Annotated in this window: 48 protein-coding genes and 1 pseudogene (1 of these 49 running past the window's edge); 39 read left to right on the top strand and 10 right to left on the bottom strand. The window is 66.0% G+C overall.

The window, feature by feature from the left end:
- Both LOC60_RS15550 and LOC60_RS15545 read left to right on the top strand, forming a co-directional pair.
- Window positions 1-1,291, top strand: the end of a protein-coding gene (locus LOC60_RS15550; protein WP_230026576.1) for a pyruvate carboxylase. It extends 2,108 nt beyond the left edge of the window; 1,291 of the gene's 3,399 nt are visible here — the last part of the coding sequence; the start codon falls outside the window, past its left edge; its stop codon occupies window positions 1,289-1,291.
- Window positions 1,292-1,335: 44 nt separating this feature from the next.
- Window positions 1,336-2,763 (top strand): mycothione reductase, encoded by a 1,428-nt coding sequence (locus LOC60_RS15545; protein ID WP_230026574.1) that lies wholly within the window; start codon window positions 1,336-1,338, stop codon window positions 2,761-2,763.
- A gap of 33 nt (window positions 2,764-2,796) precedes the next feature.
- Here the strand turns inward: LOC60_RS15545 and LOC60_RS15540 are convergent, their stop codons facing one another.
- Entirely contained in the window at window positions 2,797-4,605 is a 1,809-nt protein-coding gene (locus tag LOC60_RS15540; protein WP_230026572.1) for an AMP-dependent synthetase/ligase, read from the bottom strand.
- Window positions 4,606-4,841: 236 nt separating this feature from the next.
- On the opposite strand from LOC60_RS15540, the gene LOC60_RS15535 reads away from it, so the two are divergent.
- On the top strand, window positions 4,842-5,822 hold the full coding sequence (locus LOC60_RS15535; protein WP_230026645.1) for an ROK family glucokinase: 981 nt from the start codon (window positions 4,842-4,844) through the stop codon (window positions 5,820-5,822).
- A 31-nt stretch (window positions 5,823-5,853) separates the two neighbouring features.
- On the opposite strand, the gene LOC60_RS15530 is transcribed toward LOC60_RS15535, so the two are convergent.
- Window positions 5,854-6,399 carry a hypothetical protein gene (locus tag LOC60_RS15530; RefSeq protein WP_230026570.1) on the bottom strand — a complete coding sequence of 182 codons (546 nt, stop codon included), beginning with the start codon at window positions 6,397-6,399 and terminating at the stop codon, window positions 5,854-5,856.
- The gene (locus LOC60_RS15525) at window positions 6,396-7,160 is read right to left on the bottom strand and encodes an alpha/beta hydrolase (RefSeq protein WP_230026568.1); all 765 of its coding nucleotides are present in this window, start codon (window positions 7,158-7,160) and stop codon (window positions 6,396-6,398) included. Before LOC60_RS15525 ends, LOC60_RS15530 begins: the two co-directional genes overlap by 4 nt.
- Window positions 7,161-7,329: 169 nt before the next feature.
- Here LOC60_RS15525 and LOC60_RS15520 point away from each other — a divergent pair.
- Window positions 7,330-8,061 (top strand): annotated as a pseudogene (locus LOC60_RS15520) (lysophospholipid acyltransferase family protein); the annotation flags it as partial.
- Between the two features lie 419 nt (window positions 8,062-8,480).
- Window positions 8,481-9,851 carry a class II 3-deoxy-7-phosphoheptulonate synthase gene (locus LOC60_RS15515; protein WP_230026644.1) on the top strand — a complete coding sequence of 457 codons (1,371 nt, stop codon included), beginning with the start codon at window positions 8,481-8,483 and terminating at the stop codon, window positions 9,849-9,851.
- 21 nt (window positions 9,852-9,872) lie between these two features.
- Here the strand turns inward: LOC60_RS15515 and LOC60_RS15510 are convergent, their stop codons facing one another.
- Together LOC60_RS15510 and LOC60_RS15505 are read right to left on the bottom strand one after the other, a co-directional pair.
- Complete coding sequence (locus tag LOC60_RS15510) at window positions 9,873-12,029, bottom strand: Stk1 family PASTA domain-containing Ser/Thr kinase (RefSeq protein ID WP_230026566.1); 2,157 nt, start codon at window positions 12,027-12,029, stop codon at window positions 9,873-9,875.
- 92 nt (window positions 12,030-12,121) lie between these two features.
- Window positions 12,122-13,477, bottom strand: coding sequence for a lytic transglycosylase domain-containing protein (locus LOC60_RS15505; RefSeq protein ID WP_230026564.1), 1,356 nt, complete (start codon window positions 13,475-13,477; stop codon window positions 12,122-12,124).
- A 258-nt stretch (window positions 13,478-13,735) separates the two neighbouring features.
- On the opposite strand from LOC60_RS15505, the gene LOC60_RS15500 reads away from it, so the two are divergent.
- Window positions 13,736-14,089, top strand: a complete 354-nt coding sequence (locus tag LOC60_RS15500) for an Rv2175c family DNA-binding protein (protein WP_230026562.1) — start codon at window positions 13,736-13,738, stop codon at window positions 14,087-14,089.
- Window positions 14,090-14,187: 98 nt separating this feature from the next.
- Here the strand turns inward: LOC60_RS15500 and LOC60_RS15495 are convergent, their stop codons facing one another.
- On the bottom strand, window positions 14,188-15,288 hold the full coding sequence (locus tag LOC60_RS15495) for a polyprenyl synthetase family protein (protein ID WP_230026560.1): 1,101 nt from the start codon (window positions 15,286-15,288) through the stop codon (window positions 14,188-14,190).
- A gap of 2 nt (window positions 15,289-15,290) precedes the next feature.
- Entirely contained in the window at window positions 15,291-15,791 is a 501-nt protein-coding gene (locus LOC60_RS15490) for a hypothetical protein (protein ID WP_230026558.1), read from the bottom strand.
- Window positions 15,792-15,983: 192 nt separating this feature from the next.
- Here LOC60_RS15490 and dinB point away from each other — a divergent pair, with 192 nt between their 5' ends.
- The 25 genes from dinB to nrdR all read left to right on the top strand — a co-directional run bounded on the left by dinB (window position 15,984) and on the right by nrdR (window position 45,789).
- Entirely contained in the window at window positions 15,984-17,204 is a 1,221-nt protein-coding gene (gene dinB, locus LOC60_RS15485) for a DNA polymerase IV (RefSeq protein WP_230026643.1), read from the top strand.
- Between the two features lie 182 nt (window positions 17,205-17,386).
- On the top strand, window positions 17,387-17,761 hold the full coding sequence (locus tag LOC60_RS15480; RefSeq protein ID WP_230026557.1) for a DUF3040 domain-containing protein: 375 nt from the start codon (window positions 17,387-17,389) through the stop codon (window positions 17,759-17,761).
- Between the two features lie 339 nt (window positions 17,762-18,100).
- Window positions 18,101-18,532 (top strand): division/cell wall cluster transcriptional repressor MraZ, encoded by a 432-nt coding sequence (gene mraZ, locus LOC60_RS15475; protein WP_230026555.1) that lies wholly within the window; start codon window positions 18,101-18,103, stop codon window positions 18,530-18,532.
- 196 nt (window positions 18,533-18,728) lie between these two features.
- Window positions 18,729-19,727 carry a 16S rRNA (cytosine(1402)-N(4))-methyltransferase RsmH gene (gene rsmH / locus LOC60_RS15470; RefSeq protein WP_230026553.1) on the top strand — a complete coding sequence of 333 codons (999 nt, stop codon included), beginning with the start codon at window positions 18,729-18,731 and terminating at the stop codon, window positions 19,725-19,727.
- On the top strand, window positions 19,727-20,476 hold the full coding sequence (locus tag LOC60_RS15465) for a hypothetical protein (protein ID WP_230026551.1): 750 nt from the start codon (window positions 19,727-19,729) through the stop codon (window positions 20,474-20,476). The genes rsmH and LOC60_RS15465 overlap by 1 nt, the downstream gene beginning before the upstream one ends.
- A 48-nt stretch (window positions 20,477-20,524) precedes the next feature.
- Window positions 20,525-22,306: a peptidoglycan D,D-transpeptidase FtsI family protein gene (locus tag LOC60_RS15460; RefSeq protein WP_230026550.1), complete on the top strand. Its 1,782-nt coding sequence runs from the start codon at window positions 20,525-20,527 to the stop codon at window positions 22,304-22,306.
- Between the two features lie 16 nt (window positions 22,307-22,322).
- Complete coding sequence (locus tag LOC60_RS15455) at window positions 22,323-23,954, top strand: UDP-N-acetylmuramoyl-L-alanyl-D-glutamate--2,6-diaminopimelate ligase (RefSeq protein ID WP_230026549.1); 1,632 nt, start codon at window positions 22,323-22,325, stop codon at window positions 23,952-23,954.
- Between the two features lie 6 nt (window positions 23,955-23,960).
- Complete coding sequence (locus LOC60_RS15450; RefSeq protein ID WP_230026547.1) at window positions 23,961-25,466, top strand: UDP-N-acetylmuramoyl-tripeptide--D-alanyl-D-alanine ligase; 1,506 nt, start codon at window positions 23,961-23,963, stop codon at window positions 25,464-25,466.
- Window positions 25,463-26,566, top strand: coding sequence for a phospho-N-acetylmuramoyl-pentapeptide-transferase (mraY, locus tag LOC60_RS15445; RefSeq protein ID WP_230026546.1), 1,104 nt, complete (start codon window positions 25,463-25,465; stop codon window positions 26,564-26,566). Before LOC60_RS15450 ends, mraY begins: the two co-directional genes overlap by 4 nt.
- Complete coding sequence (murD, locus tag LOC60_RS15440; protein WP_230026545.1) at window positions 26,548-28,113, top strand: UDP-N-acetylmuramoyl-L-alanine--D-glutamate ligase; 1,566 nt, start codon at window positions 26,548-26,550, stop codon at window positions 28,111-28,113. The genes mraY and murD overlap by 19 nt, the downstream gene beginning before the upstream one ends.
- A gap of 1 nt (window position 28,114) precedes the next feature.
- On the top strand, window positions 28,115-29,449 hold the full coding sequence (gene ftsW / locus LOC60_RS15435; protein ID WP_230026544.1) for a putative lipid II flippase FtsW: 1,335 nt from the start codon (window positions 28,115-28,117) through the stop codon (window positions 29,447-29,449).
- On the top strand, window positions 29,446-30,555 hold the full coding sequence (gene murG / locus LOC60_RS15430) for an undecaprenyldiphospho-muramoylpentapeptide beta-N-acetylglucosaminyltransferase (protein ID WP_230026543.1): 1,110 nt from the start codon (window positions 29,446-29,448) through the stop codon (window positions 30,553-30,555). The genes ftsW and murG overlap by 4 nt, the downstream gene beginning before the upstream one ends.
- Complete coding sequence (gene murC, locus LOC60_RS15425) at window positions 30,552-31,985, top strand: UDP-N-acetylmuramate--L-alanine ligase (protein ID WP_230026542.1); 1,434 nt, start codon at window positions 30,552-30,554, stop codon at window positions 31,983-31,985. Before murG ends, murC begins: the two co-directional genes overlap by 4 nt.
- A complete protein-coding gene (locus LOC60_RS15420; protein WP_230026540.1) occupies window positions 31,975-32,988 on the top strand; it encodes a cell division protein FtsQ/DivIB in 1,014 nt (337 codons plus the stop codon). The genes murC and LOC60_RS15420 overlap by 11 nt, the downstream gene beginning before the upstream one ends.
- 387 nt (window positions 32,989-33,375) lie before the next feature.
- The gene (gene ftsZ, locus LOC60_RS15415) at window positions 33,376-34,572 is read left to right on the top strand and encodes a cell division protein FtsZ (RefSeq protein ID WP_230026539.1); all 1,197 of its coding nucleotides are present in this window, start codon (window positions 33,376-33,378) and stop codon (window positions 34,570-34,572) included.
- Window positions 34,573-34,621: 49 nt separating this feature from the next.
- Window positions 34,622-35,344 (top strand): polyphenol oxidase family protein, encoded by a 723-nt coding sequence (locus LOC60_RS15410; protein ID WP_331460842.1) that lies wholly within the window; start codon window positions 34,622-34,624, stop codon window positions 35,342-35,344.
- A gap of 70 nt (window positions 35,345-35,414) precedes the next feature.
- Window positions 35,415-36,173, top strand: a complete 759-nt coding sequence (locus LOC60_RS15405; RefSeq protein WP_230026538.1) for a YggS family pyridoxal phosphate-dependent enzyme — start codon at window positions 35,415-35,417, stop codon at window positions 36,171-36,173.
- A gap of 106 nt (window positions 36,174-36,279) precedes the next feature.
- Window positions 36,280-36,810 (top strand): cell division protein SepF, encoded by a 531-nt coding sequence (locus LOC60_RS15400; RefSeq protein WP_227922587.1) that lies wholly within the window; start codon window positions 36,280-36,282, stop codon window positions 36,808-36,810.
- Between the two features lie 63 nt (window positions 36,811-36,873).
- Window positions 36,874-37,164, top strand: coding sequence for a YggT family protein (locus LOC60_RS15395; RefSeq protein WP_230026537.1), 291 nt, complete (start codon window positions 36,874-36,876; stop codon window positions 37,162-37,164).
- Between the two features lie 156 nt (window positions 37,165-37,320).
- Complete coding sequence (locus tag LOC60_RS15390; protein ID WP_230026536.1) at window positions 37,321-37,986, top strand: DivIVA domain-containing protein; 666 nt, start codon at window positions 37,321-37,323, stop codon at window positions 37,984-37,986.
- Window positions 37,987-38,238: 252 nt separating this feature from the next.
- The gene (gene lspA / locus LOC60_RS15385) at window positions 38,239-38,832 is read left to right on the top strand and encodes a signal peptidase II (protein ID WP_230026534.1); all 594 of its coding nucleotides are present in this window, start codon (window positions 38,239-38,241) and stop codon (window positions 38,830-38,832) included.
- Window positions 38,829-39,764 carry an RluA family pseudouridine synthase gene (locus tag LOC60_RS15380; RefSeq protein ID WP_230026533.1) on the top strand — a complete coding sequence of 312 codons (936 nt, stop codon included), beginning with the start codon at window positions 38,829-38,831 and terminating at the stop codon, window positions 39,762-39,764. The genes lspA and LOC60_RS15380 overlap by 4 nt, the downstream gene beginning before the upstream one ends.
- An 85-nt stretch (window positions 39,765-39,849) precedes the next feature.
- Window positions 39,850-43,389, top strand: coding sequence for a DNA polymerase III subunit alpha (gene dnaE / locus LOC60_RS15375; protein ID WP_331460841.1), 3,540 nt, complete (start codon window positions 39,850-39,852; stop codon window positions 43,387-43,389).
- Window positions 43,390-43,481: 92 nt separating this feature from the next.
- Window positions 43,482-44,831 carry a histidinol dehydrogenase gene (gene hisD, locus LOC60_RS15370; RefSeq protein ID WP_230026532.1) on the top strand — a complete coding sequence of 450 codons (1,350 nt, stop codon included), beginning with the start codon at window positions 43,482-43,484 and terminating at the stop codon, window positions 44,829-44,831.
- A gap of 457 nt (window positions 44,832-45,288) precedes the next feature.
- Window positions 45,289-45,789, top strand: a complete 501-nt coding sequence (gene nrdR, locus LOC60_RS15365) for a transcriptional regulator NrdR (RefSeq protein WP_230026531.1) — start codon at window positions 45,289-45,291, stop codon at window positions 45,787-45,789.
- 84 nt (window positions 45,790-45,873) lie between these two features.
- Here the strand turns inward: nrdR and ppgK are convergent, their stop codons facing one another.
- Both ppgK and map read right to left on the bottom strand, forming a co-directional pair.
- Window positions 45,874-46,677 carry a polyphosphate--glucose phosphotransferase gene (ppgK, locus tag LOC60_RS15360; protein WP_230026530.1) on the bottom strand — a complete coding sequence of 268 codons (804 nt, stop codon included), beginning with the start codon at window positions 46,675-46,677 and terminating at the stop codon, window positions 45,874-45,876.
- A gap of 37 nt (window positions 46,678-46,714) precedes the next feature.
- On the bottom strand, window positions 46,715-47,593 hold the full coding sequence (map, locus tag LOC60_RS15355) for a type I methionyl aminopeptidase (RefSeq protein WP_230026529.1): 879 nt from the start codon (window positions 47,591-47,593) through the stop codon (window positions 46,715-46,717).
- Window positions 47,594-47,678: 85 nt separating this feature from the next.
- Here map and LOC60_RS15350 point away from each other — a divergent pair, with 85 nt between their 5' ends.
- On the top strand, window positions 47,679-47,843 hold the full coding sequence (locus LOC60_RS15350; protein WP_229947589.1) for an SPOR domain-containing protein: 165 nt from the start codon (window positions 47,679-47,681) through the stop codon (window positions 47,841-47,843).
- Between the two features lie 24 nt (window positions 47,844-47,867).
- Here LOC60_RS15350 and panB read toward each other — a convergent pair whose 3' ends face one another.
- Window positions 47,868-48,728 (bottom strand): 3-methyl-2-oxobutanoate hydroxymethyltransferase, encoded by an 861-nt coding sequence (gene panB / locus LOC60_RS15345; RefSeq protein WP_230026527.1) that lies wholly within the window; start codon window positions 48,726-48,728, stop codon window positions 47,868-47,870.
- Between the two features lie 156 nt (window positions 48,729-48,884).
- On the opposite strand from panB, the gene LOC60_RS15340 reads away from it, so the two are divergent.
- The 7 genes from LOC60_RS15340 to LOC60_RS15310 all read left to right on the top strand — a co-directional run.
- Window positions 48,885-50,225: a glutamine synthetase family protein gene (locus LOC60_RS15340; protein WP_230026526.1), complete on the top strand. Its 1,341-nt coding sequence runs from the start codon at window positions 48,885-48,887 to the stop codon at window positions 50,223-50,225.
- A 16-nt stretch (window positions 50,226-50,241) separates the two neighbouring features.
- Complete coding sequence (locus LOC60_RS15335; protein WP_230026525.1) at window positions 50,242-53,256, top strand: bifunctional [glutamine synthetase] adenylyltransferase/[glutamine synthetase]-adenylyl-L-tyrosine phosphorylase; 3,015 nt, start codon at window positions 50,242-50,244, stop codon at window positions 53,254-53,256.
- A 110-nt stretch (window positions 53,257-53,366) separates the two neighbouring features.
- On the top strand, window positions 53,367-54,827 hold the full coding sequence (locus LOC60_RS15330) for an amino acid ABC transporter substrate-binding protein/permease (RefSeq protein WP_230026524.1): 1,461 nt from the start codon (window positions 53,367-53,369) through the stop codon (window positions 54,825-54,827).
- On the top strand, window positions 54,824-55,552 hold the full coding sequence (locus LOC60_RS15325) for an amino acid ABC transporter ATP-binding protein (RefSeq protein WP_230026523.1): 729 nt from the start codon (window positions 54,824-54,826) through the stop codon (window positions 55,550-55,552). The genes LOC60_RS15330 and LOC60_RS15325 overlap by 4 nt, the downstream gene beginning before the upstream one ends.
- A gap of 52 nt (window positions 55,553-55,604) precedes the next feature.
- Window positions 55,605-56,315 (top strand): NUDIX hydrolase, encoded by a 711-nt coding sequence (locus tag LOC60_RS15320; protein ID WP_230026522.1) that lies wholly within the window; start codon window positions 55,605-55,607, stop codon window positions 56,313-56,315.
- Window positions 56,316-56,324: 9 nt separating this feature from the next.
- A complete protein-coding gene (locus LOC60_RS15315) occupies window positions 56,325-56,699 on the top strand; it encodes an SdpI family protein (RefSeq protein WP_230026520.1) in 375 nt (124 codons plus the stop codon).
- Window positions 56,700-57,136: 437 nt separating this feature from the next.
- Window positions 57,137-57,671, top strand: a 535-nt coding sequence (locus tag LOC60_RS15310) for a hypothetical protein (protein ID WP_230026519.1), incomplete at its 3' end; no start/stop codon positions are given.

The raw sequence follows: 57,671 nt of genomic DNA, 5'->3' as shown, positions 1-57,671 counted from the left end.
GGCCATCAAGGACATGGCCGGCCTGCTGAGGCCCACGGCGGCTGCCAAGCTGGTTGCCGCGCTGCGGGAGCGCTTCGACCTGCCCGTCCACCTGCACACGCATGACACCGCGGGCGGTCAGCTGGCGACCCTGCTGGCCGCTGCCGAGGCGGGAGTGGACGCAGTGGACGTAGCCAGTGCACCGTTGGCCGGTACCACCAGCCAGCCGTCTATGTCCTCGCTGGTCGCTGCGCTGACCAACACCGAACGGGATACCGGGATCAGCCTGGACGCCGTGGGGGCGTTGGAGCCCTACTGGGAGGCTGTGCGGCGTGTGTACGCACCGTTCGAATCAGGGCTGGCCGGTCCCACCGGCCGTGTCTACCGGCACGAAATCCCCGGCGGCCAGCTTTCCAATCTGCGCCAGCAGGCCATCGCACTGGGCCTGGGGGAGCGTTTCGAAGCCATCGAGGACATGTACACCGCCGCGGACCGGATCCTGGGCCGCCTGGTGAAGGTCACGCCGTCGTCGAAGGTCGTAGGCGACCTCGCCCTCCAGCTCGTCGGCTCCAATGTCTCCCCGGAGGACTTCGAAGAAAACCCGCAGGACTACGACATCCCGGATTCGGTGATCGGCTTCCTCAGCGGTGAACTCGGCGACCCGCCCGGAGGCTGGCCGGAGCCCTTCCGGACCAAGGCGCTGCAGGGCCGCAAGATCAAAGCCCGCGACGTCGAACTGTCCGAAGTGGACAAGGCCGGCCTGCATGCGGATTCCGCCACCCGGCAGGAAACCCTGAACCGGCTGCTCTTCGCCGGCCCCGCCAAGGAATTCGCGACCGTCCGGGAAACCTACGGTGACGTCTCGGTACTCGAAACCCGTGACTACTTGTACGGACTGCGCCGCGGGGAAGAACACGTCATTGAACTCGAAAAGGGCGTGAAGCTGATCGCTGCCCTGGATGCGGTGTCCGAGCCGGATGAAAAGGGCATGCGGACGGTAATGACCACCCTGAACGGGCAGATGCGGCCGGTCTCGGTCCGGGACCGCAGCATCGAAAGCACCACCAAGTCGGCGGAAAGGGCGGATCCGACCGAACCCGGGCACGTTGCGGCTCCGTTTGCCGGTGCCGTCACCGTCACCGCCAAGGAGGGGGCAGAGGTTGCCGCCGGAGAGACCGTCGCCACGATCGAAGCGATGAAGATGGAGGCCTCCATCACCGCACCGATCGCCGGAACCGTGGAACGGGTCGCCATCTCCCGGGTGGAACAGGTCCAGGGCGGAGACCTGCTGCTGGTTATTGCCCCGAAATGAGACCCGGAAGATGGGTGCGGAAGATGACTGCATAGACTGAAGAGGTGACTCACTTCGATCTGGCCATCATTGGTTCCGGCTCCGGCAACTCGCTCATCACCCCGGACTGGGACGGCAAAAAGGTAGCGATCATCGACGGCGGCACGTTCGGGGGAACGTGCCTGAACGTCGGGTGCATCCCTACCAAGATGTTCGTCTACCCCGCCCAGCTCGCTGCCGCCGCGGTGGACGGCGTACGGCTGGGTGTGGACACGGTGTCCGCGGGGGTCCGGTGGCGCGATATCCGGGACCGGATCTTCACGCGCATCGACGCCATTTCCGAAGGCGGGCGCCGCTACCGGGACGAGGAACTGGAGAACGTCACGCTGTTCAGCGAATACGCGCGCTTCGACTCGCCGCATTCGCTGGTGACGGCGTTGGGTAAGAAGATCACGGCCGACGAGATCGTCGTCGCCGCCGGATCCCGTCCGGTCCTGCCGGATATTCCGGGAATCGACCTTCCCCAGGTCCACACCTCCGACACGGTGATGCGCATCGATGAGCTGCCGGCAAGGGTGCTGATCATCGGGGGCGGGTACATTGCTGCGGAGTTCGGGTTTGTCTTCTCCGCTTTCGGTTCCGATGTCACCCTGGCCGTGCGCTCGGGAGCGTTGCTTCGGTCCCTGGACGAAACCCTGTCCGAGCGCTTTACCGCCGAAGCCTCCAAGCAGTGGAACCTGCAGCTGGACACCACCGTGGATTCACTGATGGAAAACGCCGACGGCTCGGTCCATGCCGTGCTCTCCGGACCGGCAGGAGAGTCGGCGCTGGACGTGGACCTCGTGCTCGTCGCAACCGGCCGAACGCCCAACACCGACCGTCTGGACGTCGCAGCGGCAGGCCTGGACCTGACCCCGGACGGACGCCTGGCCGTAGACGCTTTCGGCAGGGTCCTTGCCTCCGGCGTGCCGGCACAGGGAATCTGGGCGCTGGGCGACATCAGCAGCCCCTACCAGCTCAAGCATGTGGCCAATCACGAGGCCCGGGTCGTGGCGCATAACCTGGTGCATCCCGGGGACCTTCGCGCCATGGACCACCGCTTCGTGCCCGCAGCCGTCTTCAGCAGCCCGCAGATTGCCAGCGTCGGGATGACCGAGGACGAGGCGGTCGCGGATACGGAAGCCCGCGGCGTCGAACTCGCCCTGGCAGTGCAGGAGTACGGTTCGACGGCCTACGGCTGGGCAATGGAGGATTCCACCGGGTTCGTAAAACTGCTGGCGGAGAAGGAAAGCGGCCGGCTGCTCGGCGCCCACATCATGGGCCATGAGGCGTCCATGCTGATCCAGCCCCTGGTACAGGCGATGGAATTCGGGTTGGACGCCGCCACCATGGCCCGGGGCCAGTACTGGATCCACCCGGCACTGACAGAGGTGGTTGAAAACGCGCTGCTCTCACTGAAGACAAAGGAAAAGCCGGGCCGGAACCGCCTCTAGGCGAGGCAGCTCCGACCCGGCAGGTGCGGGGAATCAGACGTGCTGCCCGCTGTAGATGTCGTCAATGACGTCCGAGAAGTCCCGCAGCACCTGGGCGCGCTTGATTTTCATGGAGGGTGTCAGGTGTCCGCTGGTCTCGGTGAAGTCGGTCGGGACTACGCGGAACTTCTTGATCGCCTCTGCGGAGGAAACCTTTTTGTTGGCGCGGTCCACCAGGGCCTGAAGCTCCTGCTGCAGCTCGTCGGTCTTGGCAACTTCGGTTACCGTCATGGTGGCAGGCAGCTTGTGCCGGCCCAGCCAACCCGGCAGTGCTTCTTCATCCAGGGTGATCAGTGCCGAGATGAACGGCTTGGCATCTCCGACCACCACGCACTGGGAAACGATGGAATCGGCACGGATGGAGTCCTCCAGCTGCGAGGGAACAACGTTCTTTCCGCCGGCCGTGATGATGATTTCCTTCTTGCGGCCGGTGATCTTCAGGAAACCGTCGGCGTCCAGTTCACCGATGTCGCCGGTATGGAACCAGCCGTCGGTGAACGTTTCGTCCTTGAGATCGGGGCGGTTGTAGTAGCCCTTCATCACGCTGATGCCCTTGGCCAGGATCTCGCCGTCGTCGGCGATCTTCACGCTGTTCCCCGGCAGGGGCGCTCCCACAGTGCCGAGCTTGACCAGCTGCGGAGTGTTGGTGGTCAGCGGGGCGGTGGTCTCAGTCAGGCCGTAGCCTTCGAGCACCAGCAGCCCGATGCCGTGGAAGAAATGTCCCAGCCGCTCCCCGAGGGGAGCGCCGCCGGAGACGGCGTAGTCCACGTTGCCGCCCATGGCTTCACGGATCTTTCCGTACAGCAGGCGGTCGAAGAGGGCATGCTTCAGGGTCAGGGACAGCGGTACCTTGCCCTCCTGCTTGGCCTTCGACCAGGCAACTGCCGTAGCGACGCCGGCGGAGAAGATCTTGCCCTTGCCGCCGTCTTCGGCTTTCAGCATGGAAGCATTGAAGACCTTCTCCAACACACGCGGAACCACCAGGATGAAGGTGGGCTTGAAGCTCTGCAGGTCCGGGAGGAGGTTCTTGACATCGGGGGTGTGCGCCACCGTGGCACCGGTCGCCACGCACAGCACGGAGATGAAGCGGGCCAGGACATGGGCCAGGGGCAGGAACATGATCGTCTGCGAGCCTTCGCGGGCCACCTCGGGCTCGGCCAGTTCGGAGTTGCGGGACACATCGACGAAGTTGGCGTGCGTCAGTTCGCAGCCCTTGGGCTTGCCGGTGGTTCCGGAGGTGTAAATGATGGTCGCCAGGTCCGCCATCACGGCTGAAGTGCGGCGTTTCTCGAGATCTTCATCACTGACCGGGGCGCCCGCGGTGCGTAGTTGGTCCAGGCCTCCGCCTTCGATCTGCCAGACATTGGCGACCATGGAGAGGTCTTCATCTGCTGCGGCGGTGCGGACAATGTTTTCATGCCGGGCTGCCTCCACCACAATGCCGACAGCACCGGAATCGCTGAGGATCCAGGCGACCTGGGAAGGGGAGGAAGTCTCATAGACGGGGACGGGTACGGCGCCGGCGAACCAGAGTGCAAAGTCCACGAGCGTCCATTCGTACCGGGTCCGGGACATGATGGCTACGCGGTCGCCTGCCTTGACACCGCTGGCCATGAAGCCCTTCGCCAGTGCGCGGACGTCCTTGGTGAACTCCGTGGCTTTGATCCGTTCCCATTCACCCTGGCCGTTCCGGATGGCAAAGAGAGCAGGGTTGCTGGGCTTGGCTGCCTGGTCGAGCAGCATATTGGTGATGTTCGTCTGCGGCGGGGACTCCGCTAGGACGGGAACGCTGAATTCTCGCACGATAGCTCCTTTGATATCCGGTAGGCCCGTAGGCACTGTTCAGCCTATAACGTAGATCACATTTCTGTACCCGCGGGTAACCTTGCGGATAGATAACGAACGCGTCGCTGCTCTTGCCGTTTCCCTAGAATAGGTTTCTGATGCGTCCAGTAACCCCAGCACCCGTTCCCCGCCCCCTTTCCACCCCGGTCCAGCGCCGGCTTGCCGCCACCGAGCCGTTCCGGACCCGCAGGCCCATGAGGCTGCCGAACCGGATGCGTCGCCGCGGCCTGGCCATCGGTATCGATATCGGCGGGACAAAAGTGGCGGCGGGACTGGTGGACGGCGACGGACGCGTGCTGAAGCAGGCACGCCGTTCGACGCCGGGGCAGGATCCGCGGGAGGTCGAAGCCGTCATTGTGGACCTGGTGCGGGAACTTTCGGAGGAACACCATGTCTGGTCCGTCGGAATCGGGGCGGCAGGATGGATGGACCTCGCCGGCAGCACCGTGCTGTTCAGCCCGCATCTGGCCTGGCGCAACGAACCCCTCCGCGAAAACCTGGAGCGGCTGCTGCGCCGGCGTGTCTTCCTGGTCAACGACGCCGACGGCGCGGCCTGGGCCGAATACCGGTTTGGAGCCGGCGCGGGGGAGAGCAGGATGGTCTGCGTAACCCTCGGAACCGGAATCGGCGGAGCGATGGTGCTCGACGGCCGCCTTGAGCGCGGCCGGTACGGCGTGGCGGGGGAGTTCGGGCACCAGATCATCATGCCCGGCGGGCACCGCTGCGAATGCGGCAACCGCGGCTGCTGGGAACAGTACGCCTCGGGGAACGCCCTGGGCCGGGAGGCACGGGAGCTGGCCGCAGCCAATTCGCCGGTGGCCCAGGAACTGCTCCGGGCAGCGAACGGCAATGCGGATCAGGTGACCGGCGCCGTGGTTACCCGTCTGGCCCTCGACGGCGATCCGGCCTCCATCGAACTGCTTGACGAAGTCGGGCAGTGGCTGGGGCTTGGGCTGGCGAACCTGGCCGCCGCCCTGGACCCGGGAATGTTCGTTATCGGCGGCGGACTGAGCGATGCCGGTGACCTGCTGCTCTTACCGGCGCGGCGGTCCTTTGCCCGTAACCTCACCGGACGGGGCTTCCGCCCCGCGGCCGGAATGGAGCGCGCGGCACTGGGTCCGGCGGCTGGAATGATCGGGGCCGCGGACTTGTCGAGGATCGCGGCACGCCGCTGAGCCCCGGCGCCCGCGGGGAAGGGAACGGAACCTAGACGGCCGCGCCGTCGTCGCCCTCATCGCGGTGCTGCGGTAGCCGGAAAAGCAGATAGGCAGCGGAGGCGGCAAAGACGGTGATGGTTCCCAAAACGACGGCCAGCGGAGCGCTGCGCCAGAACATGGCGAACACCAGGAGCAGCAGCGGTCCGGCAAGCGTACCCAGCCAACTGAGCACCACCAACGGTTCCCCCGTGCCGAGCGGCGGCGGTTCGGGCGGCACGAACCCGCCGTCGTCCTCTTCCCCGGTGGCATAGTCCCGGGGCCCTGCTCCCGCCAGCGGCTGGTTTTCGAAGATCGCCCGGGTCCGTTCGGCCGGCGTCGGTGCCGCCCGATCGGAGGACGGTCCTGCTTCTCCTGCTTCCCCGGTTCCGGGTGCATCTCCTGATGCATCCGGCGCTGAGCTGTCCGGGACGCCGCCGGGAGGGTCCGCCTCCGGACGAACCGGTTCGCTGGCATCCATGTGCTCCAGCCGGGCAACCAGGTCAAGCCAGACTTCCTCGTCGGTGGACTCGTTATGTTCCGGCTCGCGTTCGCTCATGCCCGCACCTCGGCGCTCACGCGCTGGATGAACTCATGTGAGCGGTCAAAGATCAGCGGTGCATCGTGGTCCATGGTGGCCACGTGGTAGCTGTTTTCGAGCGCTACCACCTCAAGGTCTGCGTTGACGAGCCGGCGGCGGAGTACTTCCATGCTTGATTCCGGCACCACTGCGTCCACCTGGGAACGGAACGCCAGCACGGGGGCGGTAACAGCGGGCAGGGAAGCGGCAGTATCCCGGAAGAGCCTGCCGAGCTGCTGCACGGCGCCCACCGGGGTCCGGGGGTAGGCGCCCTCGTCCTGGCCTTCGAGCCGGATGTCATTGCCGATGGCGGGAACCGATTTCAGGAAGTACTTCAGCACAACGGAATAGCGGGCACGGGGGTCGGCGAACGTCAGGCCGGGATTAACGACGGCGACGCCGGCCACCGGCTGTCTCGCCGCGAGGCGCAGCGCCAACGCCCCGCCCATGGACAGACCCCCTGCAACAACGCATTCCGTCCGTTCCCTCAGGCCTAAGTAGGCGCCCTCATATTCCTCGTACCAGCGCTGCCACGGCGTCCGTGCCAATTCCTGCCAGCTCGTCCCGTGGCCCGGCAGCAGCGGCAGGCTCACGGCGTAACCACGGTCGGCAAGATGGCGGGCCCAGGCCGCAAGGCTCACAGGAGATCCGGTGAAGCCGTGGCTGAGAAGCACGCCTACGCCCGCGTTGGGACCGTGCCCCTCTGAGAAGAAGGCATCGGCGCCGGGAAGGGAAGTCATATGTCTATGGTTGCATTAGAGGCCGCTTTTTGGACCCCGCACGGAGGAAACTATCGGCAGGCACAGTACGCGCCAAATTCACCAGCGGGGAAAAGCGCGCATACAGTAGAGTCTGGGGAACCAAACGGGTCCCTAGTTATTGTCTTGTCCGAACAGGAGATCAAGCCGCGTGTTCTATTGGGTGATGAAGACGATATTCATCGGGCCGGTGGTAAATCTTCTCTTCAGGCCTTGGGTCAAGGGAATGGACAACATCCCCGACTCCGGACCTGCCGTCCTGGTGAGCAATCACCTGTCGTTCTCCGATTCGATCTTCCTTCCGCTGGCCGTGCCCCGGCCGGTGAGCTTCCTCGCGAAGAGTGATTACTTCAACGGCAAAGGCATCAAAGGCAAGCTAACGGCGACCTTCTTCCGCCTCGCCAACCAGCTGCCCATGGACCGTTCCGGCGGGGCAGCGTCCGCCAGCTCGCTCAAGGCCGGCGTTGACGTCCTGGAGAACGGCGGGCTGCTGGGCATTTACCCCGAAGGCACGCGCAGCCCGGACGGCCGCCTGTACCGCGGCAAGACCGGCGTGGCCAAGCTGGTGCTTTCGACCGGTGTTCCGGTCATTCCCGTGGCGATGATCGGAACAGACAAAGTCCAGCCGATCGGCCGGCGGATCCCCAATATCCGCCGGATCGGCATCATCGTAGGTGAACCGCTGGATTTCTCGCGGTACGCCGGGCTGGAAAATGACCGGTTCATCCAGCGGTCCGTCACCGACGAGATCATGTATGAACTCATGCGGCTTTCCGGCCAGGAATATGTGGACGTGTACGCCAGCACAGTCAAGGAGAAGCTGGCAGCAGGCAAAGGCGTAAAGGCAGCACAGGCCCGCGGCGCGGCCGTGCGGCTTTCCGCCGACTCAGGAGCGGTGCCGCGGGAGGGCGCGGCACCGCCCTCCGAAGCAGGCGGCAAGCTGCCCGGCACCGTTACCGTCATCGGTTCGGCGGCGGCAAAGGGCGCGGGAACAGCACCGAAACCGGCAGCGGCTGACGCTCCCGGCGCGGAGCCCGACGCCGGAACCAGGCGCCGTCGGAAGTTCCGGATGCCCGGGACCAACGGAGCACGCGCGGCCGGCAACGCCAAGGACAACGGCAGCCGTCCGGCAGCCTCCAATGACCGCGACGAAGACCCGCGTTCCCACACGGCCTAGGTCCCAGGGCCGCGCAGCCGGGCCAGTGTTGGGTGCCCGGGACCCGATTATGACGGCATTGCCTGCTCCCCGAGGGCACCAAGTACGCTTAAACCGTGACTGACACTCCCGTACACCGCGAGTCCATTCCCACCACCCTCTCCGGAGCGGCGGCGACTTCCGCGAGCCACCCCGAGCTGGACAACTGGCGTTCCCTGCCGATCTCCCAGCAGCCGTCCTGGCGGGACGATCCCGGATACGACGCGGCCATTGCCGAACTCTCGATGGTGCCGCCGCTGGTTTTCGCGGGTGAAGTGGATGTGCTCCGGACCCGCTTGGCCGAGGCCGCGCAGGGCCGTGCCGTCCTCCTGCAGGGCGGCGACTGCGCCGAGACCTTCGAAGCGGCCTCCGCGGACAAGATCAGTGCCCGGGTCCGGACGCTGCTGCAGATGGCAGTGGTCCTGACGTACGGTGCGTCTGTCCCGGTGATCAAAATGGGCCGGATGGCCGGCCAGTTTGCCAAGCCGCGCTCGTCCAACGATGAAACCCGGAACGGTGTGACTCTGCCTGCCTACCGCGGCGACATGGTCAACGGCTATGACTTCACGCCCGAGTCCCGCCGTCACGACCCGGCACGGATGGTCCGCGCCTACCATACGTCGGCGTCCACGCTCAACCTGATCCGCGCCTTCACCCAGGGCGGCTTCGCCGACCTTCGGCTGGTGCACCACTGGAACAAGGGATTCACCTCCAATCCCGCGCACTCCCGCTATGAATCCCTGGCCCGCGAAATTGACCGCGCCGTACGCTTCATGGACGCCTGCGGTGCTGATTTCGAAGCCTTGAAGCGGGTTGAGTTTTTCGCCAGCCACGAGGCATTGCTCCTGGACTACGAACGTGCCCTGACCCGGGTGGATTCCCGGACCGGGCTGCCGTACGACACCTCGGGGCACTTCCTGTGGATCGGGGAACGTACCCGGGACCTCGATTCCGCACACGTGGACTTCCTGTCCCGGGTGCGCAACCCCATCGGCGTGAAACTGGGACCGAAAACCAGCGCGGAAGACGCCCTTGCCCTGATTGACAAGCTGGACCCGAACCGGGAACCCGGGCGCCTGACCTTCATTACCCGGATGGGTGCCCGCAACATCCGCGAGGTGCTTCCCTCCCTGGTGGAGAAGGTAACCGCCTCGGGCGCCCAGGTGCTCTGGGTTACGGACCCCATGCACGGGAATACCGTCACGTCCCCCAACGGCTACAAGACCCGCAACTTCGACGACGTGATGGACGAAGTGCGGGGCTTCTTCGAAGTACACGATTCGCTGGGCACCTTCCCCGGGGGACTGCACGTGGAGATGACGGGCGACGACGTCGCGGAGTGCCTGGGCGGCGCGGATCCGGTTGACCAGGAGGCCTTCGTGGAAGGCTACGAATCCGTCTGCGACCCGCGGTTGAACCATATGCAGTCCCTGGAGATGGCGTTCCTGGTAGCAGGAGCCCTGTCCCGCCGGAGCTGACCAGGCGGGCAGCCCCGGCGGCTACACCACCTTCAGGATGACGGTGGAGCCCTCCGGGGCCGTTCCGGCGCCCGGCTCCTGATCCCGGACCAAACCCAGCAGTCCGCCCAGCAGGTTCTCCACCTCCACGGTGAACCCCCGGCTTTCCAGGTCCGCCCGAGCCGTATCGGCACGCTGGCCCACGTAGTTCGGGACCTCTTCCATCCGCGGACCGAGGGAGATGGTCAGCGTGACCGTCTGTCCCCGCTCCAGCAGGCCGGAGGCCGGCGTCTGGGCGACAACCGAGCCGGCGGGAACGGAAGCGCTGTGCACCTTTTCCCCGGCGACGGCAGGCGTCAGTCCGGCGGCCTCAACGGCCTTCACGGCGGCGTCCTCGCCGAGCCCGGTGACCGCGGGGACCTCAACCGGCGCGGGACCCCTGGAAACCGTGACATCCACCGGGGCGCCCAGCCGCAGAAGCGTATCGGGCAGCGGCTGCTGGCTGATGATGGTGCCCGCCGCAATGCTTTCGCTGTATTCCTCGGTGACTGCGCCGAGCGTGAGCTCCGCCTCCTGAAGATCCGTGCCGGCGGCTTCCACCGTCCGCTGGACCACGTTAGGCACGGAGAAAAGCTGCGGTCCCTTGGAAACGAGCAGCGTCACCGGCCGGAAGCGGCGGATCTCGCGGGTTGCGGCGGGATCGGTGCCCACAGCCAGTCCGGCGGCAACCACTTCGTCAAAGACCTCGTCGGTGGTGTAGCTCAGTCCGGCGTCGCCCAGCTGCGTGCCGGCTTCTTCGACGGAAACGTTGCTCACATCCGGCACGGAAACAAGGGCTCCGGGTCCGGCGCCGAAGAACCAGCCGGCGAAGGCAACTGCCGCGAGCAGTACCGTCAGCAGCACTGCCAGCAGGATGCCGCGGCGGCGGGGCTTGCCGCTGCGCAGCGACATCTGCGGGCGATGGGCTTCACGGTCGTCCTGCCGCAGGCGGTCCCGTTCGTCCCGCTTGGCCAGCCGCCGCCGCGCGCCGGGGCTGAGGTCGCGGCCGTCGTCGTCGTACCCGTCGGCGTCATAGTCATCGTCTGCGTCGTCGTCAGCGTCGTCTCCGTCGCCGCCGTACCTGTCCGTGTCGCCGCCCGCCGGGCGGCTCCCGGCAGGCAGCACCGTGGTGGCATTGTCGCCGCGGCGGATGACCTCGGTGGCGTTACTCCCCGCACCGTCCGGGCGCAGGGCCGAGGTATCGATGACGCTGGTAGCGGCACCGGCGGCGGTGAGGACCTGCGTGGCTGAGGATAAGGCCTCCGTGGGCGCCCCGGCGGCAGCGGCCCCGCTGTCCGGGTCAGGCGTGCAGCGGAAATCAAGCTCGGCGTCGGTCAGGGAGGTGCGGATATGGCGCAGCTCACCCAGCAGGGCACGGCCGTTGACCGGGCGCTCCTCGGGGTCCTTCGCCGTGCACCAGCCCACCAGCTCGTCCAGATCCTCTGCCAGTCCGGGGCAGAGGGCCGAAGGGGCGGGAACCGAGGAGTGGACGTGTGCGAAAGCAACCTGGATGGGGGAGTCTCCGGTAAAGGGCTGGCGACCGGTGAGCATTTCGTAAAGCATGATCCCGGCCGAGTAGACGTCGCTGCGTTCGTCGGCGCCGCCGGCGGTCACCAGCTCGGGTGCGAGATAGGCGACGGTACCGACCAGGGTTCCGGTGTTCGTGCTGGTGGACACGGCGCGGGCCAGTCCGAAGTCCGCTATCTTGATCCGCCCGTTGTCCGCGAGGAGCACGTTTTCCGGCTTTACGTCACGGTGGACCAGCCCGGCGTCGTGCGCTGCGGCAAGTCCTTCGACCACTGCGTCCATCAGCGCCAGTGCCAGGCGCGGCGAAAGCGGACCGCGCTCGTCCAGCAGTCCGCGCAGGGTCCGGCCGGGCACATACTCCATCACGAGATAGGCCAGGCTATCGGTGATGCCCTGGTCCAAGACACCCACCACGTGCGGGTGGGAGAGCCGTGCAGCCGATTTGGCTTCACTTTCGAAACGACGAAGGAATCCACGGTCCGCTGCCAGGTGCGGATACAGCACCTTCAACGCGACATCGCGGTCCAGGCGGCGGTCGGTAGCGAGGTAAACACTGGACATCCCGCCGCGCGCGACCAGGGACCTGACGAAGTAACGGTCGTCTACCAGCGTCTCAACGAGGGAGTCTTTCACGGGCTCATGCACTCTTTGATCCTAATGGCGGTACGCAGAAGGGTCCGGATCGACACCCGATCCGGACCCTTTCACACACTCATCGAATGTTGTTACTGGAAGGACGCCCGGTGCGCGAGGACAGAGCTCACGTAGGCGCGGGTGTCCGCGAACATGCCGTGGGTGGTCACCGAGTACTGGCCCTGGTAGTAGGAAGCAATCGCGGTTTCCAGGCTGTCGCTGCTGCGGATCAGCGCACTGATGATGGCTACGCCGGCCGTTGCGTTGTCATAGGGGTCCAGCAGGTTCAACTGCCGGCCGACAAGCTGCGATGCCCATTCCCCGGAGGAGGGGATGACCTGCATGGTGCCGATGGCGTTGGCAGGGGAGACGGCCCGCTGATCGAAACCGGATTCCTGGAGGGCAAACGCCTGTGCCAGGGCGGGATCAACACCCATCTGCACCGCGGTGTCGGCGACGATCTGCTGCATCTGTGCACGGCCGGGAACGGGCAGTGAGTTAAGCGTCTGCTTGTTGCGGTTGGCGTCGGCCACCGTGTGCTCGGGGTAGGTGTAGTGCAGGAAAGTATTGGGAACCAGATCGGTGGGTGCGGACACTATGGGAGCGGAGGCCGCGATACTTACGGTGCTGCCGTCGACGTTGAGCTTCTGGCCGGGGCGGAGGATCGAGGTCTGCGACAGGCCGTTGGAGGCCATCACGCCGGAGAGGCTAACGCCGTGTTTTGCGGCGATGGCGCTGAGCGTATCGCCGGAGACAACGGTGTACGTGCTGCCCGTGGCGCCCTGGTCGCCGGCAGGAGCGGAAGGCGTCGCTGCGGGGGCCTTTCCGTCGATGCGGACGGACTGGCCCGGGTAGATGACGGAGGTCAGGGTCAGGCCGTTGGCCGCAAGAATGCTGGAGAGGCTGACGCCGTGCTTCGCGGCGATGGCGCTCAGGGTATCGCCGGAGACCACTGTGTAGGTGCCTGCACCTGCCCCGGGAGCAGCGGCTGCGGCAGCACCGGCGGGCGCGGACGCCCCGCCGAGACGGAGGTCGTCCCCGGCGAAGATCAGCGACGACGGCTGCAGGTTGTTGACGCGCAGCAGTTCCGTCACGGAAAGTCCGTACCGTGCCGCAATGGAGCTGACCGTGTCACCGGAAACAATCCGGTGCGTGGCGGGAGCGGCGGACTCGGCCGGCAGGGTCGCGGGAACCTGGGTGGCCAGCTGCGAAGCGGCAACTCCGGTGTCCGCAGTAACGTTCAGGTTCTTGAGGGCCTGCAGCGGGAGCTGGGGGAAAAGCGTGTTCTGGGGCGCGGCGGGAGCGGCGGCAGCCGGCTCGGCAAGGGCCAGGGCGGACATCATCACTGCGGGAATGGCAGCGGTCGTCACGGCAACACTCAGCTTGCGCGGCATTCCGGTAGCACCGGGACGCGCCGAGGGCGTTCCCGTCGTCGACTGAGCGTTCATATGGTGGTGTTTCCTCATCTGTAATGGCCGCGGCCGTTACCGCAAATCCTGGGGATTAAAAACAAGTAATGGGACGGGTGTTACTTCTGTTGTTTGAGTGACCCTTGTGATGGTAGTTACTCATGTGACTTTAGGTACTCATGTGAATTTACACTAAGCGAGGACAGGCACAATACCTGAGTACGTTTTTTTGCGTTTCAGTTCTGTTGCCAAACGGCAAAGTGGCCGGGGCAACCCCGGACGTGGCACCCTTGAAGGGTGAATGAACTCGAGGAACTCGTTTCCGACTGGCTGACCCTGCCCGATGTGGCTGAACAACTTGATCTCCCTATTAACAAGGTGCATAGCCTGCTGGAGGAGCGCGCCCTTGTGGCTGTGCGCCTCGGCGAGCGGAAGATCCGCAGCATCCCTGCTGCCTTTATCGCTGACGGTTCCGTGCTGGACAGCCTGAAGGGCACCATCTCCGTGCTCGACGACGCGGGCTACCACGACGACGAAATGATCCGCTGGCTCTTCACCGCCGACGACACCCTTCCGGGCCGTCCCGTGGACGCTCTCCGTGAAGGGCGCAAGACGGAGATCCGCCGCCGTGCCCAGGCCCTGGGCTGGTAACAAAGCCTGACACAGCACCTGAAACGAAAGAGCTGCCCGTCTCCGGACGGGCAGCTCTTTCGTTTTAGGAGGCGCACGGTACGGTGCGCCGGAGGTGCCTATGCGCTGCGTTTGACGGCCGAGTGGGCCAGGGCGTCAAGGGCAGCGCGGGGAACGTCGTCCAGCGGGAGCGCGGCCAGCGCCGAAAAGGCCGCTTCCGTATGACGTGAGATAAGTTCCTCCGTGGCAGCCAGGGCCCCCGTGTCGAGGATGATGCCGCGCAGGCGGGCCACGCCGTCGTCGTCCAGCTGCGGATCGCCGAGCCGGGCCGTAATCTCTTTCCGGTCGCCCTCGCTGCCGGCGGACAGGGCGTACGCCACCAGGACCGTGCGCTTGCCTTCGCGCAGATCGTCGCCCGCCGGCTTGCCCGTGGTCTGCGGATCTCCGAACACACCCAGTACGTCGTCCCGCAGCTGGAAGGCCTCGCCGAGAGGCAGGGAGAAGCGGGAATAACCGGCCAGGAGATCTGCCTCCGCGCCGGCCAGCGCCCCGCCGAGGGTTACGGGATGCTCCGTGGTGTACTTCGCTGCCTTGTAACGGAGGATATTCAGCGCCCGGACGACTGCATGTTCCGGATCGTGGCCGGGGCCGACTACCTCTTCGAGGATGTCAAGGTACTGCCCGGCCATCACCTCTGTGCGCATCCGGTTGAAGATCCGCCGGGCTTCGGTGCCGTGGGCTGCCCGCGGCCCCACGGCGGAGAACATTTCCTCGCTGAGGGAAAGGCAGAGGTCACCGGCAAGAATGCCTGCGGATGAGCCGAAATGCGATCCGTCCAGGTGCCAGTTGGAGTCCGCGTGCGCCATCGAGAACGTGCGGTGCACGCTTGGCCCGCCCCGGCGGGTGTCGGACCGGTCAATGATGTCGTCATGGATCAGGGCGGCGCTCTGGAACAGTTCCAGTGCGACGCCGGCCCGCACGGCTTCCGGGTGCAGGGGAGTTCCTCCGGCGCCGCGCCAGCCCCAGTAAGCGAGAAGGGCGCGCAGCCGCTTGCCCCCGCGTGCGAGGTTGTGGACGGCGTCCAGCAGGGGCAGTGCCTCGCGGGATACCTCGGAAAGCACTGCCTGCTGGAGTGCCAGGAAATCCTCGAGTTCCGTGCCCAGCAGGCTGCGGTATGCCGACTGTTCTTCCTGTGCGGATTCGGCGGGGGTAACCGGCACTGCTATTTCGCCGATTCTGCGAGGATCGTAGCGCCGACAGTCACCGTGGCCGGCCCGCCGTCCGCGGTTATCGCCGTGATGTTCACGGTTTCGGGTCCGCCGGGGCCGTTGCGGAGGTAGTCGCGCGAAGAAGGCGAACCCGCGGCTGCTTCAGTTGCAGCGAACCCCTGGGCAACGAGCCTGGCGTCGTAGAAGGCGAGGATCTCGGCGGCGGGTGCATCGGAGGACTCCACCAGTACTGCGGTGAGCATGCCGTTCGCCCGGTCAACGGTGCTGGAGAGGATCTCCGAGCCGTCCATCACCGGAATGAGTCCGGACGGGAACCCCTCGGCGAGGGCAACGGGCGACGCCGTGGGGGTGGGGGATCCGGCAGCTCCGGAATCAGGGGCTGACGCGGCCGGCGAAACGGGCGGGGACGGGGAATCTCCGTCCGCCCCGGCGCCGGTGGAGCATCCGGCGGCCGCCAGGATCAGGGCCGCGGCAGAGAGCAAGGTCTTTTTCATGGGTTCCGCTTCGATGGGGGGCAGGGTCCTGCCACCCAGTCTAGGCGAACCGGAAACCGCTCCAAGGGGATGATTAGGTCGCCGAAAGAGCCGCGGTCCGGCGGGGAACACCGGAAAGGGGGCGGGTCTGGCTACGATGAAGGAGTGAGCAATGGTCCCGACGCCGGCAGCGGCAACCGCGACTGCACCATAATGCACGTGGATATGGATGCCTTTTACGTCTCGGTTGAGTTGCTCAAGCGGCCGGACCTGATCGGCAAGCCTGTCATCGTAGGCGGACTTGGGGGCCGGTCCGTCGTCCTGTCGGCATCCTATGAGGCGAGGCGCTACGGTGTCCGGTCAGCCATGCCCATGGCCGTTGCCCGCAGGCAGTGCCCGCAGGCCGTGGTCCTGGAACCGCACCAGGAGGTCTACCGCACCTTCTCCGGACAGCTGATGCAGATTTTCGAATCCATCACCCCCCTCGTGGAACAGCTCAGCGTTGATGAGGCCTTCCTCGATATCGCCGGATCCATGCGCCGGCTCGGACCGCCCCGCGCCATCGGCGAGCACATCCGCCAGCGGGTTGCCGCCGAGCTGGGCATGACGGCCAGTGTCGGCATTGCCGCCACCAAGTTCGTGGCCAAGATCGCCTCCACCCGGTGCAAACCGAACGGGATGCTGCTGGTGCCCAGGGAACAGACAGTGGACTTCCTCCATACCCTCGATGTTTCCGCGTTGTGGGGGGTTGGGGCCAAGACCCGGGAGGTGCTGGCCCGGGTCGGCATTAATACGGTGGCGGATGTGGCCAACACTCCGCCGACTGTGCTGCGCCGCCTGCTCGGGGCCGTGGGGGACCACGTGTATGAATTGTCGTGGGGGCGTGACGCCCGGACGGTAACTCCGGTGCGGCGGGAAAAGAGCATTGGCGCAGAGGAGACGTTTGCCACCGATGTCAGCGACGACGACGTGCTGCACACCGAACTGCTTCGGCTGGCGCACCGCAGTGCCGTCCGCCTGCGGGCGGCCGGCCTCCAGTGCCGGTCGGTCTCCCTGAAGCTGCGGTACGCGGATTTTACGACGTTGACGCGCACCCGCACCCTTCCCGAGCCGGTGGACAGTGCCCAGATGATCTATGAAACGGTCAAAGGGCTGTTGGCTGCCCTCGGGCCGCGGCCGCAGAGCGTCCGGCTGATCGGGCTGCGGGCGGAGCAGCTCGAGTCCGCCGAAGGTGCGGCCATGCAATTGACCCTGGACGGCCGGGAAGACAACTGGCGCTCGGCTGAAGATGCACTGGACCGGATTAACCGGCGGTTTGGTGAGCTGGGTGTTGTTCCTGCACGGCTCATTGCCCCGTCTCCGCGGAAGCCGCCGCCGGAGCCCGACGCGTTCCCCGGAGGCGCCTCTCCGGACGCCCCGGCCGGCCGCGGATAGGCCGTGCAGCGGTCCGGGACCCCTACCCGGCGGAATACGTAGACCGGCCGCTTTCGTGCGGACCGGTTGCCACCTATCCTTGGACTAAGTGCAAAGCAGCAGCGGGCCTGCGCGGGAACATCCGGCGCCACACGTTCGTTGGTTGGTTTACAGGGGCAGAACCGGACGGCAAGGAGGCAGCAATGGCACTGTCGGAACACGAGCAGCGCTTGCTGGATCAACTGGAGCAGCAATTACATGCCGAAGATCCCAAATTCGCGAACTCAATGGCGACGTCCGCAGGCCGTGGGATCTCGACCAGGCGCATAGTACTCGGCGCTTTGCTGGCCGTAGTCGGGCTGGGCGTGCTGCTGCTGGGAATTACGGAAGCAGGCATCCTGGTCGGCGTACTGGGGTTCCTGATCATGGGGGCAGGCGTCTACTACGCAACCACGCGCGGCCGGAAGAATCCGCCCAAGGCGGCGGACGGGCGCAAGGAGCGGGAGTCGAGCACCCAGCGCGGGTTCATGAATAACCTGGAAAGCAAGTGGGATGAGCGCAAACGCGACCAACCGTAGGCATACCCGCGCAGGCTAAGAGGCCGGCAGGCTCCGACCAGGGATAAAAGGACGCCTGGCCGGGCAGGAAGCGTCAAAAACGGATCCGTTTCGGCGGGTCCTTTTTTGTGCCCTTTTACTGCGGGGATGCGGTGCCCGGAACAATGACGGGCGCCACAACCCCTCCACTTCGCTCCATCCGTATGGATCCGCTTCAATATGCGGATTTTCGATGCGACTCGCCCGGAATTCGACAGGCGAAGGCGTTGACTGTGGAGGGAAGTGGAGTAAAGTGGGGGACATAAGAGGGTAGGGGCGGTACTCAAGGGGTTTACCCCCGATTAGACAGGGCGGTGCGTGATGTTCCTAGGAACACATTCACCGCGTCTGGACGAGAAGGGGAGGCTGATCCTGCCGGCCAAATTCCGTGAGGAACTGGCCGACGGGCTTGTCCTGACCAGGGGGCAGGAGCGCTGCATCTACGTCTTCAGCCAGAAGGAATTCGAACGGGTCCACGAGCAGATGCGGGAAGCTCCACTTTCCTCCCGCCAGGCGCGTGACTACATTCGTGTCTTTCTCTCGGGGGCCTCTGACGAAGTACCGGATAAGCAGGGCCGGGTAACCATTCCCCCGACGCTGCGCTCATACGCAGGACTCGGGCGCGAACTGGTCGTCATCGGCGCAGGCACGCGGGCCGAGATCTGGGATGCAACCGCTTGGCAGAACTACCTGGCAGAACAGGAAACCGCGTTCTCGGAAACCGACGAGGACACGATTCCGGGAATTTTCTAGCAGCACCATCCCAACACCGGGACGAACCGGAGCAGGGTCTTGAATGAGATCTCCCGCCGCCCCACCGCAAGGCCCATCTGGCTTCCCTTCCCCGGAGCCAGACGGTGCGCAGCGGTGAGGCGCGGATGGGGGTCTGGTTTAAGAACCGGCCGCAGCAAAACACAAAACCACACTATGTATGAAAAGGAAGCCGCAGATGAGCGAAGAGCGCCCCACCGAGGAACGGCATGTTCCGGTGCTGCGCGACCGCTGCATCAATCTCCTGGCACCTTCCATCGAAAGTGCCGTTGCTGAGCACGGCCGTGCGGTTGTAGTAGATGCCACCCTGGGCATGGGCGGGCACTCCGAGGCCATGCTGCAGCGTTTTCCCCAGCTGCACGTGATCGGTATTGACCGGGACCGCCAGGCTCTGGCGCTGGCCGGCGAACGGCTGGAACCCTTTGCCGACCGGATTGACCTGGTCCATGCGGTGTATGACGAAATAGCGGACGTCGTCGCGGATCTTGGGTTCGACGGCATCGACGGTGCCCTGTTCGACCTGGGTGTTTCCTCGCTGCAGCTGGATGAGCGGAACCGCGGCTTCGCCTACTCCTACGACGCGCCCCTGGACATGCGGATGGACACCACCCGCGGACGTACAGCTGCGGACATCGTCAACACGTACTCCGAAGCAGAGCTTGTGGGCATCATCCGGAAGTGGGGCGAGGAGAAGTTCGCCGGACGCATCGCCTCGGCCATCGTTGCTGCCCGCGCCGCCAAGCCGTTCACCACTACGGGCGAACTGGTCGAGGCGATCCGCGGGGTTGTCCCGGCAGCTGCTGCGCGAACCGGCGGACATCCCGCCAAGCGGACCTTCCAGGCCCTGCGCATCGAAGTGAACGAGGAACTGGATGTCCTGGAGCGGGCCATCCCGGCGTCACTGTCGGTGCTGAATATGGGTGGACGCGTGGTGGTGATGTCCTACCACTCGCTTGAGGACAAAATCGTCAAGGGTGTCTTCGCTGCGGGCGCACGGTCCTCTGCCCCCAAGGGCTTCCCCGTGGAACTGGAACAACACAAGGCCCAGCTCAAGAGGCTGACCAAGGGCACCGAGGTGCCCACGGACGAGGAGATCGCAGAGAATCCCCGTGCGGCCTCCGCGAAACTCCGTGCAGTAGAACGAATCCGCAAACCCATGGATGGGGCCTGGAAATAATGAGTGAACGTCGGCCATCGGCCCGATTCAGCAGTGTCGCCGGAGGCGCTGTCGTAGGCAACACGGCGCGTGTCCTTGACTGGGATACAGCAGCACCCGCCCCCGCCGTCCGGCGCCGCACCCCGCTGTCCCTGGTGCCCGCCGCCACGCGCCGCAGGCGTGCCCCCTTTGCCGTGTTCTGCTTCGCTGCACTGGTACTCGGGCTGGCCTCGGTGCTGCTGCTCAACATCTCGGTTTCGAGCGGCCAGTACGAACTGGTGCAGCTGCAGAGCCAGAAAGCGGAACTGGCCCAGCGCAACGAAGCACTGACGCAGAAGATCGAGAACCACCAGGCGCCCCAGGTCCTGGCAGCTGCCGCCGCTGACCTCGGCATGGTCTCATCCCCAAGCTTCGGCACCATCGACCTCCGGACACTGGCGGTGACCGGCAGCCCGGAGGCAGCGAAGGAAGGCGAGCCGGCCGAGCTCCTGATCGGTGCGCCGAATGTCTTGACGCAGCCCATTACCCCCGCGCCGTCCGTGGTTCCGGCAGAGCCGCAGGATACGGTTAGGGCAATTGAGCAGGAGGAGGCTGCTGCAGCAGCAGCAGCCGCCGCCGAAGCGGCAGCACTAGCCGAAGCCGAGGCAGCCGCAGCAGCTGCCGCCGCGGCCGCCGTCCCGGAAGCGGCGCCGGAGTCCCAGGACGCCGTCCCTGAAGCGGAACTGAACGGCGGAACCATCCCCGCCCCCGGGCAGCTAAGCGGAAACTGATCCACGCCGGCAGGCAAATCGAAACACTGGCATAAACGAGGACACGTTGTGGCACAAAAATCCGGCCCGGACAACCACAGGGTGGCCATCGTTACCGGACGCCTGCGCGCCGGACTGCTCCTGGCCCTGGCACTGCTGACCGTCCTTGGGCTTCGGCTCTTCTACGTGCAGGCGGTCGACCCCGACGGCATGGCGCAGAGTGCCGTGGACAACCGGCTGGTGACGGTCACCGTACCTGCACTCCGCGGAAGCATCCTTGACTCCAACGGCAACTACCTGGCCCGAAGCGTGGAGCGGTTCGACATTGTCGTGGACCAGCGCCTTTCGCAGGACATCGGCGAGGAATTCAAGCGCCGTGACGCCGAAGGGAAACTCCAGGACGTCACCTTCGACCAGGCGTTTGAGGAACTCGGGGCGGTCCTGGGCCAGGATCCCGGAACCCTGCGCTCCGCCCTGATGGGGGAGAAGGGCTTCAACTTTGTCGCGAAGACCGTAACCCCTGAAGTCAAGGAAAAAGTCCTGGCGGTGAAGTTCCCCGGTGTGTACGCGGACCGGACCACCCTGCGGACCTATCCCTCCGGTGCAGTCGCCGGTTCCATCGTCGGTTTCCTCGGTACCGAGGGTGCCCAGGAAGGCCTCGAACTGACCCAGGACGAGATCCTTGCCGGCGAGGCCGGCAGCAAGACCTACGAAATCGGCGGCGACGGTATCCGCATCCCGTATGCCACCAACGAGGACGTTCCCGTCCACGACGGCGAGTCCATCAAGCTCAGCATCGACCAGGACCTGCAGTGGTTTGCCCAGCAGACCATTGCGGCACAGGTGGAGGAATACGAGGCCGAGTGGGGCAACATCGTGGTGATGGAGGCCGACACCGCCCGGGTGATTGCCCTGGCGGAATCCACTACGGTGGATCCCAACAACCCCGGTGCAACCCCGGCGGAGTCCCGCAAGGCGCGGTCCGTCACGGACTTCTTCGAGCCCGGTTCCACCACAAAGGTCATCACCATGGCCGCCGCGATCGAGCAGGGCCTCACCACTCCCGAAACACGGTTGGAACTGGACGCCACCTATACAGTTGACGGCCAGACCTTCAAGGACGCCGTTCCGCACGGGAAGGTCAAAATGACCGTGGCCGGTGTGCTGGCCAAGTCCATGAACACCGGAACGGTGATGGTTGGACAGCAGCTGACGCCGCAGGAGCGGTATGACTGGCTGCGGAAGTTCGGGATCGGCCAGCCGTTGAACGTCGGACTGAACGGTGAGACGGCAGGTCTGCTGCCGGAGCCCGCCGACTGGGACGGACGGCAGCAGTACACCGTGCTGTTCGGCCAGGGCCTGACGCAGACGGCGCTGCACACGGCAAGCGTCTACCAGACCATTGCCAACGACGGCGTGCGGCTCCAGCCAAGCATCATCGACTCCGTCATCGCGGAGGACGGCACGGAGAAACCGATCGAAAAGGAACCGGGAACGCGGGTTGTCTCCGAAGACACCGCCGGGCAGGTCCGGAACATGCTGGAAACGGTCACCGAGGAGGGCTCCGGCAAGACGGGTGCCCTGAAGCAGTACCGGGTCGGTTCCAAGACGGGTACGGCGGAAGCCCCCGGACCCAACGGCGGCTATTCGGGCTCCACCCTCTCTTATGCTGGTATTGCACCCATGGATGATCCGAAGTACGTGGTTGTGGTGACCCTCCAGCGGCCCCAGGGCGACCTCTACTACATCATTCCGGGCCAGTCCTTCCAGAAGGTCATGGAACAGGCACTCGTCAGCAACAACGTGCCGCCCTCCACGGGTAAGCCTGAGACCTACCCCATTGAGTACTAATTCCTGGAGCATTGAAGTGCCAATAAGTGAAAATTCCCCCACCGGATCCGGTCTTCGTCCCGGCGCCGTGGATCCGGTAACCCTACGCGCAGCGGTGCAGGCACTGCCTGCGGAACTGCGGGACGTTGTGCCCGCCGCCGGGACGGCGGAAGCAGCCTGGGGTACCGAGGTCTCGGGTCTCACGATCAATTCCCGCGAGGTGCTTCCCGGCGACCTGTACGTGGGCCTTGCCGGCGCCCGGCACCACGGAGCGCGCTTCGCCGGTGCGGCTGAGGCCTCAGGGGCCGCCGCCGTCCTCACCGACGCAGCCGGGCTGGAGTACCTCGCCGGCCTGCAGATTCCCGTCTTCGTGGCCGGGGATGTCCGCCGGCTGGTGGGTCCGCTGGCCGCCGCAGTGTTCAACAGCGTTCCGGCGGAGGGGCCCCGCCCCACCCTGTTCGGCATCACCGGCACCAACGGCAAGACCACCACCTCGTACTTCGTGAACTCGCTGCTGCAGGCGCTCGGGCGCACTACCGGGCTGATCGGCACCATCGAGATCCTCGCCGGCGGGGAAGCCATTCCGAGCGTCCTGACCACGCCTGAATCGCCGCAGGTGCACGGGCTGCTGGCCCTCATGCGCGAGCGGAACCTGGACGCAGCCACCATGGAAGTGTCCTCCCACGCGATTACCTACCGCCGGGTGGACGGCGTCCGCTTCGACGTCGCCGGGTTCACCAACCTCACCCAGGACCACCTGGACCTGCACGGGTCCATGGAGGAATATTTCGCTGCCAAGGCCGCGCTCTTCCAGCCAGACCGCGCCCGCCGGGCGGTTGTCACCGTCGACGACGAATGGGGCGCCAAAATGGCAGCCCGGGCCGGGGTGCCCGTGCTGAGCCTGGCCACCGACGGCGCAGCCGGCGACGCGGATTGGTCCGTGGCCGACGTCGAACCGCGCGGGCTCGGACACTCCTTCACTCTCCGCGGTCCCGGGGGCGAGCGGCTCCGGGTCTCCACGGCCCTGCCCGGCACCTTCAACGTTTCCAACGCCGCGCTGGCCACCGTCATGGTGCTGGCCTCCGGCGTCCCGGCGGAAGCCGTACAGGAGGCGCTGGATACCCGTGATCCGTTTACCGTCGAGGTGCCCGGACGCATGCAGCTGATCGGTGAAGAGCCGGCAGCCATCGTTGATTTTGCCCACAACCCCGATGCCCTGACCCGCACGCTTGCCTCCGTGCGGCGTCCCGGCGCCGACGCGCGGGTGATCATCGTCTTCGGTGCCACCGGTGAACGGGACCAGACCAAGCGTCCGCTGATGGGCGCCATCGCGGCCCGCCTGGCCGACGTCGTCATCGTCACCGACGACGATCCGCACGGCGAGGATGCGGCCGCCATCCGCGCGGACGTCCTGCGCGGTGCCGAAGCCGCACGGACCGAAGAGGGCCTGCCCTGCGTCATTGAGGAAGTGGCCCCCCGTGCCGTTGCCATCGACCGCGCCGTGGAACTGGCCCGTCCCCGGGACACCGTGCTGGTGGCCGGCCGCGGCCACGAGGTGTGGCAGGAGGTCATGGGGGAGAACCTTGCCCTCGATGATCGGGTGGAGCTGCGCCGGGCTTTGACAAGATACGGATTCACTGCCCTTTCGAGTGACGGGGTAGAGTCCTAAGTCGTCATGATTGAACTTAATGCAGCCGAAATAGCGGCAATTACAGGCGGCGAGCTGATCGGCCCGGCCGCACAGACTCCGGGTGTCGTCGTGACTTCCGCCACTACGGATTCGCGCGAGGCCGTGCAGGGCTCGCTTTTCATCGCCAAGCCCGGCGAGAACTCAGACGGGCACCTGTTCGTGGACGCGGCTTTTGCCCGCGGCGCCATGCTTGCGCTCGTCGAGCGGCCGGTGGCCAACGACGCCGGCGCACTTTACCCGGCCGTGCTGGTCCCCGACGCTGTCCTCGCCATGGGCACCCTGGCCGCGGAGATTGTCCGCCGGCTCCGTGCACACGGCGAACTGACGGTTATCGGAATCACAGGTTCCGCCGGCAAGACCACCACCAAGGACCTGCTGGCCGGAGTGCTCGGCGAGGCCGGCCCCACCGTCGCACCGGTAGGTTCCTACAACGGCGAGGTGGGCCTTCCGCTGACCGTGTTCACCGCCGGCTACGGCACCCGCTACCTCGTGATGGAAATGGGTGCAACGGGAATCGGACATATCCGCTACCTGGCCGACATGGTGAAGCCGGACATCGGCGTCGTTCTTTTCGTCGGCTCCGCACATGCGGGCGAGTTCGGCGGCGTGGACAACATCGCCGTCGCCAAGGGTGAGCTCGTGGAGGCACTGCCCGCCTGCGGTACCGCCATCCTGAATGCCGACGACGTGCGCGTTGCGGCGATGGCCGGGCGCACCGAGGCACCCGTTCTCTACTTCACCTCCTCGCCCGAGGCAGCGCACGGCGCCAAGAACGCCGTCCGCGCCCTGGACGCACGCACCGACGCGGAAGGCCGGCCCGTCTTCACGCTGCTGCTGCCCGACGGCAGCCGGCACGAAGTCCGCTCCGGACTCATCGGCGCCCACCACACGGCAAACCTGCTGGCCGCCGCTGCCGCTGCCTATGCCGCCGGCATTCCCGGCGCACAGATCGCCGCGGGTCTTTCCGGCCGCACTGCGGCAAGCCGCTGGCGCATGGAGCGCACCGACCGCGCCGACGGCGTCACGGTGATCAACGATGCCTACAACGCGAACCCGGAATCCATGCGCGCTGCCCTGCGCACGCTGGCCGAGCTCGGCCGGGAGCGACGCACCTGGGCAGTCCTGGGCGAAATGCTGGAGCTTGGCGAGGACGCCGTGACCGAGCACGATGCCATCGGCCGCTACGCTGTCCGGCTCAATATTTCCAAACTCATCGTCGTGGGCACCGGCGCCCGTGCCATGCACACCGGTGCGGTCATGGAGGGTTCCTGGGGGGAGGAATCCACCTTCGTGGAGACGGCGGAGGATGCCGAGCGCATCCTCACCGAGTCCCTCGCGCCCGGCGATATTGTCCTGTTCAAATCCTCCAACGGGGCGGCCCTGCGCTTCCTCGGCGATCGGATAGCCTTGACCCCTGTACCACCGTCCGCAGCAACTGATTCGGCGTCCATGCCGGCACGCACCGAAAGGACCGGAGGAGAGAACCTGTGATCTCCCTGCTTGTAGGGTCTTCGCTGGCTCTGGTCTTCGCCTTTGCCGGAACACCCCTGTTCATCCGTTTCCTGGTGCGGAAAGGCTACGGCCAGTTCGTCCGCGACGACGGCCCCACCTCGCACCACACCAAGCGCGGCACCCCCACCATGGGCGGCGCCGTCATCGTGGCGTCCGTGGTGGCTGCGTACTTCCTTACCCACTTCATCAGCGGCCTGCTCGGCTTCGGGTCCTTCAGCCCGACGGCGTCCGGACTGCTGGTCCTGCTGCTCACCGTGGGCATGGGCATGGTCGGCTTCATTGACGACTACACCAAGATCTCCAAGCAGCGCAGCCTGGGCCTGAACGCCAAGGCAAAGATCATCCTGCAGGCCGTGGTGGGCATTACCTTTGCCGTCCTGGCCCTGCAGTTCCCCAATGAGCAGGGGAGGACGCCGGCGTCGACCGCGGTCTCCTTTATCCGGGACACCAACTTCGACCTTGCCTTTGCGGGAACGGTCATCGGCGCGATCCTGTTCGTCATCTGGTCCCTGGTCATCATCACGGGCACCACCAACGGCGTGAACCTCGCCGACGGCCTTGACGGGCTGGCCGCCGGCGCGTCCGTGCTGGTGTTCGGCGCCTACTTCCTGATCGGGATCTGGCAGTACAACCAGAGCTGCGGCTCGCCGGACGCCGGGGGCGTCTGCTACGAGGTCCGCGACCCGATGGACCTGGCCCTGCTGGCCGGTGCCATGGCGGGCGCGCTCATCGGCTTCCTCTGGTGGAACACCTCGCCGGCAAAGATCTTCATGGGCGACACCGGTTCCCTGGCCATCGGCGGTGCCATTGCGGCCTTCGCCATCCTCTCGCGCACCGAACTGCTGCTCGTGATCCTCGCCGGCCTGTTCGTGATCATCACCCTCTCCGTCATCATCCAGGTGGGCTACTTCAAGCTCAGCGGCGGCAAGCGGGTCTTCAAGATGGCTCCGCTGCAGCACCACTTCGAGCTCAAGGGCTGGGCCGAGGTCACCGTGGTGGTCCGGTTCTGGATCATCGCCGGCCTGTGCGTTGCCGTGGCACTGGGCATCTTCTACGCCGAATGGGTGGTGGGACTGTGAGTGCACCGCTTAGCGAACTGACCACCTGGGACGCCGATTGGAGCGGCCTGCGGGTAGTCGTCACCGGTATCGGCCTCTCCGGCTTCTCGGCAGCGGACACGCTGATTGAGCTCGGTGCCCGGGTAGTGGTTGTTGACGCCAGGGACACCGCGGAGAACCGGGCCAAGGCGGACACCCTCCGCATAGTCGGCGCCGCAGGCATCCTGCTGGGCGCCGACGCCGTCGCCGCGCTTCCACAGGTCGACGGCGCGGCCCCCGATCTCGTGGTGACCTCACCGGGCTTCCGGCCCACCCATCCGGTGCTGGCGGCAGCCGCCGAGGCGGATATTCCCGTGTGGGGCGACGTCGAACTCGCCTGGCGGGTACGCATCCGCGAGGGCCGCAAGACAGCCCAGTGGCTGGCGATCACCGGCACCAACGGCAAGACCACCACCGTTTCGATGACCGAAAGCATGCTTCGTGCCGCCGGGCTGCGCGCTATTGCTGCAGGCAACGTAGGCACCCCGATCCTCGACGCGATCCGGGATCCGGAAGGCTATGACGCCATTGCCGTGGAGCTATCCAGCTTCCAGCTGCACTGGACGCACTCCATTTCCCCGCTGGCCAGCGTGTGCCTGAACATTGCCGAAGACCACGTGGACTGGCACGGTTCCTACGAGGCCTATCTGGCCGACAAGGCCAAGATCTACGAAAACACCCAGGTCGCCTGCATCTACAACGCGGAGCAGTACGAGACCGAGCGCATGGTCGAGGAAGCCGACGTCGTTGAAGGCTGCCGCGCCGTCGGCTTCACCACTTCCGTGCCGGCGGTCAGCATGGTTGGAGTGGTCGAAGGACTGCTCGTGGACCGCGCCTTCATTGAGCAGCGCAAGGATTCCGCCGCCGAGCTGGCCGCCATGACGGACCTGGGGGAGTACGCACCCCGGCACATGGTGGCCAACGCGCTGGCCGCGGCCGCGCTGGTGCGTGCCCTCGGCGTCGAACCGGCAGCGGTCCGGGACGGGCTGCGCGCCTACTCACCCGGCGACCACCGGATCCAGCCGGTGGCCCGCCTCAACGACATTCTCTGGGTCAATGACTCCAAGGCCACCAATCCGCACGCCGCATCGGCGTCGCTGGCCGCCTTCACCAGCGTGGTCTGGATTGCCGGCGGACTGTCCAAGGGCGTCAGCTACGACGACCTGGTTGCCGAACACCGCGGCCGACTCAAGGCAGTGGTGCTTATCGGAGCTGACAGCAGCGAGCTGCAGGCAGCCCTGGCACAACACGCACCCGATGTACCGGTCATCCACGCCCTCGGGGAGCAGACTGGGAAGCAACAGCTGTCGGCACCGGTCACCAGCGCCGAAGAGATCATGGTTCGGGCGGTCGCTGCGGCAGCCGCTGCGGCCGGCGCTGGAGACACCGTGCTGATGGCGCCGGCAGCAGCTTCCATGGACCAGTTCACTTCCTATGCCCACCGCGGCGAGGCTTTTATCGAAGCCGTTGCAGGGTATATGGGCGAACAGCAGGCACCGGGACAGGCACAGACTCCAAAGGAGCCCTAGATTGGTCACCACGCCCACCGGCAGCAAACGCAAACCGGTCCTGCGCCGGAACCCTGCGGCCACGGCAGATACCGGCACGGGCGCGGTGACAGCCAAGACCGCCCCGGCCACGGGGAAACCTGCTGCCCCGAAGCCCCGGGCTGCCGCGCGCCCCGGCAAACCGCCGTCGCGCACCGAACGCTTCCTGGTCCTCCTGGAGGGCAGCGGGCGCCGGGCCACCGGCTCCAGCTATTACACGATCCTCGGCGCAACCATGGCCCTGACCGCCATTGGCCTGATGATGGTGCTCTCGGCGTCCTCGGTGGAATCCATTGCCGCCGCCGCCGGGAGTGATGCGGGGGCGGCCACCACCTTCGACCTCTTCCTGAAGCAGTCCATGTTCGCTGCTGCGGGTGTCCTCGCCATGCTTGGGCTCTCACGGCTCGGCCCGGCGCAGTACCGCTGGCTGGCCTGGCCCCTGTACGGGCTTGCCGTTTTCCTGCTCATCCTGGTGCTGGCGATCGGCAAGGAAGTCAACGGCAACAAGAACTGGATCGAGATCGGCCCCATCACGGGACAGCCCTCGGAAGCGGCAAAGCTGGCCATGGCCATTTGGTTTGCAGCGGTACTGTCCCGGAAAGGCCGGCTGATCACGGAGTGGAAGCACGCCCTCATTCCGGTGGTCCCCGGCGGCGGGATCCTCATCCTCCTGGTTATGCTCGGCAGCGACCTCGGCACGGTGATCGTGATGGGCCTGATCATGCTCGCGGCCCTGTTCTTCGCCGGTGCGCCGCTGCGTTTCCTGGGCGTCCTGGCCGGCGGCGCAGCTGTCGGGGCGGGACTGATGTCCGTCGTGAGCAGCAACCGCTCCAGCCGGATCAGCGCCTGGCTCCAGCTGGACTGCAGCACAGGCCTCTGCGACCAGGCCAACGCCGGCATGTATGCGCTGGCTTCGGGCGGCTGGCTGGGTCTGGGCCTGGGACAGAGCCGGCAGAAATGGAACTGGATCCCCGAAGCCCACAATGACTTCATCTTCGCCATCATCGGCGAAGAGTTCGGCCTGCTCGGAACACTGGTGGTCGTGAGCCTCTTTGCGGTCCTCGCCGTCGCGACGGTCCGGGTCACCATGCGCCACACGGATCCGTTCATCCGCATTGTCTGCGGCGCGATCCTGGTCTGGATCATCGGGCAGGCGTTCGTGAACATTGCCATGGTGACGGGCCTGCTCCCGGTCATCGGTGTTCCGCTGCCGTTTATTTCCTACGGCGGTTCCTCACTGACCTTCACCCTCGCCGCCGTCGGCGTCCTGCTTTCCTTTGCCCGTAAAATCCCCGAAAGTGAACCAACAGCTCCATGACGCAGCATTCCCTGTCCGTAGTCCTGGCCGGAGGCGGCACCGCCGGGCACATCAGCCCTCTCCTGGCCATTGCAGATGCCGTCACGGCACAACGCCCCGGCACCCGCATCACCGTGGTGGGCACCGCTTCGGGGATGGAAACGCGCCTGGTACCCGCGGCGGGTTATGAGCTGGCCACCATCGACCGGGTACCCATGCCCCGCCGCCCTTCCGGCGACCTGGCCAAACTCCCGGCCCGCCTGGTGCGTGCCGTGCGCCAGGCTGGAGAGATCCTGGACTCCGTACAGGCCGACGCCGTTGTGGGCGTAGGCGGCTACGTCTCCACTCCGGTGTATCTGGCGGCACGCCGCCGCTCCCTTCCGGTGGTCGTGCATGAAGCCAACGCACGCCCCGGACTGGCCAACCGGGTGGGTGCCCGCTTCGCCGCCGTGACCGGCGTGGCCTTCGAATCCACCCGCCTGCCGCGTGCAACCTGGGTCGGGATGCCCATGCGCCGCGAAATCTCCGGCCTCGACCGCGCGGCCGCGCAGGGTGCGGCGCGCTCGGCGCTCGGGCTCGAGCAGGACCGCCCCACCCTGGTGGTGACGGGAGGCTCGTCCGGTGCCGCCAGCATTAACCGCGCCGTCGAGCATGCCCTCCCGGCATTGGCGGCGGCCGGTATCCAGACGCTGCACATCACCGGCCGCGGCAAGTCCCTGCTGGACGCCGCCGGAAAACCGATTGCTGCGCGCGGCTACACCCAGGTGGAGTATGTCGACGGCATGGAGCAGGCCTACGCGGCGGCAGACCTGCTGCTGGCACGCTCCGGCGCAGGGACCGTCTGCGAAATCAGTGCGGTGGGCCTGCCTGCCGTCCTGGTCCCGCTGCCGCACGGTAACGGAGAGCAGGCACTCAATGCCGAAGCACTCGTGGCTGCCGGCGGGGCACTGACGGTTGCCGACAGCCTCTTCACAGCCGAGTGGATTTCCGACAGGCTGATACCTTTGCTGGCCGATCCGGCGGCGCTGGACACCATGTCCAAGGCATCGGCGGCGCTGGGCATCCGCGACGCGGATACCCGGATGGCTGCATTCATCCTCGAAGCAAGCGATAGGTCAAAGGCATGAACCGGCTGAATCCCAGCGACCTGGGCAAGGTCCATTTCATCGGGCTGGGCGGTGCCGGAATGTCGGCCGTTGCCCGGGTACTTTTGGCCCAGGGCATTGAAGTCTCCGGCTCCGATTCCAAGGACTCCCCGGGACTTCGTGCACTCGAAGCGCTGGGGGCAACGGTTTTCGTGGGGCACGACGCCGGCAACGTCGAGGACGTCGACACAGTTGTCATCTCAACGGCTATCCGCGAACAGAACCCGGAACTTGCGCGGGCGCGGGCACGGGGACTGCAGGTCATCCACCGCTCGGTGGCGCTTTCCGCCGCCATGGGGGAGCAGGACCTGGTGGCCGTGGCCGGCACGCACGGCAAGACCACCACTACGGCAATGGTCACCGTGATGCTGCGGGAGGCCGGGCTGGATCCGTCCTTCGCCATCGGCGGCGACGTTGCCGCGCTTGGCGTCAACGCCGCCCACGGCACCGGGCCGGTCTTCGTGGCCGAAGCCGATGAATCCGACGGGTCCTTCCTGAACTACGACCCGCGGATCAGCGTGGTCACCAACGTCGAGGCCGACCACCTGGACTTCTACGGCACGGAGGAGGCGGTCTTCGCGTCCTTCGATGCTTTCACTGCGCTCCTGCCGCAGGACGGACTCCTGGTTGCCTGCGCGGACGACGCCGGTGCGGTAAGCCTTGTCGAGCGCTGTCCCGGCGTACGCACGTCGACCTACGGCTATGCCGCGGACGCGGACGTCCGTGTCTCGGACACCCGCCCGGCCGGTTCCGGTTCCGCCAGCACCCTGCACTTCACGGTCGACGGCCGTGCCGCCGAGGTGCAGCTTGTCCTGCAGGTCCCCGGTACGCACAACATCCTCAACGCGGCAGCCGCGTTCGCCGTTGCCCTGGAACTGGGTGTGGATCCGCAGGCCGCCGCAGCGGGGCTGGGAACATTCTCCGGTGCCGCACGGCGGTTCGAATCCCGCGGCAGCGCGCGTGGCGTGCAGGTCTTTGACGATTACGCCCACCATCCCACCGAGGTGAACGCCGCACTGAAGGCCGCCCGCACGGTGGCCGGAGGGCACCGCGTGCATGTTCTGTTCCAGCCGCACCTGTTCAGCCGGACCCGCAATTTTGCGGCGGAATTTGCCGCAGCACTGGACCTGGCAGATACCGCCACCGTGCTGGACATCTATCCGGCCCGGGAAGATCCGATCGAAGGGGTCACCAGCGAGTTGATCACCTCCCGGCTGCACGTCCCCGGCGGCTATGCCGGGAACCCGGACCGGGCCGTGGCAAAGGTTGCCGACGGCGCCGACGAGGGAGACATCATCCTCACGGTCGGTGCCGGTGACGTCACCGGGCTCGGCGCAGAATTGGTGGCCCGCCTGGCCGCTGTTCCGGCCCGCACGGCTGCCTCTGCCGGGAAAGCCGCCAATGGCCGGTAGGAAGCGCCGGGGGAGCGGCGACGAGATCATTACGGCCACCCGGGCCCTGGACGACGAGCCGGCCTCCGGCAAGCCGGCTGCCGGTTCTTCCGCCGCGCGGCCTGCCGCGGGTACGGCTCCGGGGAAACCGGTGCGGAACTCGGATCGGAAGCGGGCGGGCGCTTCGGCCGGCAAGGTTTCGAATCGTAAGGCTTCGGCCGGCAAGGCTTCGGACCGCACCGCAGGTGACAACGACTCCGCGGACAAATCCCAGGCAGCTGCCGGAACCGGCGGAAGCACTGCCGGAACGGTCCTGGCCTTCCCTGAACCCCCCGGGCGCCGGCGCCGCAGGGCGGCCTGGATCACGCTCGGGTCGGCCTTGTCCGTGACAGCCCTGTTTTTTGCCCTGCTGTTTTTCTCACCGGTGCTTGCCCTGAAGACGGTTGTGGTCGAGGGGACCTCCCTGCTGCCGCGCGAGCAGGCCGAAGCAGCGCTGGAACCGTTGAAGGGGCAGACCCTGCCCACTATCTCCGACGCCGACGTGGAAGGGCTGCTGAAGGACCGTCCGGAAATCGAAAAGGTCGAGGTGGCTGCCCAGCCTCCGTCAACCCTGGTGGTTACGGTTACCGAACGCGTTCCCGTTGCCGTGCTGCAGGACGGCGCCGCGCATGTCCTCATCGACGAGGAGGGCCGCAGGCTAGCCGTAGCGGCGGACCGGGCGGCGGTACCCCTGCCGCTTATCGCCGGGGGAAGCGAGGCCATCAAAGCCCAGGTTTTCCCCAGCATCACGGCTGTGCTGGCCGCGCTGCCGCCGGAGGTGCTGGGGCGGCTGGAAAATGCTTCCGCCCAGACGGTGGACTCGGTTGAGCTGAAGCTCAACAGCGGGCAGACAGTATTCTGGGGGAGTGCCGACGCCAACGAGGCAAAGGCGCGCGTGCTTGAGGCGCTCCTGAAGATGGAACCGTCGGATCCGCCGGTGCGGGTCTACGATGTGAGTACTCCCGACCGTCCGGTAACACGTTGACCGGATCCCGTTTGCCTCGGGGGAATCCCTGGGGAAAATTCCGGGGGATCCCGGGGCGCCAACGGTGTCGGAGCCGGGGCAGTGAGGAAAGATTCCGCCGACACGCGGGGCCGGTATTTGCGGAAGCGGCGCTGGCCCCATAGCGTCTCAAGTAATGGATTACTTGACATAACTATAACCCTCAACTAGAGGGTTAGGGTTTGTCGGTTCAAGGTTTTCGGCCGGGCGTCCAGTGGGAATCTCCGGGATTCTGCTGGAAACCACGGGGGCGTCGGCGGCCGGGAACCGGTCTGCATGCAGGCCGGTTCGTAAGACACACGCAGCTGCAGAAAGCAGGCAGTTGTGAAAAACATAAAGTTGCAGAGATTCGAACAAGGGACACAGGACGTGGCAGCACCGCAGAATTACTTGGCCGTCATCAAGGTCGTCGGCATCGGCGGCGGTGGCGTGAACGCCGTAAACCGGATGATCGATGTAGGCCTCCGCGGCGTGGAGTTCATCGCCATCAACACCGATGCACAGGCACTGCTGATGAGCGACGCCGACGTCAAGCTCGACGTCGGCCGCGAACTCACGCGTGGCCTGGGCGCCGGCGCTGATCCCGAGGTTGGCCGCAAGGCCGCCGAGGACCACGCCGAGGAGATCGAGGAAGTCCTCCGCGGAGCGGACATGGTCTTCGTGACCGCCGGCGAAGGCGGCGGAACGGGTACCGGCGGCGCGCCCGTCGTCGCCCGGATCGCGCGTTCACTCGGCGCACTGACCATCGGCGTTGTGACCCGCCCCTTCACCTTCGAAGGCCGGCGCCGCTCCAACCAGGCCGAATCCGGTATCGATACGCTGCGCGACGAAGTCGACACGCTTATCGTCATCCCGAATGACCGCCTGCTGTCGATCAGCGACCGCAACGTCTCCATGCTGGATGCCTTCCGCTCTGCGGACCAGGTGCTCCTCTCCGGCGTTCAGGGCATCACCGACCTGATCACCACTCCGGGCCTGATCAACCTCGACTTCGCCGATGTGAAGTCCGTTATGCAGGGTGCCGGTTCGGCGCTCATGGGTATCGGTTCGGCCCGCGGCGAGGACCGTGCAGTCAAGGCTGCGGAGCTGGCAATAGCTTCGCCGCTGCTTGAAGCCTCGATCGACGGCGCACACGGCGTGCTGCTGTCCATCCAGGGCGGCTCCGACCTCGGCCTGTTCGAGATCAACGAGGCTGCGCGCCTGGTCCAGGAAGTTGCCCACCCCGAAGCCAACATCATCTTCGGTGCCGTCATTGACGACGCCCTGGGTGACGAAGCGCGGGTTACCGTTATCGCTGCAGGCTTCGACCAGGTGGATGTCACCTCGCAGCCGGCGCAGCACAAGCCTGCCGAGCCCGCCGCGCCGCCTGCCTCGGCAGCAGCTGCCGGCGGCTTCGGAGCTGCCGCACCGGCGTCCGCCGGCCTGTCGGCCTGGTCCCAGCGGTCGCACCAGCACAGCGATGTCCCCGCCGACGCCGGCTTCGACATCGATCTTCCGGCAGTAGTGGAATCCGATTTGTCCACCGGCCGTCCGGATGACCTGGACGTGCCGGACTTCCTCAAGTAGGAAGCCGGACAGCAGAAAAGCAGGAACAGCAGAGAAAGAACGGCTGAGCATGACGGCGGGGTTGTCCCGGATGTTTTGGTGGCACCAACAGGTTGGCGACAACCTGGAGGTTGGCTTCACCAACACATCTGCGGGCAACCTCGCTTTGCATGTGGGGGATGACCCGGACGCGGTCTTGAGGCGGCGTGCGGAGCTCGAGTCGGTGATGGGTGTCCGGCCCGGATCCCTGCGCTTTATGAACCAGATCCATTCAGCGTCGGTTGCAGAGGCCGCAGGCCCCGGCTGCGCTGCTCCCACAGCGGACGGCTTAATCAGCCTCGACGGCGCCGCCCCTCTCGCGGTTATGGTTGCCGATTGCGTGCCCGTCCTCCTGGCCGGCGCCGGCCCGGAAGGAATGCCGGTTACAGCCGCCGTGCACGCCGGCCGCCGCGGCCTGCTGGACAACATCCTGCCCGAAGCGGTGGAACGGATGCGGGCCGCCGGCGGAACGGCGCTTCGGGCCTGGATTGGCCCCTGCGTCTGCGGGCGGTGCTACGAGGTGCCGGCCGATATGCACGCTGAGTCGGCGGCCCTGCTGCCGGCGACGGCGGCTACCACCCGCACCGGCACCCCCGCCCTTGACCTTCCAGCGGGAGCCGAGGCCCAGCTCGCAGGCCTGGGCGTCGCCGTGGAGCGCATCGCTGGCTGCACGCTGGAAAACGACCAGTTGTTCTCCCACCGCCGGGACCCGGCATCCGGGCGCTTTGCCGGCGTGATCTGGCGGCGTTCCTGACTGCTGAAGTTCCTGGCTGCTGAAGCAGGCGCACTACGGGCCTGGGACGGCCGGAGATAATGGAAAGACCATGACATCACTATCCGAATTACCTTCCCGTGCCGATGAACTTCGCGACCGGCTGCAGCGCGTCCGGAACCGCATCGCGGCGGCAGGGCGCCCGGCCGGTGCCGCGGAGCCGCATCTGATCGTGGTCACCAAGTACTTTCCCGCCTCCGACGTCGAAATCCTCGCGGAACTGGGTGTGCGGGAGGTTGGAGAGAACAAGGACCAGGAAGCCGCGGCAAAGGCTGCCGGGCTGGCGCACCTGGACCTGGCCTGGCATTTCATCGGCCAGTTGCAGTCCAATAAGGCGAAATCGGTGGTCCGCTACGCAGCCTCCGTACATTCGGTGGACCGCCCTTCCCTGGTCACCGCCCTCGGCAGGGCGATGGCAGCCGAGCAGCAGCGCCGTGACGGAGAAGGGCGCCCCCCGCGTGCCGACCTGTCCTGTTTCCTGCAGGTGGAACTGCGTTCGGACGCTGCACGGGCCGCAGACCCCGGACGAGGGGGAGCCCTGCCTGCGGATCTGGCGATGCTCGCCGACGCCGTCGCCGGGACCCCGGGACTGGTCCTGTCCGGCCTGATGGCCGTGGCACCGCTGGACCAGGACGCGAGCGGGGCATTTGCCCGCCTCCGGGAGCTTTCGGACCAGTTGCGGGCCGACCATCCGGACGCCCGAAGCATCTCTGCCGGCATGAGCTCGGACCTCGAAGCAGCCGCCGCCCACGGGGCGACACACCTGAGGATCGGGTCCGATGTTCTGGGCGCGCGCCCGCCGGTACGGTAGCGTCAAAGTACGAACACCATACAGCCGCCGCGCAGCACCCTGCAGTACCGTGCAGTACCAGTACAGTAATGGGCAGCTAGGCGTTGAAGGATTAAGAGGAGCAACCATGGCTGGCGCAATGCGCAGGACAATGATCTACCTTGGGCTCGCCGACGGTGACGAGCACTACGAGTCCGAACAGCGGCACCTGCGGGAAGCCCCTGCCCGGGAGGAAGACTTTGCTCCCGTCCATGAGCCCGATGAGGAGGCGCCGGAGGCGGTTCCCGCCCCTGTCGTCCGCAATGCAGTGGAGGAGTACCGCGCACCCGTGACACCCATCAAGCGTGCCCCGTCGTCCCGCGAGGACGTGTCCGGCCTGCGCCAGATCACCACCGTCCACCCCCGCTCGTACAACGACGCCAAGATTATCGGTGAGAGCTTCCGTGACGGCATTCCCGTCATCATGAATGTCACCGACATGGGTGAAGCGGACGCGAAGCGCCTGGTCGATTTCTCCGCCGGCCTCGTTTTCGGCCTGCGCGGTAGCATTGAGCGTGTCACCAACAAGGTGTTCCTGCTCTCGCCTTCCTACGTCGAGGTCCTGGGCGATGACAAGAAGATCAGCGAATCACAGTCAACATTCTTCAACCAGAGCTAACGTGGTCCCGTACCGACGGGCCGCGGGGGCTGCCGACCGACTTCCGGAAATGAAACCCTGCGCGTGAATATCATTCTTCCCCTGGTGTACCTGGTGCTGGTGCTCTTCCAGTTGGCACTGATCCTGCGGATCGTGTACGACGCCGTGCAGATGTTTGCCCGGCAGTGGCGCCCCAAGGGGCCCGCGCTTGTGCTCGCCACCGGCGTGTACGGTGTGACGGACCCGCCCGTCCGGCTGTTCAGGCGCGTGATCCCGCCGCTGCGCCTCGGCGGAGTGGCACTGGACCTGGCGTTCCTGGTCCTGTTTATCCTCGTATCGATCCTCACGCAGATTGTTGTCGGCGTCGCGCTCTAACGCTCCGCGCCGCAGGGGTCCGGTTAGTTTTCGGAAACCAAACGATATAGTGTGAAGCCGAATACAAACCTGCATTTTTGTATGTCCGTAATTCTCTACGTAGAACCGCCTGCTTGACTCGCAGGCGAATCTTATAATCCAGTATGAGGTGACCAGATGGCTCTGACGCCAGAAGATGTTGTCAACAAGCGGTTCCAGCCGACCAAGTTCCGGGAAGGCTATGACCAGGACGAAGTCGATGACTTCCTCGACGAGATCGTGGTGGAACTGCGCCGGCTGAACTCCGAAAACGAAGATCTCCGCAGCCAGCTGGCTGCAGCAGCGACCGGAGGGTCCGCCGCATCGGCTGACTCCTCGATCCCCGCTCCGGTAGCGGCCGCGCCGAAGGTCGAAAAGGTTCCGGAAGAGCCCAAGCCCGAGCCGAAGGTTGAAGCTCCGGTGGTTGAAGAGCGTCCGGCACCCGTCGAGGCCAAGCCGGAGCCCGCACCGGCTCCCGCCGCCAGCAACACGGACACCGCCGCAGGCATCCTGGCCATGGCCCAGAAGATGCACGACGAGTACGTCGGAGCCGGTGTGGAACAGCGCGACAAGATCATCGCCGAAGCGCAGATCGAAGCCAGCGGCCTCGTCACTGACGCCCAGGAGAAGAGCCGCAAGATCCTCAGCACCCTGGAACAGCAGAAGGCTGTCCTGGAGCGTAAGGTCGAGCAGCTGCGCGGCTTCGAGCGTGACTACCGCTCACGCCTGAAGGCTTACATCGAAGGCCAGCTGCGTGACCTGGATGCACGCGGTTCCGTCGCTTCGGAAACCGCCGACGCGTAATTGCCTCCGGCACGGCTCTCCTGGACGATCGGTTAAACTGATGTACAGGCAGCAGCCGGGAATTCGAAGTTGAGCAAATTCAGAAGTTGAACAATGCAGAAGTTTTGCACCAGCTGAATAACAACACCTAAGGGCCGGAGGCCGGGTCACCCCGGCCGCCGGCCCTTGGGTTTTTGCGTACGGCCGCCGGCTCGACCCGCATTTCCAGCCTGCACCTCACATTCCAGCCGGCATTCCAATCACGAAAGCACCATGACTCCTTCCTCACCGCAGACGCCGGACAGCACCGGAGCCGGCACCGGCCGCGCCCGAAGGGGCGTGCCCGCCTTCATCATGCTCGCCCTGGCGGCCGCCGCCGTCGTCTTCGACCAGCTCACCAAACTGTGGGTTGTGCGAACCATGACCGAGGGCCAGGTGATCGACGTCCTGCCGCCGGTCCTGCGCTGGCACTTCATCCGCAACCCCGGGGCCGCCTTTTCCATCGGCACCGACTACACCTGGGTGTTCACGATCATCATGGTGCTGGTCTCCGGGTTCCTGGTCTACCTGATGTTCCGGGTCCGGTCCCTGGCCTGGGCAACCGCCCTGGGCCTGGTATTGGGCGGTGCCCTGGGCAACCTGACCGACCGGCTCTTCCGCGAGCCGTCCTTCGGCCAGGGCCACGTGGTGGACTTTATTGCCCTCCCGAACTTCGCGATCTTCAATATTGCCGACTCCTGCGTGGTCTGCGGCGTGATTCTTGTCTGCCTGCTGACCCTGAGGGGAATCGGCATTGACGGGGTCCGCACCCCGTCCGGCAAGACAGTTTCCACCGAGCAGCGCAATGACGACGAGGCAACACGATGAACGAGCTCCACACAGTATTTGCAGTCCCCGAGGAAGCCGACGGCAAGCGGGCCGACGCCGTAGTGGCAGGCCTGCTCGACGTCTCCCGCTCCGTCGCGGCCACCTGGTGCACGGACGGCTACTTCAGTTCCAACGGCCGGGTGCTGACGAAATCCGACAAGCTGCACGCCGGCCAGGAAATCACCGCAGACGTCCCGGAACAGCGGGACCCGCTGGCCGTCGTCGTCGAGCCCGTTGATGACCTGCTGATCCTGGCCGACGACGAGCACTTTGTGGTGATCGACAAGCCCGTCGGCGTTGCCGCGCATCCCTCGCCCGGCTGGGTGGGGCCGACGGTCGTCGGCGCGCTGGCCGCTGCCGGCTACCGGATTTCCACTTCCGGCGCCCCCGAGCGGCAGGGTATTGTCCACCGGCTCGACGTCGGCACCTCCGGAGTCATGGTGGTTGCCAAGACCGAGCGCGCCTACACGCTGCTGAAGCAGGCCTTCAAGGACCGCACAGTGGACAAGATGTACCACGCGGTGGTCCAGGGCCTGCCCGACCCGCTCAAGGGCACCATCGACGCTCCGATCGGCCGGCACCCCGGCTATGACTGGCGTTTCGCCGTAGTCGAGGGCGGCCGGCCGTCGGTGACGCACTACGAGGTCCTGGAAGCTTTCGGCAAGGCGTCACTGGTGGAGGTGCACCTGGAAACGGGACGCACCCACCAGATCCGTGTCCACTTCTCAGCCCTGCGCCACCCCTGCGCCGGCGACCTCACCTACGGCGCGGATGCGAAGCTGGCGGCGGAGCTCGGGCTGACCCGGCAGTGGCTGCATGCCCGGAAACTGGGCTTCACGCACCCCGCCACCGGGGAGTACGTGGAGTTCACCAGCGAGTACCCGCAGGACCTGCAGTACGCCGTCGACGCCCTCCGCAGCGGCGAAGTCTAGGCCTGCCGGAGAGCCGCGGCACACCGGCTTCCGGCCCGGCGCGGCGGCGTCCGACACGCCGCGGGCCGGGGCCTAGAATGTACAGGTGGCTTCTGCAACTAGTACGTCGAAATCGTTTGTCCATCTTCACAACCACACCGAATATTCGATGCTCGACGGGGCTGCCCGGCTGACGGATCTGTTCAGCCACGCCGACGAGCTGGGCATGAACGCCCTGGCAACCACCGACCACGGTTTCGTGTTCGGCGCCTTCGACTTCTGGAACAAGGCCCGCAGTGCCGGCATTAAACCGATCATCGGGGTGGAGGCCTACCTGACCCCCGGGACGGCACGCCGGGACAAGACCCGCGTGAAGTGGGGCGACGGCGGCCGCAACGACGTGTCCGGCGCCGGTGCCTACACCCACATGACCATGTGGGCGGAGAGCACCGAAGGGATGCACAACCTCTTCCGGATGTCTTCCCTGGCATCACTCGAGGGGTACCTCTACAAGCCCCGCATGGACCGGGACCTGCTGCAGACCTACGGCAAGGGGCTGATCGCCACCACCGGCTGCCCCTCCGGCGAAGTCCAGACCAAGCTGCGCCTGGGGCTGTACCGGGAAGCCGTCCAGGCGGCGTCGGACTTCCGTGACATCTTCGGGCCGGAAAACTTCTTCTGCGAGCTGATGGACCACGGGCTGGACATTGAGCGCAATGTGCAGGCGGACCTGATCAAACTGGCCCGCGAGCTGCAGCTGCCCCTGGTGGCCACCAACGACCTGCACTACACCCACGCCGAAGACGCCTCTGCGCATGCGGCGCTGCTGTGCGTGCAGTCCGGCTCCTCACTGGCCGACCCCAAGCGCTTCAAGTTCGACGCCGACGAGTTCTACCTCAAGTCCCCGGACGAAATGCGGGCCATCTTCCGCGACCACCCGGATGCGTGCGACAACACCCTGCTCATCGCCGAGCGCTGCGACGTCGAATTCAATACCAAGGCTAACTACATGCCGCGCTTCCCGACTCCGGAGGGGGAGAACGAGGAGTCCTGGTTCGTCAAGGAAGTCGAAGCCGGACTGCACCGCCGCTACCCGAACGGGATCAGCGACGCCGTGCGCAAGCGTGCCGACTACGAAGTGGGCATCATCGCCCAGATGGGCTTCCCGGGCTACTTCCTCGTGGTGGCCGACTTCATCAACTGGGCCAAGGAAAACGGAATCCGTGTCGGCCCCGGCCGCGGCTCCGGTGCCGGCTCAATGGCCGCCTACGCGATGGGCATCACCGACCTGGACCCGCTGCAGCACGGCCTGATCTTCGAGCGCTTCCTGAACCCGGACCGCGTCTCCATGCCTGACTTCGACGTCGACTTCGATGATCGGCGCCGCTCCGAAGTGATCCACTACGTCACGGAGAAGTACGGCGACGAGCGCGTTGCCATGATCGTCACCTACGGCACCATCAAAGCCAAGCAGGCCCTGAAGGACTCCTCCCGCGTGATGGGCTACCCCTTCTCGGTTGGAGAACGCCTGACCAAGGCGATGCCGCCGGACGTGATGGGCAAAGGCCTGTCCCTGGCTGACGTGCACAATAAGGAAGCCAAGCGCTACGGGGAGGCCGAGGAGCTGCGCGAACTGCTGCGCACTGACCCGGATTCCCAGCGTGTGTTCGAGACCGCGCTGGGACTTGAAGGCCTCAAGCGCCAGTGGGGCGTGCATGCCGCCGGCGTGATCATGTCCTCCGATCCGCTGATCGACATCATCCCGATCATGCGCCGCGAGCAGGACGGGCAGGTCATCACGCAGTTCGATTACCCCACCTGCGAAGGCCTGGGGCTGATCAAGATGGACTTCCTCGGGCTTCGAAACCTGACGATCGTCTCCGACGCGGTGGAGAACATCAAGAACAACCGCGGCGAGGACCTGGTCCTGGAAGACCTGCCGCTGGATTTGAAGGAAGCCTACGACCTTCTTGCCAGCGGTGACACGCTGGGCGTGTTCCAGCTCGACGGCGGGCCGATGCGGTCGCTGCTCAAGAGCATGCGTCCGGATAACTTTGAAGATATCTCCGCTGTCATCGCCCTGTACCGTCCGGGTCCCATGGGTGCGAACTCACACACGAACTACGCCCTGCGCAAGACCGGCCAGCAGGAAATCACCCCGATCCACCCGGAGCTCGAGGAACCGCTCGCGGAAATCCTGAACACCACCTACGGCCTGATTGTGTATCAGGAGCAGGTTATGGCCATCGCCCAGAAGGTGGCAGGCTTCAGCCTGGGCCAGGCAGATATTCTCCGCCGTGCCATGGGCAAGAAAAAGAAGTCCGAACTGGATAAGCAGTACGCCGGTTTCCACCAGGGCATGGTCGACCGCGGCTACTCCGAAGCGGCCATCAAGGCGCTCTGGGACATCCTGCTCCCATTCTCCGACTACGCCTTCAACAAGGCGCACTCCGCGGCCTACGGCGTCGTCTCCTACTGGACCGCCTACCTGAAGGCCCAGTATCCGGCCGAGTACATGGCGGCCCTGCTCACCTCCGTGGGTGACGACAAGGACAAGCTGGCCATGTACCTGAACGAGTGCCGGAAGATGGGCATCACGGTCCTGCCGCCGGACGTGAACGAGTCCTCGGTGAACTTCACCCCTGTGGGCAAGGACATCCGCTTCGGCATGGGCGCCATCCGCAACGTCGGCACCAACGTGGTCCAGGCCATGGTGGCCGCCCGTGAGGAGAAGGGCGCGTACACCAACTTCAAGGACTTCCTGATGAAGGTGCCGGCGGTGGTCTGCAACAAGCGGACCATCGAATCGCTGATCAAGGCGGGGGCCTTCGACTCGATGGGCCATGCGCGGCGTCCGCTGGCAATGATCCACGAAGAAGCGATCGACTCGGTGGTGGTGCTCAAGCGCAACGAGGCCGTGGGCCAGTTCGACCTCTTCGCCGCCATCTCCGACCAGGAGCCGGAGGACTCGATCAGCATCGACATCCCGGACCTGCCGGAGTGGGAAAAGAAGGACAAGCTTTCCTTCGAACGCGACATGCTCGGGCTTTACGTCTCCGACCATCCGCTGCAGGGCCTGGAAGGCATCCTCAGCCAGCACGCGGACTCCACGATTACCAACATCGTGGGGGAGGAAGGCCCGCCCGACGGCGCCATCGTCACGATTGCGGGCATGATCACCTCGCTGCAGCGGCGCATCGCCAAGAACAGCGGCAATGCGTATGCCCGCTGCGAGATCGAGGACCTCGCCGGGTCCATGGAAGTGATGTTCTTCGGGCAGGTGTACGGGCCGATTGCCGCGGTCCTGGCCGAGGACCTGATTGTGGTGGTCCGCGGCCGGCTCCAGCGGCGCGACGACGGCGCCGTGACGCTGAACGCGCAGGAACTGACCGTTCCGGACCTCAGCGAGGGCCATTCCGGTCCCGTGGTGATTTCCATGGCCACGTACAAGGCCACGGAAACCGTGGTGTCCCAGCTGGGCGACGTTCTCCGGACGCATCCGGGTACCTCGGAGGTGCAGATCCGGCTCAACGGGTCCCGCACCGTGGAGGTGATGAAGCTGGGCGTGGACATGCGGGTGAACCCCACGCCGTCGTTGTTCGGTGACCTGAAGGTGCTGCTCGGCCCGGCCTGCCTCGACGCATAGCCGTGCATAGCGAGGTCCCGGGTGCCCGTCCGGCCGCCCTGCTTGGCGAAACAATCAGGCGGACCGGAAACGGTGCTGGGTAGACTAGAGGTGTGAATTCTCCCAGCCCCGCAGCCGCCTTTGACTCCTTCCGCACCATCGACCTGCGCGGACAGCATCACAGTCCCGCCGAGCTGAAGAGCGCCATGCCGCGCGCCGAGACCACGTTCGACGCCGCGTCCGACGCCGTCGAGGCCATCATCACGGACGTCCGCACGCGCGGGTTCACTGCGCTGACAGAACTGGCACAGCGGTTCGACGGCGTTGAACAGCAGCAGGTGCGGGTGCCTGCGGAGGCATTGGACTCCGCGCTCGAGCAGCTGGATCCCGCAGTCCGGACGGCCCTGGAAACGGCGATTGAACGGACCCGGATCTTTGCGCAGGCCCAGCGGCCCGCAGACGCCGACGTCGAAATCCGTCCCGGCGCGGTGCTGACGCAGAAGTGGGTGCCGGTCTCGCGCGTGGGGCTCTACGTTCCGGGCGGCCTGGCCGTGTACCCGTCCTCGGTGGTAATGAATGTGGTGCCGGCGCAGGCAGCCGGGGTCGCCTCCCTGGCAGTGGCCTCCCCGCCGCAGAAGGAATTCGGCGGACTGCCGCACCCCACCATCCTGGCTGCCGCGAAACTGCTGGGCATTACCGAGGTGTACGCCGTGGGCGGCGCCCAGGCCATTGCAGCTTTTGCCTACGGTGTGCAGGCGGACGCCGGCAACCCCGCCATCCTGCCGGTGGATGTGGTGACCGGTCCCGGCAACGTTTTCGTGGCCACCGCCAAGCGGCTGGTCAAGGGAGTGGTGGGCATTGATTCCGAAGCCGGTCCCACCGAGATCATGGTCCTGGCCGATGAGACGGCCGATGCGCGGCTGGTGGCAGCGGACCTGATCAGCCAGGCCGAGCATGATCCCAATGCCGGGTCGGTCCTGGTCACCGCTTCGGAGCAACTTGCCGGGGACGTCCGTGCGGAACTGGCACGCCAGGTCCCGGACACCAAGCACAGCGAACGGGTGCGTACGGCTCTTTCGGGTGCCCAGTCCGGCGTGATCCTTGTCGACGGGCTGGAGCAGGGTATTGCCGTCTGTGACGCCTACGCCGCCGAGCACCTGGAGATCCAGACGGCCGACGCCGAGGCAGTGGCGGCACGGATCCGCAGCGCCGGGGCGATCTTCGTGGGGGACTACAGTCCCGTCAGCCTGGGCGACTACTGCGCCGGTTCCAACCATGTGCTGCCCACCGGCGGGACGGCGGCCTTCTCCTCGGGCCTGAACACAACCACTTTCATGCGGGCCATCCAGATGGTCAACTACAACCGCGAAGCCCTGGAAGAAGTCAGCGCCGATATCGTGGCGCTCTCGCGGGCCGAGGACCTGCCGGCGCACGGCGACGCGGTCAGCATCCGCTTCGAGTAGCGCGCGGGTCAGGACCGGCGGTCCGGTTTGGTGCGGGGCCCGTGCGGGGCCCGTGGTTGCCTTCGGCGCCCGGAACGCTTCGGTGCCCGGGACGGCGGCAACGAAATCCCTTGCTCGCAGAGCTCGCCGGGATATTAAAGCCGCCTAACCCGGGCGCCTGCGCGCCCCGGGCTCGGGGTTTCCCTGCGGTTTGTACGGATCCCTTCGGCTTGGCCGGATCCCCGCCCCGCGCGGTGCGGGGATTGCGACAAACTGCAGGGTTTTACCCAAACCGAGGGATTCGGGCCCCGGCGCCCCGGCGTCCCGGACCCGTCGTCCCTGCGCTTCGCGGCCCCTGCAGGGACTTACCCATATGTAGTAGTGCGGGTACTACATGTTGTGGTTACGCACTTGGTGATGCAGCTGCGCGGGACCTATAGTGAGAGCACCATAAGGCCCCTTCGCGAAAGGACGGGACATGTACTGTCCGTTTTGCCGCAACGCTGATTCCCGCGTCGTGGACAGCCGCCTGGCCGACGACGGATCGGCGATCCGCCGCCGCCGGCAGTGCCCGCAGTGCGGACGCCGTTTCTCCACGGTGGAAACCACCAGCCTGAGTGTCATCAAGCGCTCCGGAGTGGGCGAGCCGTTCAGCCGCAGCAAGGTGATCAACGGCGTGCGCAAGGCCTGCCAGGGCCGTCCCGTCAGCGAAGACGACCTCGCCATGCTTGCCCAGGAAGTGGAGGAATCCATCCGGGCCAGCGGAGTAGCGGAGATCGACGCCCACGAGGTGGGGCTGGCCATCCTCACACCGCTCCAGAAGCTGGACCAGGTGGCGTACCTGCGGTTTGCCAGCGTGTACCAGTCCTTTGACTCCCTCGAGGATTTTGAGACCGCCATCGAAAAGCTGCGGACCGAGGCCCGGGAAAACTCCGGACGCGTCCCGTCGGGTGCCCAGCGTCCGCTGACTGCCCAATAGCCGGTAAACAAACGCGAGCCGAACAAAAAGCGGCGGAAAGGATACCTTTCCGCCGCTTTTTGCTGTCCCGCGTCCGGGTACGGGCTACTTGATGTACTTGAAATGCATGGCCGCCTGGAGCGCGGCGCCGACAATGCCCGCGTTGTTCTTCAGGTTGGCCGTGACCAACGGGGTCCGCAGGTCCAGCATCGGCAGGAAGTCCTCGCTGCGCTTGGAGATCCCGCCGCCGATCACGAACAGGTCCGGGGAGAAGAGGAACTCCACGTGCGAGAAGTAACGCTGCAGCCGTTCGGCGTATTCTTCCCAGCCGATTCCGTCGCGTTCCCGGGCCGAGGCCGAAGCCTTGGTCTCGGCGTCGTGCCCGTCGATTTCCAGGTGCCCCAGCTCCGCGTTGGGGACCAGCAGGCCCTTGTAGATCAGTGCCGAGCCGATGCCCGTGCCCAGTGTGATTACCAGTACGGTGCCGTCCACCTCGCGGCCTGCACCGTAGCGGGCCTCCGCGAGGCCGGCGGCGTCGGCGTCGTTCATGACCTGCACGTCGCGGCCGAGTTCCTTGGTGAGAAGCGTGTCGACGTCGGTATCGATCCAGCTGTTGTCCACGTTGGCGGCGGAGCGGGCGATGCCGTGCTGGATGATGGCCGGGAACGTAACGCCCACCGGAACCTCGGGGCCGGGGCCGCCGGGCCGGGAGGACAACTCCGCCACGATCTGGCCGACGACGCCGGCTACTGCCTCTGGGGTGGCCGGCTGCGGGGTGGGGATACGGTAGCGGTCGCCAATCAGCTTGCCCTTGGCCAGGTCGACAATGCCGCCCTTGATGCCCGTGCCCCCGATATCTATTCCGATGACGGCGTCGACGTGCTTGTCGGACTTATGCTTCTTGGCCATGGTTCTCCAGTAGTAGGTCTGTGCTCGGGTCAGCGGATCAGGGAAGGGTCAGGACTTCGGCACCGTCATCGGTGACGAGCAGGGTGTGCTCAAACTGTGCGGTGCGTTTGCGGTCCTTGGTGAGGACCGTCCAGTTGTCATCCCACATGTCCCACTCGATGGTGCCGAGAGTGAGCATAGGTTCAATCGTAAACACCATTCCCGGTTCAATCAGCCTGCTGTAGGCGGGAGCGGCGTCGTAATGCGGAATGATCAGGCCGGTGTGGAAGGCTTCGCCGACGCCGTGGCCGGTGAAGTCGCGGACCACACCGTAGCCGAAGCGCTTGGCGTAGGACTCGATGGTGCGGCCGATGACGTTGATTTCCCGGCCCGGGGCGACGGCCTTGATGGCCCGGCGCAGCGATTCCTGCGTGCGCTCCACGAGCAGCCGGGACTCGTCGTCGACGTCTCCCACCAGGAAGGTCCAGTTGGTGTCGCCGTGGACGCCGTTCATGTAGGCGGTGATGTCGATGTTGATGATGTCGCCGTCCTGGAGCACCGTGGTGTCCGGGATGCCGTGGCAGATGACCTCGTTCACGGAGGAGCACAGTGACTTGGGGAAGCCCCGGTAGCCCAGCGTGGAGGGGTAGGCATGGTGGTCCAGCAGGAACTGGTGGCCGATCCGGTCCAGTTCGTCGGTGGTGACGCCGGGGACAATGTGCCGGCCGACCTCAACGATGGCCTGTGCGGCCACCTTGCTGGCCAGGCGGATTTTTTCGATGGTCTCCGGCGACTTGACCTCGGATCCGGTAAAGGGTGCGGGCGCTTCCTTATCCACGTATTCGGGACGGGGGATCGACGCCGGAACGCGCAGCCGGGGGCTCACGCTCCCCGGTGTCAGGTGTCCAGCGGGTGCAGTGGCAAGTTTCTGGGGCATACCATCGATCTTATCGCCAGCTCGCCCGAAGGCAGACGCGCGGGCAGGCGCCGCAAAGGCAAACCCCAAGCCAACAGGAGGACCCATGGCCGATTTCTGGTTCAACGTAGTGACCCATCAGGTGGAGGAAGGCCCGCAGTCGGACTGGACCAAGCTGCTGGGCCCGTACCCCACCCGCGAGGAAGCCGAGCTCGCGCTGCAGAAGGTGCAGGCACGGAACAAGGCCTGGGACGCCGACGAAGACAACTAGGACCGTGCGCGCCGAACCGGTTTCCTAGAAGCTGTGTTCCGGGCCGGGGAAGGAACCGCTGCGGACCTCGTCCGCGTATTCCTTTGCCGCCCGGGACAGTTCGGTGCGCAGGTCTGCAAAGGCCTTGACGAAACGCGGCTGTTTCCCGCCGCGCAGGCCGGCCATGTCCTGCCAGACCAGTACCTGCCCCGTGGTGGCGTTGCCCGCGCCGATACCGATGGTCGGTACCCTCACGGCGGCGTCGACCTCTGCGGCGACGTCGGCGGGCACCATTTCCATCAAGACGCAGAATGCGCCGGCGTCGGCCAGGGCGACGGCGTCCCGGACCACTGCAGCTCCCGCCTCGCCGCGGCCCTGTACCTTGTAGCCGCCGAGGGCGTGCTCGGCCTGCGGGGTGAAGCCCACATGGGCCATCACCGGAATGCCGGCAGCGGTCATGGCGCGGACATGGTCCACGTAGTGCCGCCCGCCTTCCATCTTCACCGCATGGACCAGGCCTTCCTTCATCAGCCGCACCGAAGATTCGATGGCCTGGGCGGGGGAGACCTCGTAGGAACCGAAGGGAAGGTCGCAGACCACCAGGGAATGGCTGGCGCCGGCAGTGACGGACCGGGCGAAGACGATCATCTCGTCCATCGTGATGGGCAGCGTGGTGGCGTGCCCCATAACGTTGTTTGCCGCCGAGTCACCCACCAGGAGTACCTCGATGCCGGCTTCGTCGAAGATACCGGCGGCGTACTGGTCATAGGCGGTCAGCATGGCGAACCGGCCGCCGTTGTCCTTCAACTGCTGCAGATGCGAGATGCGGATTTTCTTCAGCGCCGGTGCCGGAGGAACCGACGGGTCGTTGGCGGCGTACGGGGAGGGCTGTTCGGCACTGGTCATTATTCGAGCCTACTAAAGAACACCCCGCCCCGGACCCGCCGGGCGGATTGGTTGGTTACGGGGGATCCCGCGGGCTGCCCGCCAAATGCCGCACACCTAGGTAGAGTGAAGAAGGTTTCACATGTCTCTAGGCCGGGTACAGGAAAGAAGGTAAGGATGAACCGCCAGCAGGAATTCGTTCTGCGCACCATCGAGGAGCGCGATGTCCGGTTTGTGCGGTTGTGGTTTACCGACGTCGTCGGCCAGCTGAAATCCGTGGCGCTGGCACCGGCGGAAGTTGAGGGTGCCTTCGAGGAGGGCCTTGGCTTCGACGGGTCCTCGGTCGAGGGCCTGGCCCGGATCTTCGAATCGGACCTGCTGGCCCAGCCGGACCCCTCCACGTTCCAGATCCTGCCCTGGCGCGGCGACGAGGAGCAGACCTCGCGGATGTTCTGCGACATCCTGACCCCGGACGGACAGCCCTCGGCCGCCGACCCGCGCAACGTACTCAAGCGCCAGCTGGCCAAGGCCGCTGACATGGGCTTCACCTGCTACACCCACCCCGAGATCGAGTTCTACCTGCTGAAGTCCGACGAGCTCGGCGAAGACGGCCAGCCGGTTCCGGTGGACCAGGCCGGCTACTTCGACCACGTCCCCGGCGGCGTCGCGCAGGACTTCCGCCGCACGGCCGTGTCCATGCTCGAGGCGGTCGGCATCTCCGTGGAGTTCAGCCACCACGAGGCCGGTCCCGGCCAGAACGAGATCGACCTGCGTTATGCCGATGCGCTGCAGACCGCGGACAACATCATGACGTTCCGCACGGTGGTCAAGGAAGTCGCGTTGATGACCAACTGCTACGCGAGCTTTATGCCCAAGCCCTTCTCGCACCATCCCGGCTCCGGCATGCACACGCACTTCTCGCTCTTCGAGGGTGACAGCAACGCGTTCTTCCAGGCCGGTGCCGAGTTCCAGCTCTCCACCACCGCACGCCAGTTCATGGCGGGCATCCTGCGGCACGCCCCGGAATTCACGGCTGTCACCAACCAGTTCGTGAACTCCTACAAGCGGCTCTGGGGCGGCGGAGAAGCCCCGAGCTACCTGTCGTGGGGACACAACAACCGGTCCGCACTGCTGCGGGTGCCGCTGTACAAGCCGAACAAGGGCCAGTCGGCCCGGATCGAGTACCGCGGCATCGATTCCGCGGCCAACCCCTACCTGTCCTACGCGGTGCTGCTCGGCGCCGGACTCAAGGGCATCGAAGAGGGGTACGAGCTGCCCCCGGGTGCCGAAGACGACATTGAAAGCCTGAGCGCTGCCGAGCGCCGGGCCATGGGCCATGACCCGCTTCCGGCGTCGCTGCATGACGCGGTGCGCGTGATGGAGGAGTCCGAACTCGTCGCCGATATCCTCGGCGAGCAGGTGTTCGAGAACTTCCTGCGCAACAAGCGTGCGGACTGGAACGAATACCGCCAGCAGGTGACCAGGTTCGAGCTGCAGAAGAACCTGGGCATCCTCTAGGGAAGGGCCGGCACAGATGAGCCTGACTCGACGGCTGATCGCCACGGGTTTCCGCGACCTGGAAAAAAGCACGCGGTTCCTGGCGGCTTCGGAACTCGAGGGCGTGGATGAGGACGCGCTGTTCGCGGGGTTCAACTGTTCGGCGGACCCGGATCTGGCGCTGCAGTCCCTGGTGCGCCTGATCGGCCGTGCCCCGGAGCTGGTGGACCTGGTCAACGCCGGTGCTGAGCGGAGCGAGGCCCTGTTCCGTCTGCTCGGTGCCTCCGATGCCCTGGCGGAGTTCCTGATGCGCCACCCCGGGGACGTGGGGGTGCTGCACCGCGAGCTGCGCGCGGAACCCGGCAGCACGGATGAGCCCACCCTGCGTGCCTCGCTGCTGGACTCCGTCCACGCGGGCAGCGGCGCTGTGCCCGTAGCCGGGATGACAGGCACCGAGGCCTACGTGGCGCTGCGGTCCCGGTACCGCCGGCACCTGCTGGACCTTGCCGTGCGGGATCTTGGCGCGGCGTCGCCCACTGATTTCCTGCCGGCCGCAGGGCGCGAGCTGGCCGATCTGGCCGGGGCGGCGTTGGAGGCTGCGCTGGCGGTTTCCCGTGCGGAGCTGGCGGCAAGCTATCCGGCCGAAGAGATCTCCGCCGTGCGCCTCGCCGTCATCGGCATGGGCAAGGCCGGCGCGCGGGAGCTGAACTACATCTCCGACGTAGACGTTATTTACGTGATTGAGGCCTCCGGGCTGCCGGAAGAGAGGGCGTCGGCCATCGGCACCGCGCTGGCCGCCGGGATTTCCCGCGCCATCAACGCCTCGGCACCCGAGCCGCCGCTCTGGGAAGTGGACACCAACCTGCGTCCGGAGGGCAAGGACGGCCCGCTGGTGCGCACCCTGGACTCGCATTTGAACTACTACCAGCGCTGGGCGCACAGCTGGGAGTTCCAGGCGCTGCTGAAGGCCCGGGCCATCGCAGGGGACCGGGAGCTCGGGAAGCGCTATGAAGAAGCCGTCGCTCCCATGATCTGGAGCAGTTCCGAGCGGGACGGATTCGTCGAATCGGTGCAGGCGATGCGCCGCAGGGTCACCGACAACATTCCCGCCCATGAAGAGGCGCGGCAGCTCAAACTCGGCAGCGGCGGGCTGCGCGACGTCGAATTCACGGTCCAGCTGCTGCAGCTGGTACATGGCCGGGTCGACGAATCCCTCCGGGTACGTGCCACAACCGCCGCGATTGCCGCGCTCAGCGATGCCGGCTACATCGGACGCAGCGACGCGCGGGCACTGGACGAGTCCTACCGCTACCTGCGCGTGCTCGAACACCGCATCCAAATGGTGCACATGCGCCGAACCCACCTGATGCCCGAGGACGAGGGGGCGCTGCGTGCCCTTGCCAAGTCCAGTGCCGGGTCCCTTTCCGCGGAACGCCCCAGCGCCGAGCGCCAGCGGGAGCAGTGGCAGCGGACCAAGCGCCTGGTGCGGCGGCTGCACGAGAGCATTTTCTACCGCCCGCTGCTGAGCACTGCCTCGAACCTGAGCGCGGACGAGGTCCGGCTGACTCCCGAAGCCGCCCAGGCCCGCTTGGCGGCGCTGGGCTATGCGGACCCCCGCGGCGCCATGCGCCACATCGAGGCACTCACCGTCGGGGTGAGCAGGCGTGCCGCCCTGCAGCGGCAGCTGCTGCCGGTCCTGCTGGCCTGGCTGGCCGACGGCGTGGATCCCGACGCCGGCCTGCTGGGCTTCCGGCGGCTCAGCGAGAACCTTGGCGATACGCACTGGTACCTGGGGATGCTGCGCGACTCTTCGGCGGCGGGGGAGCGGCTGTGCTCCATCCTTTCCTCGAGCCGGTTTATCACCGACCTGCTGGAGGTCTCGCCGGAATCCGCCGCCTGGCTCGGGTCCGATAAGGACCTGGTGCCGGCATCCTTCGACACCCAGTGGCAGGAAATCCAGTCGAAGATGTCCCGCCACCCCCTCCCCGGGGAAGCCATGCGGCTGATCCGGCTGATCCGCCGCCGGGAGATGCTGCGCATCGCCATCGCCGACAGCTCCGGGCTGCTCAGCCAGCAGGAGGTCGGCCGTGCCCTCGCGGACGCAGACCGTGCCGCTGTCCTGGGGGCCCTGCATGTTGCGGAGTCCGAGGTGTTCGGCAGCAGCGGGAAGCTCACCGATCTGCTGGTAGTCGCGATGGGCCGGCAGGGCGGACGGGAGATCGGCTACGGTTCCGACGCGGACGTGATGTACGTCCACCGCCCGCTGCCCGGCGCCGACCCCGCGGCAGCCCAGGCGCAGGCGGAGAAGGTCGTCTCCCAGATCTCCACTTTCCTGCAGCAGCCGTGCAGCCCGGCCGTCCAGGCCGAGCGGCCCCTGATCCTCGACGCCGGCCTGCGTCCCGAGGGCAGGCAGGGGCCGCTGGTGCGCAGCCTGGAATCCTACCGCGGCTACTACGAGCGCTGGTCGGCGATCTGGGAGGCACAGGCACTGCTGCGGGCACGTACGATGGCCGGAACTGATTCGCTGGGCGAGGACTTTATGGCCCTGATCGATCCGGTGCGCTATCCGGAGGAAGTCACGGCAAAGGACGTGCGGGAGATCCGCCGGATCAAGGCAAGGGTGGAAGCCGAGCGGCTGCCCCGCGGCGCGGACCCTTCCCGGCAGCTCAAGCTCGGGCGGGGCAGCCTCAGCGACGTTGAATGGCTGGTGCAGCTGCTCCAGCTGCAGCATGCCCGGCGGGTGCCGGAGCTGCAGACCACGGCAACCCTTCCCGCGCTGGACGCGATCGAGGCGGCGGAGCTGCTTCCCGCCGTCGACGTCGAGACCCTCCGGGAGGCCTGGCTGCTCGCCAGCCGGGTCCGAAGCGCAAATGTTATCCGCGGCGGGAGGAACCCCGACGTGCTGCCGTCCTCCCGTCGGGAACTGGATGCCGTGGCCCGCTGGTGTGGTTACGGTGCAGGTCAGGGCGGGGTTTTGGAGGAGGACTACCTTAAGGTCACCCGGCATGCCCGGGCCGTTTTCGAACGGTATTTCTACGGATACGGGACCTAGCTCACGTCCCTGAGGGCTCAATCGGTTCGTTGCATTGCCACTGCTCTAGGTACGCTCTATGAGGGCATTTGCGGCGTGGGCCGCAGTGAAAGAGCTAGGAGACGTTTACTTTGCTTAGTGGCAAACGGGCCTTAAAGGGCCCGGCTAAACTGGCCGTACCGCTGACCACCTTCCTCGCAACCCTGGCTTTGCTGCTGGGGATCCCTGCGGCCGGAGCAGTTGCAGCGGACGGCGTCGAAGGTGAGACCTTCGTCATCGGCACCGATACCACGTTCGCTCCGTTCGAGTTCCGTCAGGACGGCGAACTGGTCGGTATCGACATGGACCTCCTCAACGCGATCGCCGAGGAGGAGGGCTTCAATGTCGAAATCCAGTCCCTCGGCTTCGACGCGGCACTTCAGTCGCTGCAGTCCAACCAGGTGGACGGCGTTATTGCCGGTATGTCCATCACGGACGAACGCCGGCAGGTCTTCGACTTCTCGGACCCGTATTTCGAGTCCGGCATCCAGATGGCCGTCGCCGAAAACAACGACGACGTCGCGGGGTACGAGGATCTGCGCGGCAAGCGCGTAGCGGTCAAGACCGGCACCGAAGGCCAGACCTTCGCCGAGTCCATCAAGGACCAGTACGGCTTCGAAGTGGTTGCCTTCGCCCAGTCCGCCCAGATGTACGACGACGTCAAGGCCGGCGGCTCCGTGGCCGTCTTCGACGACTACCCCGTCCTTGCCTACGGCGTCGCGTCCGGCAACGGGCTGAAGACCGTCACCGAGAAGGAAGCCGGCAGCTCGTACGGTTTCGCCGTCAACAAGGGCGCCAGCCCCGAACTCCTGACCGCCTTCAATGACGGCCTTGCCGACCTGAAGGCAAGCGGGGAATACGACGAAATCCTGGACACCTACCTCGAGTCCGGTGCGAAGGATTCCAGCTTCTGGTCCCTGATCACGGACAACGGTCCCGCCTTTGCCAAGGGCATGGGCCTGACCCTGCTGGCGACCGCGCTGTCGCTGCTCTTCGCCCTTGTCCTGGGTGTGTTCTTCGGCTTCCTGAAGGTCGGCTCGTCAAAGATCCTGCGCGGCATCGCCACCGTCTACGTCAGCATCTTCCGCGGCACCCCGGTGCTGGTCCAGGCCTTCTTCTTCTACTTCGGCCTGCCGCAGCTGATCGGCCAGCCGGTGGATGTCCTCACCGCCGGTGTGCTGACGCTGAGCCTGAACGCCGGCGCCTACATGACCGAGATTGTCCGCGGCGGTATCCAGTCCGTGGATCCCGGCCAGATGGAAGCGGCGCGCAGCCTCGGACTGGGCTACGGGAAGACCATGCAGAAGGTCATCATTCCGCAGGCCATCAAGATCATGACGCCGTCCTTCATCAACCAGTTCGTCATTACCTTGAAGGACACCTCCCTGCTTGCCGTCATCGGCTTTGCGGAGCTGACGTACCAGGGCCAGCAGATCTACGCGGTGAACTTCCGTACCGCGGAGGTCCTCCTCATCGTGGCAGCCCTGTACTTCATCGTCATTACGCTGCTGACCAAGCTGGCGGACGTCCTGGATAAGAGGTTTAACAAGTGAGCAAGATCCAAACCATCGGACTGCGAAAGTCCTACGGGACCAACGAGGTCCTCAAGGGCCTGGACGTCAGCGTGGCCGAGGGTGAAGTAGTCTGCGTCATCGGCCCTTCCGGCTCCGGCAAGTCCACTTTCCTGCGCTGCCTGAACAAGCTGGAAGACATCACCGGCGGAACCGTCATGGTTGACGGTTTCGACCTGACCGATCCGAAGGTGAACCTCAACGAGGTGCGCCAGCACATCGGGATGGTGTTCCAGCACTTCAACCTGTTCCCGCACATGAGCGTGCTGGACAACATCATGCTGGCCCCGGCGCAGCTGAAGAAGGCGCCCAAGGCCGAGGTGCGCAAGACGGCCCTGGCGCTGCTGGAGCGCGTGGGCCTGGCGGACAAGGCCGACGCCCGTCCGGCACAGCTTTCCGGCGGCCAGAAGCAGCGTGTGGCCATTGCCCGTGCACTGGCCATGCAGCCGGACATCATGCTCTTCGACGAGGCGACATCTGCCCTCGATCCCGAAATGGTGGGCGAAGTGCTGCAGGTCATCCGTGACCTGGCCCGTGAAGGCATGACCATGGTTGTTGTCACCCACGAGATGGGCTTTGCCCGCGAAGTGGCCGACCGCGTGATCTTTATGGCCGACGGCCACATTGTCGAGGAGAACACTCCGGAGCTGCTCTTCGGGAGCCCGCAGGCTCCGCGGCTCCAGGACTTCCTGGCCAAGGTGCTCTAAGACTGCAGCCCCTTTTACAGTGGCCGCCGACGGTATTCGCTATGCTCTGGGCATGAGCGAACCAACCGGTACGGCGGCCACTGTCGTACTGTTCCGGGATTCCGACGCCGGCCCGGAAGTGCTGCTGCTGGAACGCCCCACGGCAGGGTCCTTCGGCGGTGCCTGGGTATTTCCCGGTGGACGGGTGGACCTGGAAGACCGGGTCGAGGGAGAGCCCGATGCAGCGGCGGCTGTGCGCGCCGGAGTGCGCGAAACCGCCGAAGAAACCGGGCTGGTCCTGCGTGCCGCGGACCTGGCCCCGCTTTCCTGCTGGATCCCTCCGGAGGACATCCCGAGGCGCTACCGGACCTGGTTTTTTGCGGCGAAGGCTCCTGCCGGGGATATTCGGCTCAATCCGGGGGAGCTGCTCAACCATCTTTGGCTTACACCGTCGGAAGCCCTGGACCGGCACCGCAACGGGCTGATGCAGCTGGTCCCGCCGACCTGGGTCACCCTGCACTCCCTGGCCTCGGATACCTCCGCCGACGCCGCCCTCGCCCGGATCGCGGGTGCCGAACCGGAAACCTACCGGACCCGTCCCCTCACCGGATACGAGCCCGCGACCGTCCTGGCCTGGGCGGGTGACGAGGAGTACGACGCCGCCGGGGGCGCTTCCGGTGCGGCTGTCGGCGGGTCTTCTGCTCCGTCGTCGGACGCTTCCCCGCCGGCGCGGCATCGGCTCGTGATGGAGAAAACCTCGTGGCGCTATGAGCGCACCCGGTAGCATGTAGCCATGGGGTTTACGGGAATAGTGATGCTAATGTGCGGACTCGGCCTGTCCTGGGCGGCTGAAGCCACCGCCAGGGGGAAGGTTGGCGTCAACGGCCTGATTGGCATCCGAACGGGATACGTGACGGATTCGCCGGAGGCCTGGCTGGCGGGACATCAGGCAGCGCGCGGACTAATGCACGCGGCAGCTGCCGTTTTTGCGGTCATGGGCATCCTCGCCCTGGTCTTCGACGGCACCGAGGGAGTGCTTGCCGTCGTTGCCATTGCGGGAAGCCTCGGAGTACTTGCGTTGATTCTTGCGGCTGCCTCCAGGGCGAACCGTGCTGCGGGACGGGTTGTTGCGGCGGGCGGCTCTGAACCTGCGGGGAAGCAACACTAGAGGCCGGCTCGCTGAAGGGTGATGGCGTGACCTGTATGGAGGACGCTGGACTTAGATGCCCTTGCAGCAGCATCTTGGGAGCGCGGGCACCGCGGCAGGGCTGAGCAGGTCCGGCGTTTTGGCTTTTTCGACCTGGTCGCTGCAGACGGGTGTGAGTCAGGAGCAGAGAGTTCCTCCACAGGCCGGGACCTCATGATGCCGTAGAGCAGTTTTCCACATTGTGCCGGCCCACCGGTCCGGGCAGGCATCCGCGCTGGTGGACTTGGCTCATGGAACAGGCCACTGCCCGCAATTCTCGCTCCCGGAGTCGAGCGACTCGCCGTCCGGGCGCACATCCACGTTCGGACACCACGGGTACCGGAAATGCCGGGGGCCGCGCTGAAGAGCCGCGGGAGCCATCCAGGGCACGGACAACCAGCACATCTCCCCAGGCGGACATGGGATTGGCGCTGCCGGGTGTGTTCTGCGTGTCCGCCGGTGATGCTCCTGCTGCAGGCACGGTGTTGCCGCCCGGGTTGATGGGGATGCTTTCCCTCCAGGGACCCGAGGAACTGGGGCAGGAAGCGGCGCTGCAGACCCTGGAGCGTCTCAACGCAGTGGTCTGCTGGGTGCAGGCACAACAGGCGCGCACCGTGTACCGGCTGCAGGAACTCACTGCACAGAACCTGGGGCGGCATCCGTATCCGGATCTCGCACGCGCAGGAAGTGAAGCCGGGGCAAAGACGTCGGCAGTCGGCGCCGATGCTGCGGTTCCTGCACCCGACGGGAAAGCCGGGGCGACCACCGAAAATATGCCACCCGCCGCAGACTCTGCGGCTGCTGACGGCAATGACCGGACCGACAGCCAGAGCCGGGGTGGGGAGTGGGTGCTCAGGGCCACTGCTGCCGAGGTCGGTGCCCTGCTGTGCCTGACTAATTTTGCTGCGTTGCGGCTGGTCTCCGATTCGGAGCAGTTGTGCACCCGCTGCCCGG

It is taken from the genome of Arthrobacter sp. zg-Y769 (assembly GCF_020907405.1).
Lineage (GTDB): Bacteria > Actinomycetota > Actinomycetes > Actinomycetales > Micrococcaceae > Arthrobacter_B.
Note: the sequence above shows the minus strand (reverse complement) of the source record. Positions and strands in the feature narration are given on the sequence as shown.

Excerpts from the sequence above, each read along its gene's own strand:
- LOC60_RS15535 (WP_230026645.1), top strand. The coding sequence starts at position 4,842 with ATGAGGCTGCCGAACCGGATGCGTCGCCGCGGCCTGGCCATCGGTATC.
- LOC60_RS15530 (WP_230026570.1), bottom strand. The coding sequence starts at position 6,399 with ATGAGCGAACGCGAGCCGGAACATAACGAGTCCACCGACGAGGAAGTC.
- LOC60_RS15525 (WP_230026568.1), bottom strand. The coding sequence starts at position 7,160 with ATGACTTCCCTTCCCGGCGCCGATGCCTTCTTCTCAGAGGGGCACGGT.
- LOC60_RS15505 (WP_230026564.1), bottom strand. The coding sequence starts at position 13,477 with ATGAACGCTCAGTCGACGACGGGAACGCCCTCGGCGCGTCCCGGTGCT.
- LOC60_RS15490 (WP_230026558.1), bottom strand. The coding sequence starts at position 15,791 with ATGAAAAAGACCTTGCTCTCTGCCGCGGCCCTGATCCTGGCGGCCGCC.
- dinB (WP_230026643.1), top strand. The coding sequence starts at position 15,984 with ATGCACGTGGATATGGATGCCTTTTACGTCTCGGTTGAGTTGCTCAAG.
- LOC60_RS15480 (WP_230026557.1), top strand. The coding sequence starts at position 17,387 with ATGGCACTGTCGGAACACGAGCAGCGCTTGCTGGATCAACTGGAGCAG.
- mraZ (WP_230026555.1), top strand. The coding sequence starts at position 18,101 with ATGTTCCTAGGAACACATTCACCGCGTCTGGACGAGAAGGGGAGGCTG.
- rsmH (WP_230026553.1), top strand. The coding sequence starts at position 18,729 with ATGAGCGAAGAGCGCCCCACCGAGGAACGGCATGTTCCGGTGCTGCGC.
- LOC60_RS15465 (WP_230026551.1), top strand. The coding sequence starts at position 19,727 with ATGAGTGAACGTCGGCCATCGGCCCGATTCAGCAGTGTCGCCGGAGGC.
- LOC60_RS15450 (WP_230026547.1), top strand. The coding sequence starts at position 23,961 with ATGATTGAACTTAATGCAGCCGAAATAGCGGCAATTACAGGCGGCGAG.
- murD (WP_230026545.1), top strand. The coding sequence starts at position 26,548 with ATGGGTGGTGGGACTGTGAGTGCACCGCTTAGCGAACTGACCACCTGG.
- murG (WP_230026543.1), top strand. The coding sequence starts at position 29,446 with ATGACGCAGCATTCCCTGTCCGTAGTCCTGGCCGGAGGCGGCACCGCC.
- murC (WP_230026542.1), top strand. The coding sequence starts at position 30,552 with ATGAACCGGCTGAATCCCAGCGACCTGGGCAAGGTCCATTTCATCGGG.
- LOC60_RS15420 (WP_230026540.1), top strand. The coding sequence starts at position 31,975 with ATGGCCGGTAGGAAGCGCCGGGGGAGCGGCGACGAGATCATTACGGCC.
- LOC60_RS15410 (WP_331460842.1), top strand. The coding sequence starts at position 34,622 with ATGACGGCGGGGTTGTCCCGGATGTTTTGGTGGCACCAACAGGTTGGC.
- LOC60_RS15405 (WP_230026538.1), top strand. The coding sequence starts at position 35,415 with ATGACATCACTATCCGAATTACCTTCCCGTGCCGATGAACTTCGCGAC.
- LOC60_RS15400 (WP_227922587.1), top strand. The coding sequence starts at position 36,280 with ATGGCTGGCGCAATGCGCAGGACAATGATCTACCTTGGGCTCGCCGAC.
- LOC60_RS15390 (WP_230026536.1), top strand. The coding sequence starts at position 37,321 with ATGGCTCTGACGCCAGAAGATGTTGTCAACAAGCGGTTCCAGCCGACC.
- lspA (WP_230026534.1), top strand. The coding sequence starts at position 38,239 with ATGACTCCTTCCTCACCGCAGACGCCGGACAGCACCGGAGCCGGCACC.
- LOC60_RS15380 (WP_230026533.1), top strand. The coding sequence starts at position 38,829 with ATGAACGAGCTCCACACAGTATTTGCAGTCCCCGAGGAAGCCGACGGC.
- nrdR (WP_230026531.1), top strand. The coding sequence starts at position 45,289 with ATGTACTGTCCGTTTTGCCGCAACGCTGATTCCCGCGTCGTGGACAGC.
- ppgK (WP_230026530.1), bottom strand. The coding sequence starts at position 46,677 with ATGGCCAAGAAGCATAAGTCCGACAAGCACGTCGACGCCGTCATCGGA.
- map (WP_230026529.1), bottom strand. The coding sequence starts at position 47,593 with ATGCCCCAGAAACTTGCCACTGCACCCGCTGGACACCTGACACCGGGG.
- LOC60_RS15350 (WP_229947589.1), top strand. The coding sequence starts at position 47,679 with ATGGCCGATTTCTGGTTCAACGTAGTGACCCATCAGGTGGAGGAAGGC.
- panB (WP_230026527.1), bottom strand. The coding sequence starts at position 48,728 with ATGACCAGTGCCGAACAGCCCTCCCCGTACGCCGCCAACGACCCGTCG.
- LOC60_RS15340 (WP_230026526.1), top strand. The coding sequence starts at position 48,885 with ATGAACCGCCAGCAGGAATTCGTTCTGCGCACCATCGAGGAGCGCGAT.
- LOC60_RS15335 (WP_230026525.1), top strand. The coding sequence starts at position 50,242 with ATGAGCCTGACTCGACGGCTGATCGCCACGGGTTTCCGCGACCTGGAA.
- LOC60_RS15320 (WP_230026522.1), top strand. The coding sequence starts at position 55,605 with ATGAGCGAACCAACCGGTACGGCGGCCACTGTCGTACTGTTCCGGGAT.
- LOC60_RS15315 (WP_230026520.1), top strand. The coding sequence starts at position 56,325 with ATGGGGTTTACGGGAATAGTGATGCTAATGTGCGGACTCGGCCTGTCC.